The sequence below is a fragment of the Ignavibacteriota bacterium genome (assembly GCA_013285405.1).
Lineage (GTDB): Bacteria > Bacteroidota > Ignavibacteria > Ignavibacteriales > Ignavibacteriaceae > IGN2.
On the sequence record CP053446.1, the window covers coordinates 230,686 to 288,356 of the forward strand.

Below are 57,671 nucleotides of genomic sequence, written 5' to 3' on the forward strand. Positions count from 1 at the left end.
ATGAAGAACTCCACATTTGTCAGACCGCCATTAGAATCTTTCAAAACTTTTTCAGCTTTTAATCGATGCTCTTTTGACTGAACAAAAATTCTAACTTTTTCTCCGCGTGAAATATATTTTACAATCTCTGCATAGACATAAGGGATAGGAGAAAATTTTTGGGGCCAATCACTTTTGTTATATGGCCAGCCAATCCACGTTGCTTCGTGGTTGGTCCATTCAGCTAATAAATCTAATTTGTTCAATTTTCTATTTTAATTATTTTCAAGGATTAGTATAAAAAGTCAATAGTCAAATGTCAAAATTCAAAAGACCAACTTAAAAGTAAAAACTATCTATTTCTTTTTAAGTTTAATAATACTGGCAGCGATTATTTTTGAGATTTCATCAGCTTCATTCAATAATGCTTTGATTTCAGATGAGCTTTTAATACCATCTCGGAATAAACAAATCCAATACTTTGTCTCGTTAGCTGATTTCAAGGCGATTTCATAATACTTAATAAATTCTCTTTTAGAGCTTGAGCTCTTTGCTTCAATAACATTGGCACCAATTGAAGTTGATGACCTTAATAGTTGGTCAATAATTGGTTTAAATTTCCTATCAACATCATTTGCAGAAATAAATTTTAAAACTCTCAAAGAAAAGGAATAACATCTAACTTTGATATCTTGATTATTCATAAAACTTTTGAATTTTTACTTGAACTTTTAACTTTTACCTTTTGAGTTTTGACCTTGAAACATTTTAATCAATAGCACGCTTAGTAATGTCACCGTAAGAATCAATCCTTCTATCTCTCAGGAATGGCCAGTTATGACGAATGTATTCGATTCTTTCAGAATCAATTTCAGCGAGAATTATTTCTTCTTTATCAACTGAAGCCTGGGCTATTATCATTCCCTGCGGATCACAGACAAATGACTGTCCCCAAAATTCAATTCCGGGAGAATCACTATTTAATTTTTCCAGCCCGATTCTGTTAACCACAGCAACATAAACACCATTTGCGATAGCATGACCTCGTTGAACAGTCAGCCATGATTCATACTGTGCTTTGCCGTGTTTTTCTTTTTCATAAGGATGCCAGCCAATTGCAGTTGGATAAAATAAAACAGCAGCACCTTGTAACGCCGTTAATCTTGCAGCTTCCGGATACCACTGATCCCAGCAAATCAAAGTTCCGATTTTTCCAAATGAAGTTTGAAAATTTTTATAACCGAGATCTCCTGGAGCGAAATAATATTTTTCATAAAATCCGGGATCGTCAGGTATGTGCATTTTCCTGTACGTTCCCAGAATTTTTCCATCACTGTCTATTACTACAAGACTGTTGTGATAAACTCCGGAGGATCTTTTTTCAAACAACGGGACGACAACACTCACATTATTTTTTTTTGCAGCTTCGGAAATTGCATTTGTGGATGGACCGGGAATCGTTTCTGCAAGATTAAAATTTTTAATGTCTTCATTCTGACAAAAGTATTGAGATCTGAAAAGTTCAGGTAAACAAATAACCTGTGCACCTGATTTTGCTGCTTTTTCTATCCAGTCAATTGACTTCTTTAAATTTGCTGAAGTATCATTGTTGAAACTTAACTGGACTAAACCGATTGTGAATTTGCTGCTCATAAATATCCTGTTTCTTTAATTTAAAATTAAAGAATTATTCACTGTGGTAAAATGAATACTAAGTTTTTCGAAATGTTTCTGAATTAATATTATTTAATATCCTGAAGACGAAACAAGATAACCGTGTTCATTGAATTCCTTGCTTCTTAAAAGTATTCCATCTTTAAAGTATTCTTCTCTTTGAATGAAGCCGTTTGTATAATAAGTGCGTGTGTATGAATCGAGTTTGCCCTGGTAATAGTATTCCACTTTTTGAAAAGCTCCGTTGTCATAATATGAATTTTTCTTGCCGTCAATTATTCCGTTTATATACGTTGCTTCAGATTTTACGAGACCGTTTTTATGATATTCCTTGTAATCACCATCAAGCAAATCGTCAACATAAGTGCCCATCGATTTTAACGAACCATCTTCATAATAAGTTACGACTAAACCATTCTTCCTGCCATCTCTTATAACAGTTTCAAGTTTAAGATGACCATCAGGATAAAATTCTTTGATCATTCCTTTTTGCACGCCATCAATGTAGTCAGCTTTGGATTTTACGATCCCGCTTTCATAATAAGTAACATAAACTCCGTTAATAATACCATTTGTATAAGGGATTTCTTCTTTCAAATATCCAGATTCATAATATGTTTTGGCAACTTCCTCTTTAACACCATCCTTCACAAAAGTTTCATCCAGCATTGTTCCTGCATCCGAATAGTTTTTTAACATTTCTTCTTTCGATTCAAACTTTCCCTGAAAATCATAACGTTCTCTGTTTAGCAGTTCATCGTTCACATATTCATCTTTTACTCTTAAGCTTCCTGCCATATCATATAGTTTTACAGTTCCTTCAATTTTACCATTTACAAAGTTTGCTTCAACAGCTACCATTTTATTTTCATGATAAATAAAGATTTTGCCATTCTGTTTTCCATCGACGAAAGTACGTTCGACTTCTACCTCTCCTGTTTTGAAATACGTTCTTGAGATTCCCTGAAGAATTCCATCAACATAACGCCACTCACCCTGCAACTCGCCGGATTTGTAATAAGTGTAAGTTATTCCCTGCAAAACTCCGTCCGAATAATTTTGTTCAGCCCAGAGTTCGCCGCTTTCATAATACCATTTTGATATTCCCTGTTTTACACCATCTACAAAATTCCATTCGATGCTCACTTTACCATCTTCAAAATACCAGGTTGAAAGTCCGTGTTCTTTTCCGTAGCTGAATTTCCAATCTTTCCAGAGTTTTCCGTTGGGGTAATATTCACGGTAATATCCGTCAAGTTTATCATACCAGTATTGACCTTCGGTTTTAATTTCACCGTTGGGATAAAATGTTTTTATCACTTTTGTACCTGGCAGTTCCTGTGATTGAGCGGATAGTGTTGTGATTAATGATATCGATATCACTATTAAAATAATTAAATAATTCTTATTCATTCCTACAGAGTATATAATTTATATTTTGAGTAAAGAAAATAGATTATTTTCTGATAAGGATAAATTCCAAATGAGGTACCATTCTACTGAGGGTGAATAATTTTCAGGAAAGAAATTTTAATGAAAATTTTTCTCACCGGCTTCTATTGACATATCGATGTAATCTTCTTTTCGCGGGATCGGACAGGTGAACATTGCTGAATACGCACAATAAGGATTGTAAGCTTTGTTGAAGTCGATTGTATAAATGAAGTCAGGATTTTCATTCAACTCAAAATCCAGATATCTGCCAACACCGTAAGTTTCTTTCCCGGTTGTTTTGTCAGTGAACCAGATACTGTAATATGGTTCACCGGTCCGACTGAAACTTTTATATACATTAATTCTATGAACTTTGCCATCCTTTTTTAACTCAAGATACCCAAGTAAGATTGCAGGTCTGGTTTCACCGCGCGTTCCTAAAATTTGAACAGTGTCCTGCACATCAAATTGAATTAACTTACATTTGAAAATGAATTCAGGATTTGGTTCATAATATTTCAAAGGCTGGAAGGATATTGTTGTATCTCTGTTAAAAGGCGAGCCAGGATCAAACTGTAAACTGTAATCTTTTTCTTTTCTTTCTTTGATCAGTTCATCAACATATTTTTTTATTTCAGGATCGTACAACCGGTTTTCATTACAAGCGGTTGTTACAAGTATCAGAATTAAAAATGAGATTGAAATCATTTTAATATAATTCAAGTGCATCTATCCTTTAACTCTCTTTCTTTACTTTCTTTTTCAACTCGTTTAATTTGTTCAGTGCTTCAAGCGGAGTAAGTTTTTCGATTTCAAGGTCTTTTAACTCACCACGCAGCTTATCATCCTGATATTCAAATATGCTCATTTGATTTTCAGGTATTTGCAGTTTTCTTAGTTTCTCTTTCTTCAGTTCATACGGAGTTAATTCTTTGCTTTCGAGATTCTGAAGTATTTCTTTTGCACGATTAGTTACAAAAGCCGGAAGTCCTGCCATCTGTGCAACTTGAATTCCATAACTGTGATCTGCTCTTCCGGGATTTACTTTGTGAAGAAAAATTACTTTGTCATCATATTCACGTACTTCAACTTTATAATTTTTTATTTTAGGAAAAAGATCAGCCATCTCATTCAGTTCGTGATAGTGTGTTGCGAAAAGAGTTTTTGCGGCAACATCTTTATTATCGTGAAGATATTCTGTGATCGCCCATGCGATTGAAATTCCGTCAAACGTACTTGTTCCTCTTCCAATCTCATCAAGCAATATCAAACTTTTAGACGAAGCATTATTCAAAATATTTGCAGCTTCCTGCATCTCCACAAGAAAAGTACTTTCACCGGAAGTGATGTTATCGCTTGCACCAACACGGGTAAAAATTCTATCAACCAATCCAACCTTTGCACTTTTTGCAGAAACGAATGAACCAATCTGTGACATCAGAACGATCAATCCAATCTGTCGGAGATAAACAGATTTGCCAGCCATATTCGGTCCGGTTAATAAAATTATCTGATCATTTTTATTATCAATAACACAATCATTCGGTTTAAACTTTTCTCCCGGTGGAAGAATCTGTTCAACAACAGGATGTCGTCCATCAATTATTTCAAGCTCTGCTCCATCGTGAACTTCCGGCTTTGAATATTTATATGCTTCTGCACATTCTGCAAATGAGATCAAACAATCAATTAAAGCAATCATTCTTGCATTATTCTGAATCGCAACTGCTTCAGCAGCAACAAACTTTCTAAGTTCATCGAAGAGTTCTGATTCAAGTTCGTGAATCTTTTCCTCAGCATTCAGAATTTTATCTTCATACTCTTTCAATTCTGGCGTGATATATCTTTCAGAATTAACAAGCGTTTGCTTTCTAATATAATTTTCGGGAACTTTTTCTTTGTGTGCATTGCTGATATCAATGTAATAACCGAAAACATTGTTGAAGCTTACTTTTAAAGATGGAATTCCACTTCGTTCTCTTTCGGTTTTCTGGAGTTTTGCAATCCAATCTTTTCCGTGGAAAGCAATGTTTCTAAGTTCATCAAGTTCAGGACTGAAACCATTCCGTATAACTCCACCATCAACTAATGTCGCAGGTGGAGAATCAATAACTGCATTCTGAATTCTTTCAACTAAATTTTCAAGTGGATTGAGTTCTCGTGAAGTTTTTGACAAAGCATCTGTCTTAAAATTTGATAGATGTTCTTTTATAGCCGGTATTTTTTTTAGGGAAGTTTTTAATGCAACAACTTCTCTCGGATTTGCTCTGCCTGTACAGATTCTTGAAATGATTCTTTCAATATCGCCGACTTCCTTCAATTCAGTTTCAATTTTCTTTCGCTGTGATTTATTCTTCAATAATTCTTCAACACTATCGAGACGGCTTTGAATCTTTTTCAGATCTCTCAATGGTGCAGAAATCCATTTCTTCAAAAGTCTTCCGCCCATTGCTGTGGTTGTTTTGTCAAGAATTGAAATAAGAGAACCTTCTCTTCCATCTCCGTGCATCGAGTAACTGATTTCCAGATTTCTTCTTGTTGAAGAATCAAGTATCATATATTCGGAAGGATTGTAAAGCGAAATTCGGTTGAGATGAGTGAGATTTACTTTTTGAGTTTCCTGCAAATAATTTAAAGCAGCACCGCTTGCAACAATTCCGTTTTGAAGATGCTCGATACCAAATCCTTTTAACGTAACAGTTCCGAAATGATTGAGCAAAAGTTCATTCGCATAATCATAATTGAAAATCCAGTCATCCATTTTTGTAATGCGGATTGAAGAATTGATATTGCTGATAACCGGAGTGAGATAATCTTTTTCTTTTTTCTGAATAAGAATTTCTGCCGGTGCGATCGATTCAATCTGCTGCTGAAGATCTGATTCCGGAACTTCAAATGTGAAGAACTCACCTGTAGAAACATCCGTAAATGAAATTCCTGCAACCTCATCTTTGATAAAAACAGAAAGCAGGTAATTATTTTTTTTGTGATCGAGAAGCTTATCCGAGAGAGTTGCACCGGGAGTTACGACTTCAATCACTTCCCTTTTTACTATCCCTTTTGCAAATTTTGGATTTTCCATCTGCTCGCAGACAGCTACACGGTAACCAGCACGAACAAGCTTTGGCAAATAGGAATCAATTGCGTGATGAGGAAATCCTGCAAGCGGAACATCTTCTGCCGCACCGTTCGCTCTTTTGGTTAAGGTGATACCAAGAACTTTTGAAGCAATTTTCGCATCGTTTTCAAATGTTTCGAAGAAATCACCGACTCTGAAAAGCAAAATTGTATCCGGATTAGCTTCCTTAATTCTTAAATACTGAGACATTAATGGAGTTTGTCCGTCTCGTCCGGCTTGATTTTCTTTGGGTAACTTGTTGGTTTGTGAATCCTGTTTACTCATCAGGCTAAAAATAGCTCAATCGTAAAAGAATATCAATTTAAATTCTAATAAGATGGGTATTGAACTATGGAAATTATTTAATGGTAATGAATTTATTTAAGCAAAACAAGTTTCTTTGTTGAAATGAAGTTGCCAGCTTGAAGTTGATAAAAATAAATACCACTAGAAAGGTTAGTTGCATTGAACTCAATCTCATAAATTCCCGAAGGTTTTTCTTCATTAACGAGAGTAGTAATTTCCCTTCCAAGAATATCGTATATCTTCAGTGATACTAAAGACTGGTGTCCAATGACGAATGACAAAGTAGTGCTCGGATTGAAAGGGTTAGGATAATTATGAGAGAGGAAAAAATTATTAGGAGCATTATCTATTTCATCTTTCACTTCACTGATTTTATTATATGAGTAAATAAAAACTTTCCCTACGGGATTTTCAGTATCAGGATAGTTTGGAGCGTAAGCAAATATTTCATCATACCTGTCATTATTTATATCTCCTGCAAAAGATATATATGGAGCAAAACCAATTGAATCTATATCAACTATAATTAAATCATAAGTTGTATCAAAAGGTTCTGAACCAAGGTATATTTTTATTTTCCAGTCATCCCCAATTAAAATATCGTCGTAACCATCTTTATTAATATCGCTACCTGCATCTAGGCTATAACCGCTATTTATCCTTAACGGATTCTCTAATCCAAAAGTATAAATAAGAATGTCTTGACCCTTTGAAATACAAAAATCAATTCTCCCATCACCATTTAAATCCCCGGCATTCTTTATTATTTCCCCAAAATAATCTCCTAATTCGTTAGATATAAGCATTGTGTCTGGTGCATTATCCATTTGGAATCCACCATAGTAGATATATATTTTACTGGTATCATACCCAGAAGGACCACCTATAGCTCCAATTGCTATATCATTAAAACCATCTTGATTTATATCCCCAATACTCTCAACACTTGACCCAAAAAAATCTTCCAATGTATCACTTGTAAACGTTATGCTATTGTTCCAGGAAATTGTGTCGCCTCCCCAGAAAAGATAAACATATCCCTTTCCATCAGTCCAGTTGTATGGCGAACTGATAACAAAATCATCATAACCGTCATTATTTATATCACCCATAGAGTTTGTTTCCCCAAAAAAATCCTGAATTGCATTTGGCTGATAAAATTCATTTACAGGTATTGTATCTATTATTTCACCACCGTAGTACAAAAAAACTTTTCCTTTGGGAAAAACCCAATCTCCGAAAACGCCTGTTAGTACAAATTCATTATATCCATCAGCATTTATATCACCAATACCATATCTTCCACCAAAGTCATTCAAGCTGTCACTTCCTGGATAATGAAAAATTACATCCGTATTCAAATCATAATTTGCAGAACCTAAGTAAAGTTTTACAACAGCTTGGTCACTCGTGGTATTCCCTGTTCTCATTGATATTACGAAATCATCGTATCCGTCTCCGTTTACATCGCCGATTCTTACAGCAACGTCAATTCGTTGCTCTGTTGATTCACCAGTAATTGTGCCTATTAGGTATAGACTATCTTGTGCATAACTTATGTGAAAAAAAGTGTAAAGGAGTAGTCCACTAATTAAGATTTTATTTATGTAAAATTTTGGTTTCATTGGTTTTTATAATTGTTGGTCAAGAATTTGTTTTGCTTATTTTCATATTGTGTAAAACCGGTTGGGTAAAAATTTGTGGGAAAGAAAAGCTGTGTGAAAAGAAGATAAATATTATTTTGGCGCAGAAAATTTTTAATAGAGGAAATCATTCTGCTTTCCTCATCGTTGAGACTGGATTCTATCGCCAACAGAGAAAGAGTTAAATAAAGTGCCAAGAAAATGTTCATAAGGATTTTAACCTTAAAAAACTACTGCTCAAATGTAATATGATCAACTGCCAAAGTAAATAGTATCAATAGTCTTATTCAATAATTCCACAAAATGAAGTGTCATGTCCATTGCTTTTTATTAAACAACTTCTTTTCGCAATCCTTGAAAATCCTTCCTTTTTTAATATATTTGCCCATAAATTATTAGAGAAAAACTAATCTCATAACTAAGCCAAATCATCAGAATAAAAAATAATTTAATTTTGAAAATTCAGGAGCTAAATGAAAAAAATAGGAATATTATTCGGGCAGGAAACTACTTTTCCACCTGCATTTGTTGAAAGAGTAAACTCAAAAAATGAGTCCGCCAAAGGCGGAGGAATTACCGCTGAGTTTGTTAAAATTGATAAAGTAATTCAGGGCGACCCAAGCGGATATGATGTTATCATCGACAGAATTTCACAGGACGTTCCTTTCTACAGAGCTTTCCTGAAAAATGCTGCATTGAATGGAACTGCAGTAATCAACAATCCTTTCTGGTGGAGTGCAGACGAAAAGTTTTTCAACAATGCATTGATGACAAAGATGGATGTTGCTGTACCAAAAACTGTATTGCTTCCATCAAACCAGCATCCTGATGATACAAACGCAAACTCATTCAGAAATCTTGATTATCCGTTGAACTGGGATGCAATGTTCAGCTATGTTGGATTTCCTGCTTACTTCAAACCGTTTGCTGGTGGTGGCTGGAAAAATGTTTATCGTCTGGAATCGCCCGATGATTTTTTCAAAGCGTACAATGAAACTGGTCAGCTTGTGATGATGCTTCAGGAAGAAATAAAATTCACAGAATATTTCAGATGTTATGCTCTCGATAGAAAAGATTTTCACATTATGCGTTATGATCCAAAACAGCCTCATCATTTAAGATATGTAATAAATCCGAAACCGATTGATAAAACATTATTAGAAAAGTTGAATAAGTCAATAACAACAATTAGTAATGCACTTGGATATGATTTTAATACAATTGAGCTTGCAGTGAGGGATGGAATTCCTTATGCAATCGATTTCTGTAATCCTGCACCTGATGCGGATAAAAATTCTGTCGGTGAAGAAAATTTCAACTGGATAGTTGAAGCTGCTGCAAACATGGCAATACGAAGAGCAAAAGCTCACAAAGCTGGTCAGAATAATTTAACATGGGGAACATTTATAAAATCATTTGCTACTAATACTCCTTTAAGTGAAAGTTAAGGTGAAATAATTTTATGGCAGAAGCCGGATTGTTTACGCTCGGTGTTGAAGAAGAATTTCAGATCGTTGATCCGAATACCGGCGAACTGAAATCACACATACAACAGATAATTGAAGAAGGTAAAATAATTCTTGCCGAAAAAGTAAAAGCTGAAATGCATCAATCTGTTGTTGAAATCGGTACTGATATTTGTAAAGATATTCACGATGCAAGAAATCAGGTAACAAAACTCCGCCAGGAATTAGCAAAGCTTGCTGCAAAAAATAATTTAAGAATTGCTGCAGCCGGAACTCATCCTTTTTCACACTGGAAAGATCAAAAGATAACTGAACATCCGCGATATCAGGAAATAATAACCAATTATCAGCAGGTTGCACGGGCGAATTTAATTTTCGGTCTTCACGTACACGTTGGTATTGATGACAGAGAAATTGCTATTCACGTTATGAATGCTGCCAGATATTTTCTTCCACATATATTTGCTTTATCAACAAACTCACCTTTCTGGCTGGGAAGAAATACCGGATTTAAATCTTACCGAAGCAAAGTTTTTGATCGTTTTCCAAGAACAGGAATACCGGATTACTTCGGAAGCATAGCTGAGTACGACAATTATGTAAAGCTTCTGGTAAAAACAAAATGTATTGACGATGCAAAAAAAATCTGGTGGGATATTCGTCTGCATCCATATTTCAACACACTGGAATTTCGTATCTGCGATATTCCAATGAGAATCGATGAAACAATTTGTCTTGCAGCAATTATGCAGGCTGTGGTTGCGAAACTGTACAAATTAATAAAACAGAATCTTGGTTTCAGATTGTACAGAAGAGCTTTAATTGCGGAAAATAAATGGCGTGCTGCACGTTATGGTATTCATGGAAAATTAATTGACTTTGGTAAGCAGGAAGAAGTTGACTTTAAATTTCTTGTCGGCGAACTTCTTGATTTTATTGATGATGTAGTTGATGAACTTGGTTCAAAAGAAGAGGTTCATTATGTTAAAAAGATTCTGGAAATGGGAACAGGTGCTGACCGTCAGTTAAAAGTATATGAGCAATCGGGTGATACAAAATCTGTAGTTGATTTTTTAATTCAGGAAACTCATATTGGGTTGTGATGCCCACACCTCCGAAGGAGTCCTTTGGACTAGCCTCTCCCAAAGGGAGAGGAATTAATTTTATTTTTTTCATAATTAAACTTTCTAAATGAACACAAATTTTTGCATAAAAGAATTAATTAAAATAACTCCCCTTCCCTTTGGGAAGGGGTTGGGGGTTAGGCTGTGATTAAAATTGCAACAATAGATCTCTATAATAATGAACGCAATGAAGGAATGCGGTGTATTAAGGAAATTGTTTCTGAAGCTAAAGCTAGGAATAATGAAATTGAAATATCTTATAAAGTTTTTGATACCAGATACAAAGATGAAGTTCCCGGAATTGAAAATGATATCTTCATTTCATCGGGCGGACCCGGAAGTCCGTTTGAAGGTGAAGGTACTCTGTGGGAAAAAGATTACTTCAACATTATTCAAAAAATCTGGGACCACAACCAATCTAATTCTGAAAGAAAGAAATATTTGTTCTTCATCTGTCATTCATTCCAGATGATGGGGAGATTTTTCAAATTCGGTACAGTTAATCAGCGTCATTCAAAATCATTTGGAGTGATGCCATTCACATTAACTGATGAAGGAAAATCTGATCTGATATTTTCTGGACTATCAAATCCATTTTATGCTGCCGATATTCGTCAGTTTCAGGTTGTTAATCCAAATAAAACAGTTATTGATGAACTTGGAGCGAAAATTCTATCGTACGAAATTGTTGATGATAACGAACAAGCAAAACCTGCACTTGCTGCTGTGAGAATTTCATCTGAGATTGTCGGCACTCAATTTCATCCTGAAGCTGACCCGGAAAGTATGCTATATCATTTCAAACAGGATGAAAGAAAGAAACAGGTTGTTGAAAAGTACGGTGAGGAAAGATATTTCGGGATGATAAAAATTCTTGAACGGCCTGATACGATTAAAAAAACAAGAATGACTGTCCTTCCGTCATTTCTGAAAAATGCGATTGAAGAGTTAAGCAAAGTCATGGTGAAGTAAATACAAGTATGTCATTGCGATCCGGCAGCTACCGGATCGCAATGACAGCATAAAGAGAAATATGATACCAGAACTACGCAAAAAATTCAACCAGGAATTCACTCAAAAAAAGTATGATGCTTTCCTTAAAGACATTAATACTTCATTAAAGTATCCGTCTGACTTTCGTATTTCTGAAACTCCCCTTTTCTTAAGTGATGAACTCATAGCAAAACTTTTGAAAGCCTGCAACGAACTCTGCATGCAAGTAACGAGTTCTGAATTCAAGGTGAAGATGAGAGACGCTGTTCCTCCACATCTGAATATTCCGGGAGAAACTGACCATCCTGAATTATTTGTTTTTGATTTTGCAATCTGCAAAAATGAAAAAGATGGATTTTATCCGAAGCTGATTGAGCTTCAGGGATTTCCGACTCTGTATGGATATCAATATTTCCTCGAAAGAAAAATCAGAAATCATTTTGATATTCCTGAAAACTTTACAACATACTTCAACGGAATTACACCAGAGAAATATATTGAAATGCTTCGCGAAGTAATCGTTGCTGATGCTGATCCTGCAAATGTTATTTTACTGGAAATAGAACCTGAGAAACAAAAAACGAGAATTGATTTCGCTGCAACAGAAAAGTTAATTGGTGTTAGTGAAGTCTGTATATCAGATTTGATCAAACGTGGGAATAAATTGTTCTACAAAAAAAATAAAAAAGAAATTCCGATTGAAAGAATCTACAACCGCGTAATATTTGATGAACTCAGCAGGACCGAAAAGAATTTCAATTTTGATTTGCAAGAAGAACTGAACGTTACCTGGGTTCCTCACCCGAACTGGTTTTATAAAATAAGCAAGTATTCACTGCCGGTACTTAAAGGTGAGTACGTTCCGAAATGTTTTTACCTGCGTAATCTCACTACTTATCCTGCTGATCTGGAAAATTATGTTTTAAAACCGCTCTTCTCTTTTGCCGGACTCGGAGTTAAAGTTGATGTAACAAAACAAATGCTCGATGAAATAAAAGATCCTGAAAATTATATTCTGCAGGAAAAAGTTGAATACGCTCCGTTGATTGAAACTCCCGACGAAAAAGCCAAAGTTGAAATAAGGATGATGTATTTGTATGATAAAGTACCAATACTTGTCAATAATTTAATAAGACAAAGTAAAGGAAAGATGATGGGAGTTGATTTCAATAAAAACAAAACCTGGGTTGGCGGCAGTGCCGCGCTGCATAAAATGTAGTTGTGTGAATTACACAAACTCAATTCCTCAGAGTGTTATTTTGCTGTAAAGGAATTGGGTTTGTTTCTATCCTTCATCTTCCAAATCAATTTATTATATTTACACACAAATCTCCGGCTATTCTGTTTGTTTTTTCTATTACACCAGACGGAATATTTATTCACAGGATTTTTAATTCAATAAAATGTTAAAATTTGATTTTCACATATCAAAAGCGGCAAGAGAAAAATACGAGCTTGAGCAATCGCTATTCTCGGTTACCGGAAAAGTAATTCTTGCAGATTATCAGCAGTCACGGATTCTTTCGGAAAAAATAAATTCAAAAAGAAGAGAAGAAGGAAATGACCAATTCGTGACCGCGGGACAGATAAATGCACTCGGTTTGCTTCACGAAATATTCCATTTATTAATGAGAAAGTATGAAGAAAGTGACAATCCCGGAGTTTTCGGAAAAGCAATCATACATCTAAAAAACGAAATCAGTGAAACCGGATTTGAAAAAACTATTCTGGCATTTGTTGAAGAATTCCCTCCACTGTCAGTCTATAATAAAATAATTACTTCCGAAGAATATTTGAGAAGGAACACTTCGGGTAAACCAAATAAAGAAATTATTCTTGAGGAAATAATTCTTCTTTATATGGAAAACAGTAATCCTGCTGCTTCAAATCTTCGTGAATTGTATGCTGATGATAATCTTTCTCTTAAAACAAATTACAAACAGTTGATTGAAAAAACAGAAAAGTTTTTTGATAATGAAATTCCAACAAGACTGGGTGGACTTCCTCTCTTCAAACTTTTGCGAAAACCGATTTCATCAAATCCGTTTGATCTTGAAAAGCAGCTTGATTTTGTCAGAACTGAATGGGGTGCATATCTGGGTGATGATCTTCTAAACAGACTTCTCCGCGGAGTTGATCTTATCAGGGAAGATTACAAACTATTCGTGCCTCACGGAGGCGGCGAAAAAGGAACTCCTCCCGTACCAACTTATGATGAAGATCTTGAAAGATTAAGAATAATCAGGGATAAACTTTCTGCAGAGAAAAAACTTTCAGAAGATGAAAGACGATTTTATCTCGAGTATGAAAAATTCACTGAAGACGTTGGCTGGATCCCGGAAGTTGTGATGATAGCAAAGAATGTTTACGTGTGGCTGCATCAGCTTTCAATTAAATATAAAAGAGAAATTAAAAAACTCGATCAGATTCCCGATGAAGAACTTGATCAGCTTGCAAGATGGAATTTTAATGCTCTTTGGTTAATCGGAATCTGGGAGCGTAGTTCGGCTTCACAAAAAATAAAACATCTGACAGGAAACATCTCCGCAGTTTCGTCCGCGTACTCACTATATGATTATGTTATTGCAGAAGAACTTGGCGGCGAGCGGGCATTTCAGAATTTAAAAGACAGATCATGGGTGCGTGGAATCAGAATGGCAAGTGACATGGTTCCAAACCACATGGGAATATTTTCAAAATGGGTAATAGATAAACCAGATTATTTTCTTCAGAGAAATGAACCACCCTATCCAAATTATACCTTCAATGGACAGAATCTTTCTGAAGATGACAGAGTTGAAATCAGAATTGAAGATCAGTATTACAGCCGAAAGGATGCGGCTGTGGTTTTTCAAAGAAGAGACAGATATACAGGTTCGGTAAAATATATTTATCATGGCAATGATGGAACAAATATGCCATGGAATGACACCGCACAATTAAATCTTTTGAATCCTGAAGTTCGCGAATCACTGATTCAAACGATTATGCACGTAGCAAGAAAAACTCCGATCATCCGATTCGATGCAGCGATGACTCTTGCAAAAAAACATTATCAACGACTTTGGTTTCCTGCACCCGGTTCCGGTGGCGCAATTCCATCAAGAACAGATTATTCGATGACGATTGAAGAGTTCAATCGGATTATGCCAAATGAATTCTGGAGAGAAGTTGTTGATAGAATAAATTCAACTATGCCTAATGTTCTTCTGCTTGCTGAAGCATTCTGGCTGATGGAAAGTTATTTTGTCCGAACCCTCGGGATGCATCGAGTTTACAACAGTGCTTTTATGCATATGATGATGAAAGAAGAAAATGAAAAGTACCGGCAATTGATTATTAACACGCTTGAATTTAATCCGGAAATTCTGAAACGATATGTAAATTTTATGAGTAATCCCGATGAGGAAACGGCTATAAATCAATTCGGTAAAGGTGATAAATATTTTGGAGTTGCTGTAATGATGCTTACTATGCCCGGTTTACCGATGTTTGGTCACGGACAGATTGAAGGATTCTCAGAAAAATATGGGATGGAGTATAAGCAATCATATTATAAAGAAAACGCAGATGAACATCTTGTCTGGAGACATACTAAAGAATTATTTCCATTAATGAAGATGCGGTATCTTTTCAACCAGGTAGAAAATTTTGAGTTGTATGATTTTCTTGATAAGCATGGTGATGTTAATAATAGTGTTTATGCATTTAGCAACAAGTCAGGAAACGATTCAGCTCTGGTTCTTTACAACAATTCATATTTTGAAACTGAAGGAAGTATTATCTTTTCACATCCAAAAATGATATCAGGTAATGGAGGAATGAAAAGACCACATCATATAGCAGAATTGCTCAACTTCAAATCTTCAAAAGAATACTATTACATATATACAGATCACAGAACTCAACTTCAGTTTCTGTTATCAGGGAAAGAAATTGCTGAACAGGGATTTAAAATTCATTTGTTCGGATATCAGTACAGAGTTTGTCTGCAATTTCAAGAGATCTATGATGCTGAAAGAAAATTTGAAAAGCTATATACTCTTCTGAACGGAAAGGGAGTAACTTCGGTTGATGAAGCTTTGAAGGAAATGGAATTGCTTCCGCTTCATTTGAAGTATGAAAATTTCTTTTCTTACGATAACATGGAAAAAATAAGAATTTATCTTCTTCACAAACCTGATAAGAAAAAGAAAGATGAAGCTGTTGCATTGCCGGGTAAAATGGATAAAGAGCTTGATAATCTTGTAACTGAATTCAGTAATTACTTCGATAGTAAAACTAAACCGGATAAAGTGAAAAAGAATTTTCAGAAAGATCTTTCAAACAGCAGGAATTTCTTTCAACTATGGATTGCTCAGAACAATCGAAAAAATGCAGCTAAATGGATGAAAAGTTGTGATGAAATTCTTCCGGTGAACAGTAAAATTGAAAAAAGGAAAGAGTATTTAACTTTCGTTAATGTATTGCTGCTGAAACAACTCTTCGTTAAAAAGTCCGATCATCAAAAAATAAAAAAACTCTTTGACGAACTTTTATTTTCAAAACCAATTAAAAATCTTTTTCAAAAGCAGGTTAACGGTTCTAGTTTTCATCTGACAACAGAACTTATTAAAGTTTTAATATCATCTTTCCTGTTCGAAAAGCAAAAACGAATTGTATCACCAGACGACAAAAAGACAAAAGTGACAGTTAAATCTGACCTGAACAAAAACAATTTTCTGCCTTTGATTAAAGTATTGCTTGGCGAGAATATTGTTCATAATTTTCTTCGTGTAAATGAGTTTGAAGGTAAAACATATTTTAATAAGGAAAATTTTGAGGAACTTGCAAAGTGGATACTTTTATTTCATCTGTTAGCTTTACAATCGAATTTAAACGATAATAAAGATAACAGCAGCAAGTTTAAAAAATCAGAGATCGAAAAAGAAATAATCAAAAATGTAAAAGATAATTTTGAAAAATATAATGAGCTTATAGCTAAAGCTGATGCAAACGGTTATGATTTTATCAAATTCAAATCTGAATTAGATAAAGCGCCGGACGAAAATGAAAAAGTAAAGAAACCAACTAAAAAAAGGAACAAGAAATGAAAAAGAATTTTTTGTGGGTGTGTATTTTAATTTGCATATCAGCTTTGAATATCAATGCTCAGTTTACTCAGCAGAATGCATTTCCTAATCTGTCATTCAACAGCCCAATATTTTTAACTGATGCAGGTGATAGTACCAACAGAATTTTTATCGTTGAACAATCAGGAAGAATCAAAGTATTTCCAAATTCATCCACCAGTTCTTCAGCAAAAGTATTTTTGAATATTACCGACAGAGTTACATCAGGTGGTGAGATGGGTTTATTAGGATTAGCATTTCATCCTGATTATAAAAACAATGGTTACTTTTATGTGAATTATACAACGGATGATCCGAATTTGAGAACAGTAATTTCACGTTTTCAGGTTACAAGCAACCCTGATTCAGCCGATAAGAACAGTGAGTTTGAAATTTTAACATTCAATCAGCCTTACCAGAATCATAATGGCGGATGGATTGGATTTGGACCAAATGATGGCTATCTGTATATCGCAGCAGGTGATGGCGGCTCTGGTAATGATCCTGATAATAATGGTCAGAGAATAAATACTATGCTGGGAAAAATTTTACGAATTGATGTAGATGGCGGAACTCCTTATGCTGTTCCGCAGACAAATCCATTTTATGACTCCACTAATGTAAATATTAAAAAAGAAATTTATGCATGGGGTATGCGAAATCCGTGGCGCTGCAGCTTTGATCCTGAAACCGGCTGGCTTTGGGCTGGCGATGTTGGTCAATATGCCTGGGAAGAAATTGATATAATCGAAAATGGAAAAAATTACGGCTGGCGCTGTTATGAAGGTAATCATACAAATATTATGTCAGGTTGTAATTATCCTGAATATATTTTCCCTATATGGGAATATGATCATAGTCCTGAATGTTCAATTACCGGCGGTTATGTTTACAGAGGTTCTACTGTCCCGGAACTTGAAGGAAAATATATTTATGGAGATTATTGCTCAAATAAAATCTGGGCATTGACTTATGATGGAATTAATCCAGCAACAAATCAATTATTGTTGACTACTTCCGGTGGACTTGGTTCTTTCGGTGTTGATGAAAATAAAGAACTTTACTGGACATCTTTTAATGGAAAAATTTATCGTTTTGTGCCAACAGTTACTTCGGTTGAAAATCAAATTAATCCTACTGAATATTCACTTGAACAGAATTATCCAAATCCATTCAACCCAACCACAATAATAAAGTATAATCTTCCTGAAGAGAGTGAAGTAACAATCCGTATTTATGATTCAATCGGGAAGGAAATTGATTCAATCACAGCCGGTATTCAACAGAAAGGTTCATATCAAAAAACCTGGAATGCAGAAAAATTTTCTTCCGGAGTTTATTTCGTTAAGATGACAGCAAAATCGCTTTCATCAAACAAAACATATTCTAAAGTAATCAAGATGTTATTTATGAAATAGAAAAAACTTTTAAAATCTATTTTTGTTTTTTGGCGATCTTTAGATCGCCTTTTTTATTTGTATCTTTAACAATAAAATTTTACCGGGAAAATGAAAATCTCAAATCACTTTTTAATCTTTGCTGTTTTGATACAATGTTGCTGCTCTTTTGCACAAACCTCAGAAACAAAAGATGACTTAAAAAAATTTTATGAACAATACAATGTCGCTGGTTCTTTTGTTCTTTATGATCAGAATAATGATGAATATATTTTTTATAATGAGTCCCAATTTACAACTCCATTTACTCCAGCCTCAACTTTTAAGATTTGTAATTCATTAATTGGTTTGGAAACAGGAGTTATAGAAGACGAAAATTATGTATTACCCTGGGATAGTTTGATGCGACGAATACCTGCGTGGAATCAGGATCAGGATTTAAAAACTGCATTCAAAAATTCAACTGTCTGGTACTACCAGGAACTCGCCAGAAGAGTTGGCGGTGAGCGAATGAAATACTGGTTAGATAAAACTGAGTACGGAAATACTGATACATCAGGTGGAATTGATCAGTTCTGGTTGACAGGTGGACTTCGGGTTTCTCCCGAACAGCAGATCTATTTTTTAAGAAAACTTCACGATAATAAGCTTCCCTTCTCTCAGCGATCCATTGATATAGTTAAAAAAATAATGATAACAAAAGAAACTCATGATTATATTGTTCGCGCAAAAACAGGCTGGGGTGATCAGGATAAATTAAATATTGGCTGGTATGTTGGTTATGTCGAGACAAAAGGCAATGTCTATTATTTTGCTAATTGTATCCAGTCATCCGATGACGATAATCCTGATTTTGCTAAAGCGAGAATTGAAATAGTTTACCGAATACTCGAAGAATTAAATTTGATTAGTAACTAAATAAATTACTATTATTATGTACGAGTATAAGACAAATGGATTCTTTGCACAGGTTACTGGTAAGATGGAGAACATCTGCCAAGAAGAATTAATTGAGCTTGGTGCAAAAGAAACAGAAGTCGCATATAAAGGAGTTTATTTCAAAGCCGATCTTCAAACTCTCTACAAAATTAATTACACATCAAGATTAGCATCGAGAATTCTTGCACCATTAATTACTTTTCCTTGCAGAAGTACAGATTATTTATATCAGAAATCAAAAAAAATTCACTGGGAAGATTTTTGTTCTCTAAAAAAAACATTTTCTATCAGCGCTTCTGTTTCCAATAGCAGAATCAATAACTCGCTCTACGCATCTCAATGTTTGAAAGACGGTATCGCAGATTATTTCAGATCAAAAAACGGAAAACGTCCTGATGTTGAAGTTGTTAATCCTGATGTACGCTTCAACTTACACATTGAAAAAGATACAGCCACAATAAGTTTAGATACTTCTGGTGAATCACTTCACAAAAGAGGATACAGGCTTCTTGCTGGTGAGGCTCCGATGCAGGAAACTCTTGCAGCAGCAATAATAAGAATCAGTAAATGGGATGGTCAAAATACTCTGTACGATCCAATGTGCGGTTCAGGAACGATTCTCTGTGAGGCATTGATGCATTATTGCCGAATTCCTGCACAAGCGCTTCGAAAGAAATTTGGATTTTATAATTTACCCGAATTCAACCGTAATGAATGGAATAAAGTGAAAGCAGATTCCGACAGTAATGTTCGTCCATTATTAAAAAACATTATACGTGGAAGTGATAAATCGCCGGATGCTATAAAAATTGCCAGGAAAAATTTATCTCGTCTCCCCTATTCTGATGCAGTAGAACTTTCTTCAACATCATTTGATCAAATAAAAGAATTTGAGAGCGGAACACTAATAACAAATCCTCCTTATGGAATGCGGCTTGGTGAATCTGAGGAAGTACAAAATCTCTATAAAGTATTTGGTGATTTTCTTAAAACAAAATGTGCCGGAACTTCAGCTTTCATTTATACCGGAAATCCTGAGCTTCGTAAATTTATCGGACTTAAAACAACTAAAAGAATTCCGCTGGACAATGGTAAATTAGAAGGGCTACTTTTGCAGATAGATAGTTATAAAGGAAGTAAGAAGAAAAAATATCAACAAACTTTCGATAAAAATGTTTGAGCTGCTTCGTAAACATATTGAAAAAAGAGTACAACTTTCGGATGAAGAATTTGAAATAATAAAAACTTATTTTATTCCGAAGAAACTCAGGAAGAAACAATTTTTATTGAATGAAGGTGAAGTCTGCAGATATATCGGTTTTGTAAATTCGGGATGTTTGAGAATCTACTCCATTGACAACAAAGGTTTAGAACACATTGTTCAGTTTGCAATTAAAGACTGGTGGGTTTCGGATCTTAACAGCTTCCTTTCGGGAAAACCTGCTGAATTTAATATTGATGTCTTGCAGGATTCAGAGCTTCTGCTTCTTGAAAAAGAAGCCAGAGATGAATTACTTGATAAATGCCCAAAGATGGAAAGATTTTTCCGGATACTGATAGAATCAAACCATGTTGCAAACAATCAGCGTATTGTTGATTCACTCAGCACATCTGCAGAAGAACGCTATCTGAAGTTTATCCAAACCTATCCAAAACTTTTTGAAATAGTCCCACAAAACCAGATTGCTTCTTATCTTGGAATTACACCTCAATCTTTAAGCAGAATTCGAAAAGAGCTTTCACAGAAATAATTTTCAGAATTGTCTTTCCGAACCTGCCTTGCTGTCAAGCAGGTTTAATCTGGAATCTGTTCTGAATATTAAGATGCTGTCCAAAGGACTCCTTCGGAGAAATCAATTCAGCATAACAAAAAAAAGTTATCATATGTTAACTTCATTTTTTAACATAAGTGAATGCATTGCCATTTATATTGTAATAACTTTGGTGCAGATGTTTAACAAATAAAGTCAATAAAATAGAAAGGAAAATACAATGTCAATATGGAAAATAGACCCGGCACACTCCGAGATAAATTTTAAAGCAAAGCATCTTGTGGTTTCAACTGTAAGAGGTAATTTTAAAACTTTTGATGCTACAATAGAATCAAAGAAGGAAGACTTCACAGATGCAAAGGTTAAATTTGAAGCAGATGTAAAAAGCATCGATACGAATAATGATCAGAGAAACACTCACTTGAAATCAGCAGATTTTTTTGATTCTGAGAACCATCCGAAGATGACTTTCGTTTCTACTTCGATAAAAAGATTATCTGATTATGAATATCAGGTTAAAGGAAATCTTACGATCAGAGGAATAACTAAAGAGATAACTCTCGATGTGATATTTAACGGTGTTGTCACAGGATTCGGTGGGACTGAAGTTGCAGGATTCGAAGTTCGTGGAAAAGTAAACCGATTCGATTATGGACTACAATGGAATGCGCTTACTGAAGCTGGTGGTGTTGTTGTAAGTAATGAAATAAAAATAGAAATACTTGCAGAATTCAACAAAGTTAACAAAGAAGAAAAAACTGTAAACGAAAAAGAATTACAGTCTGTCTGACTTCAGCCTCCTGTCAGACATCTGATAAGCCCGATGGAAAAATCTATCGGGCTTTTTATTTAGCATGTGCAGCATTGATATTCTGGTTTAGAAATCTGCCAACAGCATTTGCACAATTCTCGCCATCAATAGCAGAAGAAACAATCCCGCCAGCATACCCAGCACCTTCACCGCATGGAAATAATCCATTTAATTCAACGTGCATAAAAGTTTCCCGGTCTCTGGGAACTCTGACCGGAGAACTTGTCCTGCTTTCAACACCTACCATTACTGCTTCATCACTAAGATAACCTCTCATCCTGTAGTTAAAATCTTTTAAAGCTAATTTTAATCTTTGAACTATGAATGATGGAAGTTCTTCATCAAGTCTTACTGAAGTAAGCCCTGGTATGTATGATGATTTTGGCAGTATTTGTGTGAATTTTCCTTGAAGAAAATCAATTGCTTTTTGTGCAGGTGCAGCTAATGAATTTCCTGCAAGCCTGTAAGCGTGCTGTTCTAAATTTTGCTGAAGAATTAACGCACTGAATGGAGAGTTGTCATCTTCAGATCGCTTCCAATCATGTTCCTTTATTTCAACAACCAAACCTGAATTGGCAAATGGTGAATCTCGTCTTTCCATTGACATTCCATTTACAACAATTTCACCCGGTGCGGTCATAGCTGGTATTATAATCCCTCCGGGGCACATACAAAATGAGTAAACACCCGCACCATCAATATTAGTAGCAAGACTATAGTTTGCAGAAGGAAGATTTTCCGGTTTCACTTTTACATGGTATTGAATCTCATTTATCAATGGCTGCGGATGTTCGATTCTTACACCCATGGCAAAAGGTTTAGCTTCAATTTTTAATTTTTGTTTATCCAGTATTTTAAAAATATCTCTTGCTGAATGACCGGCAGCAAGAATAACTGCATCGCCAAAAAATTCCTGATCGGAATTGACAACAACTCCTTTTATCTTTTTACTCTTTATGATAAAGTCTGTTACTCTGGAAGAATAATGTATCTCACCACCTGCATTTAAGATTGTATGTCTTACATTAGCAATAATTTTTGGTAATTTATTTGAGCCAAGATGAGGATGGGTATCAACAAGAATATCAGGGTGCCCGCCATGCTGAACAAGAATTTCCAAAATTTTGGAAACATTACCCCGCTTGACAGCTCGTGTATAAAGTTTTCCGTCGGTGTACGTTCCTGCTCCGCCTTCACCGAAACAATAATTAGAATCATTATCAACTATTTGTTTACTTTGCAGAGATTTTAAATCACGTCTCCGCGTTTGAATGTCTTTCCCACGTTCAAGTATTATTGGTTTAATCCCAAGTTCAATCAATCTCAATGCAGCATATATTCCTGCAGGACCCAATCCAACTACAATTGCTTTCTTCTTATCATCCACTGGTTTATAAACGTAATGCGGCTTCTCTATGGAAGGTTTTTCTCCAACGTAAACATCTGCAAAAATGTGGAATACCGGACTTTTACGCGCATCGATAGACCTTCTGATCGGTATAATTGCTGTTATAGACTCAGGTCTTACCGATAATTTTCTGGAAGCAATGTAGCGGAAAAAACCTTCTTCATGAATTTTTTCCGGTGGTATAATTATTTCAATCTGATATTTCATTCTTATTTCTTTTTTTTTAGTTAAAAAATACTTTTTGTGTATCCGCCATCAACCTGAATGGTTATACCTGTAACATAGCTTGCCGGTATTGAAGCAAGAAATAAAACTACTGAAGCAATCTCTTCAGGTTTTGCAAGACGATTAAGAGGAATTTGCTTTGCCATCTCAGCCAGGATTTCTTCATGAGATTTTCCTTTTTCTTTTCCTGCAACTACTGCGAGTTCATACAACCTGCTTGTCAAAGTCATTCCGGTTGCAACATTGTTAACAGTGATATTAAATTTTGCAATTTCGTTACTCAGAGATTTTGCAAAGCCGGTAACTCCTGCCCGAAGAGAATTCGAAAGTATTAAATTATCAACGGGCTGCTTTACAGAAATTGATGTTAAATTAATTATTCGTCCCCAATAATTTGCCATCATACCTGGTAAAACAAGTTTTGAAAATCTAATTGCACTTAGAAGCACCTGTTCATAAGCAAAATTCCAATCTTCTTCTTCAAGTTCCTGAAATAAACCAGGAACAGGACCGCCACAGTTATTTACAAGTATGTCTATATTACCAAAATTAGAACTGACCGCTGCAAATGTATTCTCTATATCTTTCTGCTTGTTCAGATCACAAACAGACCAGAAAATATCGGTGTTGTATTTTTCTCTCAATTCTTTGGCTGTAACAAGCAGATTTTCTTTAGAGCGTGAAGATATAGCCACCTTACAACCCTCTTCTGCAAATAATTCTGCAGTTGCTTTTCCAATTCCTTTGCTAGATGCTGTGATAAGAACAGTCTTATCCTTTAGACCTGTTTCCACATTATCCTTTTTTAATTTGTTTAAATTTAAAACGATTGGCAGGAATTAAAATAAAGGAATTAATTTTAATTTTTTACTGAATTACCTACAATTTTTGAAGTATCGATTGCTATTACCAATTCTTCATTCGTTGGAATTCGAAAAACTTGAACTTTCGAAGAACTTTCGGAGATAATGTTTTCTCCGTTTTCATTTTTTAGCTGATCGAGCTTTATACCAATAAACTCCAAATTCTTGCATACTTCTCCTCTAACTTCAGGAGAATTTTCACCAATACCTCCGGTGAATACCAGTGCATCGAGTCCACCCATAGCAGCAGCGTAGGCTCCAGCATATTTTTTAATCCTGTAACAGAATATTTCAAAAGCATAGATTGATCGCTTCTGTTGATCCTTCACAGAGGCAAGAATTTCGCGCATATCACTGCTCTCACCGCTTATACCAATAAGTCCTGAATGTTTATTTAATAGAGTTCCGGCTTCATTTAAAGACAAACCTTCTTTTCCCATTATGTAAAGAATTAGTGATGGATCAAGGTCACCGCTTCTTGTCCCCATAAGTAAACCTTCAAGAGGTGTAAATCCCATTGAAGTATCAACTGAAATACCACCGTCAACAGCAGCGATACTGCAACCATTACCGAGATGAGCAGTTACAATTTTCAGCTTACTTATATCTTTTCCCATCATCTCGGCAGCTTTTTTAGCAACATATAGATGTGAAGTTCCGTGGAAACCGTAACGACGGATTTTATATTTTTTATATAATTCATAAGGTATCCCGTACAGAAATGATCTCGGCGGCATTTTAGAATGAAATGCCGTATCAAAAACTCCAACCTGTGGTGTGTTTGGAAGTAATCTGGATGTAGCCTGAATACCTTTTATATTTGGTGGATTATGCAATGGGGCAAGTTCGATGTTATCCTGAAGAACTTGAATGACTTCATTATTGATCAATACAGAACCGGTAAATGACTCACCACCATGAACGACACGATGACCAACTGCATCAATCTCTTTCACATCTTTAATAACACCATGATTGGGACTTAATAAAATTGCAATAACGTATTCTATTGCTATTTGATGATCGAGGATCTCTCCGGCAATTTTCATACTTTCACCGTCGTGTCTTTTGTGTGATAAGACAGCCCCCGTCATACCGATTCTTTCAACCAATCCTTTTGCAAGAGCAGTTTCAGAATTTGTGTCAATGAATTGATATTTTATTGATGAACTTCCGCAGTTTAGTACTAATACTCTCATTTTATTATTTCTGAATATATTTTAATTATTATTGATGATGTTTCCGTTTTCGTCATATTTATAAAATCCTTCACCGGTCTTCTTTCCGAGTTTCCTTTCACGAACCAATTTACGCAGAATGGGGCAAGCACGATAACGTGCTTCACCAAGAGTTTTCCACAATGTTTCCATCCACGCAAGAACTTCATCCAAACCCATGCTATCAGCCATTTCAAGCGGACCCATCTGAAAATTATATCCAAGTTTCATTGCTGTATCAATGTCTTTGGCTGTTGCAACACCTTCCAGCAGAATATACATTGCTTCATTCAGCAAAGGAACAATTGCACGTGTAGTAACAAAACCGGGATATTCATAAACTTCTACAGGAGTTTTACCAATATTTGATATAAATGATTTTACCCGGGTTGTTGTGTCAATTGATGTATGCAAACATTTTACAACTTCAACAACAGGAATTTTTGGCACAGGATTCAAAAAGTGCAACCCGATCATTTTATCTGGTCTGCTTGTTTTTTCTGATATCTTTGTTAAACTCAGAGTTGATGTATTAGAAACAAAAATACAATCATTCTTTGCCCTCTTGTCCAATTGAGTAAAGATTTCCACTTTAAGGTTGAAATCTTCATCAACAGCTTCAATGATAAGATCACGATCGGAAATTTTATCGAATGAAGTATCCCAGATTATCCTGCTGAGGATTGCTTTCTTTTCAGATTTGGTCATTGCCCAGCGATTAATTTCGCGATCCATAATATTTGAAAGTATCAGCTTTGATTGTTTTAATTGTTTCTCATTCTTTTCAATTAAAAGAACATCAAGACCAGCAGAAGAAATAGTTTGTGCGATTCCCTGTCCCATAACTCCTGCACCGATAATTGCTATATCTTTAATTGAATCCTGATCAACTGTTTTAGGTGAGGACTTTAATAGATCTTCTAATTTTAATTCTTTTACTGGCATTGGTTTGCCCCTTTCTTTCTGAGGATTAAAATGCGCGTTTTGCTTGTGGGATTGTCATCGCTTAGCGGTTTAGCAATCTTGAAAAAATATTTCATTAATACACATCAAAGTTAAAGATAATAAAGATGTTTTAATAACAGCGAAATTAAATTCAGCGGTGATAAAGATGAAATTAATTACAGAAATGATTTTCGTCACAAAAAAAGGGATGCAATTAAATCGCATCCCTTTGAATAATATTATTCAAGTCAGTTATTATTTCAAATAAACAATTTTCTTCATTTCGTGGTGAGATTGGGAACCATCAAAACTGTTCACTTCAAATGAATAGTAATAAATTCCTGAAGAATTGTTTTGTGCATTCCATGTAACTTCATAGCTGCCGGCATCTTGAACCTTCGAAACCAATTCTTCAATCACTTCACCAAGTGCGTTATAAATACTAATTCTTACCTGGCTTTCTATAGGCAAGGAATATTTTATTGTTGTGAAAGGATTGAAAGGATTCGGATAATTCTGAGAAATATAAAAATCAGATGGAACGAAAGTGAGATTCACTGCAACCTGTTCTGAATATTCAAAAGTTCCGTTATAATCTACTTGTTTTAACCTGTAAATTACAGTTCCTTCATAAGGCAAATATGAAAAGTCATCAGCGTAGCTATAGTTTTGAATTTCAGTTGTAGTTCCTTTTCCTTCTATGAAACCAATTCTCACCCATTCCTGGTTTTTCAATTTCCTCTCAATTTCAAATCCCTGGTTATTTGTCTCTGTGGCAGTTGACCAATTCAGTGTGACAATATTTTCATCCGCTTTAGCAGTGAATGAAGTTAATTCAACTGGAATCTGAAAATCTATGAATGCTTCATAGACACCTCTGCCGTGAGTTCCTGCTCTCAGCATTTGATTGGAATGAGAATAATCAAGATGCATAATAACAGTATTTGGCAAATTGTTTGGAAGTTCAACCCAGGTAGTGCCATTATCTTGAGTCAGGAAAACTCCGATATCCGTTGCAACGAAATATGTATTCGGATTCATATTATCGTAAATATAAATAAATCCATCATTGACAGGTGAATCGGGTAAATTTCCGCTGATGCTAAACCAAGTATTTCCCATATTTGTTGTTTTGTAAACCTTACCTGTTCCAAACCCTGAAAATGTAAGCAATGCAATATTTTCATCTGCCGGATGAATATTAACTGAAGTAATCGTTCTTGAAGGTAATCCACTGGTTTTATTAGTAAAAGTAACTCCACCATCGGTAGATAAAAATATACTTGAACCAGTAGTCGCATATAAAATTTGCGGATTAGTTTTACTTATTGCCATTTCGCGAACTGCGCTGCTTCCATTCACATTTCCTGAAACTGCATTCCAGCTTGCACCATAATCTGTAGATCGATAAACACGCTGACGGGCAACGAAGAAATATGATGAGATAGTTGGATGTTTAATTATTGGAGCTACCCATGCAACATTCTCGCTCATACTTAATCCGGAGGTAGCGTCAACCCAGCTTGTTCCGCCATTGGTTGTCCGGAATAAACCGCCATTTTGAGTTTCACCGATAATGTTCTGATCATTTGCAACCATTGGATTAAAACAAACTTCTCCGCCATCACCACCATAAGCAGCCGCCCAGTTAAGTGAAGAATAAGTTTGCTGAGTTCCGTTATCCTGTGTTCCGCCCAAAATTCTGCTTGGACTAGTCGGACTGGCAGCTATCCTGTAAAATTGTGTTAAAGTTAAAGTCTGGTTGAGATTAGTAAAATTATTTCCGCTATCTGTTGATCTCCATATACCTCCATCATTACAAGAAATTAACGTACTCGGATTTGTCGGATGGAAGAACAAATAATGCTGATCAACATGAACAGAACCACCTTGATATCCGTTTGTGATATTCGTAAAATTTGTTCCATCAGTTGTTCGCCAGATATCTATTGTACCGATAAATACAATGTTTGGATTAGCCGGATTAACTCTGCAATATAAATCATACCATGCCTGCCCTCCTTGATTTTGAAATGATGATGAGGTTGAAAGCTGAGTCCAATTAGCACCTGAATTGGTAGATTTATACACGTTTACTGTATTGCTTCCATGAACTGATGCGTACATAAAAGCTGGTTGTGAAAGACACAGATCAAAATGTGCTCTTGTACCGGTTCCTAATCCGGTTCCAAATGCCGAGAATGATTGACCGCCATCCAGAGATCTTCTGAAACCAGTCCCTGATCCAACAGCAAAAGCGGTATCACCAGTAAAAGTGAAAACAACATCATCACATCTTCCGCTTAGTAATAATGTCCAGTTCAGTCCGGAGTTAGTGCTTCGATATAAACCTGAGGTTCCAAGTGCGGCTAAAAGCTGAGTTGGGTTATTTGGTCTGATTTTAATTCTTGAAAAATATGATGATGAAGGCAATCCGGCAGTAATGTGCTGCCATGTAGCTCCAGCATCCGTTGATTTTAACAATCCTCTTCCATAATACGAAGCACCACTGTATGTTGCTTCACCGGTACCAGCATAAATAATATTTGGATTACTCGGATCGATTGCAATTGAGCCCATTGACATCGAAGGCTGATCATCTGTTAACGGTAACCAATTAACACCATTGTCAGTAGATTTCCATACACCGCCATTTGCAGGACCAATATAAATCGTACTCGGATTCGTGGGATGAAAAGCACCGGTAACTACTCTCGAAGAAATATTACCGTAACTAAAGTAATAACCAGGTGTTGGACCAAGGCTTACCCAATTAATAGCCGGCATTTTGTCAGCATTTTCAATTCTCATTGCATCACGCTGATTCATTGCATTTGCGTAAGCATTTTCTGGTATAAAATTATTAGGATATGCTCTTTGCTCGAAAAACCATCTCTGTCTGATAAAGGGTTTTCTTTGCTGAATGTATTCAGGTGCTTCAGAATAAACTGAATTTTCTACCAGAATATCAGTATAAGTCGTCTGTGCAAAGCTTCCTGATACAGCCAGTAAAAAAATTGAGTAAAAAAGTATTTTCATTATTTCCTCCTTATTGTTTCTGGATAATTACTATTTTTTCAATAAATATTTTGAATAAATTTTCCGACATATTTTAATTTAACAATTTGGCTTTTATTTTTAGGCAAAAATAAACTTCCAAAAGCCATATATCAAACAAAAACGGTACCGAACTGAAAACACCCGAAAAATTACTTTATGAGTTTTTTGGTTATGAAAGCTTTCGTAACAGTCAACTTGAAATAATTGATGCAGTAATAAAGTATGATAACATTCTGGCTGTGCTGCCAACAGGTGCGGGCAAATCCATTTGTTACCAAATCCCGGCACTAATTACTGAAAATTTTTCAATAGTTATTTCGCCATTAATTGCGCTGATGAAAGACCAGGTTGACGCTCTGAACAAAAGGAAAACGGTTGCTGCTTTTATCAATAGCACTATGAGTTATTCTGAAACTGAAAGCGTTTTAACAAAAATCGCTCAGGGAAGTATAAAGCTTCTATACCTTGCCCCCGAAAAAATTGATAGTCTTCAATTCGCAGAGAGAATAAAAGGATTGAATCCGAAATTCCTATTTGTTGATGAAGCTCACTGCATAAGCGAATGGGGACATAATTTCAGACCTAGTTATTTGAGGATAATTGAATTCATCAATCACATCGGAATTAAAAAAGTATCTGCATTTACTGCAACAGCCACACCGGAAGTAAGAAACGATATTGTTTCTCAGCTTGGCTTTAAAGATGAAAAAGTGTTTGTTCGTGGTTTCGAACGGGATAATCTGAACATCAAAGTAATCCAAACAAAGAAGAAAAAAGAAAAATGTTTAGAAATTTTAAAAGAGATTAAAGGTCCGGCAATAATCTATACATCCTCCCGCAAAAAATCAGAGGAAATAGCTGAATACCTAAATGTTAAAGGAATACATTGCAACTTTTATCATGCCGGATTACCTTCACCTGAACGAAGACGCGTACAAGAAGAGTTTATTAATGGTAATACGGAAATTATTTCTGCAACAAATGCATTCGGAATGGGTATTGATAAACCGGACATCAGACTTGTCATTCATTACAACACACCGGGTTCGATTGAAAGTTATTACCAGGAAATTGGCAGAGCTGGTCGTGATGGTAAAGAATCGTTCTGCTGCCTGCTTCACCACGATTCTGATCTCACAATTCAAAATTATTTCATAAATATTTCACATCCCGGCAAAGAGGTAATTCAAAATATTTATAAAGCGATTTGTGATTACAACCGTATAGCTGTGGGAAGTCTTCCTGAGAAAGAATTAATTGTTGACAGAGAATATATATCAGAATATACAGGAAGCGATATAACATCCGGTCTTCTGCATACAGCAATAAAATATCTTGAAAACTCAGGCTACATTCGAAGTATATCTGAGTATGATAAAAAGGATTCACTTGAACTTTTAGTGAGTTCTGACAGATTAAAAGAGTTTATTCATAAAACACCATATAATGAACTTGCAGAAGTTTCTGTCGCTTTAATCCGTGAGTACGGCAGCAGCCTTTTCAAATCACCAGTAAAGTTTTCTGCTTCTGTTCTTTCTCAAAAATTACTGATTCCTAAATCAATTTTTATTGAATCGCTTGACATACTTAATAACATGGGGATTATACTTTTTAATAAAGCAATTAAGGAGAATACTGTAATACTATCAACAGCACGGGTTAACAGCATTGATCTGAAACTAAACTATAAATTAATTAATGAAAGTTACCTCAACTCTCAGAAGAGGCTGGATAAAATGGTCGAGTTTGTTTTTACGAATGAGTGCCGGTTTAAAAATATTTTGAATTATTTTGGCGAAAATGTTCCCGATTACCGTTGTGGAAAATGTGATAATTGCACATCAACAGGTAATTTGCGGGAATCATCTAAATCATATCTCACTGAAATTATAATTGATACACTTGAAGAAGCACGCGAGCCTGTTCCTGAAAATTTTTTAATCAATCTTTTGCGTGGTGAAAAGGTTAAAGAAAGTGTTATTCTTTTTAAACATTTCGGATCTTGTAAGAACTTTTCTATTTCTGATATTAAAAGTGTCATAGCTTACCAGGTATCTAAAGAAAATATAATAAAGACTTTCGGCGGGAAAAATTTTTTGAGTCTGCCAAAGCAGAAAGCCCAATCAATCAACGGAAGCAGTGATTCAAAATCAGATATAAATCAGGACGGAGATTTATATCTTTTTAATCTTCTGAAAGAAGTAAGAAAAAGAACAGCCGATAAATTTATGCAATCAGGTTATTTAATTTGCCCTGATAAAATATTACGCGAAGTAGCAAGATTAAAACCAAGAAATAAAGCGGAGATTTTAACTATAAATGGTTTTAACAGCCGGATGTTCAATAAGCTTGGAAATGATTTCCTCGAAGCGATAAATTCTTACAAGCCTGATATTTTGTATAAATCTGAAACCGGAATTTCAAAAGAGCTTCCTCAGAATATCATCGAAACAAAAAAACTTCTCACAAAAAAATATACATTGAAGGAAATTGCAGAAACAAGAAAACTTTCTGAGGCGGTTATTTCAATGCAGATTGAAACAATTATAGAATATGAACCTGATACTGATATTTCTTCAGTAATAAAAGATGATACATTTCAAAAGATAAAAACAGAATGTGCGGAAGGATTTGATAATTTAAAAGATTTAAAGGAAAGATTACCAGCAAATATTTCTTATCCGGAAATCAGAATTGCAGTTGCAAAACTCAGGGTTGTTTCTCAGCTTCCTTCTTCAATTGCTCAACATAAACAGTAGCAGTATCAAAAAAAGCAATCCACTTTTCCGGTTGTGAGTTGTAGTAACTTATCATTTCATCATATTGATTTTCTGAAATATTATGTCGTGATAAAACTATTGCTCTGACGGAATCAATCGAATAGTTATTTACAGTAGTAGTATCCTGTACAATTAATAAATCGACATAAATTTTGAGAAATGTTTTTTCAGGGATAGGAGGGCCTTTATCGCACGCAAACATGAAAAAAAACAGAAAGATTAAAAATGAATATGACTTTTGGTCCCGAATCAGGTTCGGAACAGTCTTTTGACTTTTAACTTTTGACATTTGACTTTGTTAATTCATCTTCTTGCTGGCTTCAAAAAGAATTCGCTTTTCCCTTTCCGTAAGATTTTGATAACCTGATTGACTTATTTTGTCAAGGATAGCATCAATTTCTGCCTGAGAAATTTCATCAGTATCTTTTTTATGATTAATGTCATAGTACTTCGCTTCTTCAATGTCATCTTTTTTTCTTTTAAATTTGTCCGATAAACCGCTGAACGGATTCTGAAACTGATTGTTTGATCTGTATCCAGTGGAAATATTTAACATCCGTTTTAACGGTACATCAATGTGTTTATCAAATAAAATAAATAAAAATCCGGCTAATGCACCACCAAGATGTGCAAGATGAGCAACCGTATCCTGAGCACTATCAACTGCCAGAATTTCAAACACAATCAGAAATCCAATCAGATATTTTGCTTTAACAGGAATAAAGAACCAGAGAAAAATATATCTATCGGGAAACATTAAAGCAAAAGCAATCATTACCCCGAAAATTGCCCCGGATGCTCCGATTGTAGGTGCAGGAATTGAAAACAGTGGCGCAATAAATAATTGAGCTAACCCTGCTGCTATTCCACAAACAAGGTAATAAGTTAGAAATTTTTTTGAACCTAAAATATTTTCAATCTCCATTCCGAACATCCACAGCATAAACATATTGAAGAAAATATGCCAAAACCCACCGTGCATAAACTGATAAGTAATTAACTGCCAGGGATAAAAATGCCAGATAATTGGTTCACCACCTATTGAGCCGGCAACAAATCCATTCACAGGTATTAAACCAAAGTATTGGGTGATCATATCAGAAAGCTTAAATCCTGGCCCAACAAGAAAGCTCTCTCCAAGTATCTGTATAAAAAATACAATTACATTGATGATTAAAAGAGTTTTTATCACAGGAGGAAAAACACTGAATCCTCCAAATGGTTTATAATAATTGTTCATTCATTAACGAAATTAATAATTTAAAATATAAACTTGTCTGCATCCAATTAGCCATTCATTCATTCATCCATTCATACGCCCATGCATTCATACAATCATTTCACCCATTGTTTGCATGAATGAATTATGGTTGCAAGTTAATAACAATATATTGTATTCTGTTTATTGAGCATCTTTTAACGCTGCAACACCGGGAAGAATTTTTCCTTCAAGAAATTCTAACGATGCACCACCACCGGTTGAAACATGAGAAACTTTTTTCTCAAGTCCGGCATCGCTAATTGCCGAAGCAGAATCACCACCACCAATTACTGTTATCGCACCACTTTCAGTTACATTTGCCAGAGTTTGTGCAATTGCAAATGTTCCTTTTGCAAAATTTGGCATTTCAAAAACGCCCATTGGACCATTCCAGACTATAGTTTTTGATTTCATCAGTTCATCTGAAAACAATTTAATTGACTTTGGTCCTATATCCAAACCCATTTTTTCTGAAGGGATATTATCAACGTCAACAACAGTTCCCGGAGAATCATTTTTGAATTCATTTGCGACTACTATATCAACCGGAAGTAAAAATTTAATTTTTGATGATTTTACTTTTTCAAGAAGTTCTTTTGCCAGATCAAGTTTCTCCACTTCAAGCAGTGATTTACCGATCTCTTTTCCCTGAGCTTTAAAGAATGTGAAAGCCATTCCACCACCAACAATTAATGTATCAACTTTATCAAGAAGATTATTTATCACATCAATCTTACCTGAAATTTTTGCACCGCCGAGAATTGCACAGTATGGTCTTTTAGGATTCGCGAGTGCACTTCCTAAATAATCCAACTCTTTCTGCATAAGATAACCTGCAACACAGGTTGTAATATATTTTGTAATTCCCTCCGTTGAAGCATGTGCTCTGTGTGCACTTCCGAACGCATCGTTTATGTAAACATCACCAAGATTTGCCAACTGCTTTGCAAACTCAGGATCGTTTTTTTCTTCCTGTTTGTGAAAACGTAGATTTTCAAGTAACACAACATCACCGGGTTTCATCTCTTTTACGAGATTTTCTGTCTCTGCACCAATGCAATCAGGAGCTAGTTTGACATCTTTACCAAGTAATTTACTTAATCGTTCTGCTGCTGGTTTTAAGCTGAACTCTGTTTTGCGTTCTCCTTTTGGTCTTCCCAAGTGACTCATAAGAATCGCTTTGCCATCGGATTCAATTATTTTTTTAATTGTTGGAAGTGATTCAACTATCCGAATGTCGTTTGTTACATTTAATTTTTCATCAAGAGGAACATTAAAGTCAACTCTGACAAGAACTCTTTTATTTTTCAAATCTACTTTATCTATTGAAAGTTTATTCATTTTAATGCTGCGAGTTTAATCCAAAAATATTTTATTAAGTAAAGACAGATTCCGGACAACCTGCCTGCCGGACAGGCAGGGCCAGAATGACATCCTTCTCATTTACATTTTCGTCATTTTCATCAAAAGATCAACACATCGGTTTGAGTAACCCCATTCGTTATCATACCAGGTAACAATTTTGAAGAATCGTTTTTCATCTTTGAAATTGTTCTGAAGCGTTGCCAATGAATCATAAATTGATGAACGTTCGTCGTGATTCAGATCGGTTGAAACAAGCTCTTCTTCAGTATATCCAAGAATACCTTTCAAATAAGTGCCCGATGCTCTTTTTAAAAGCTCGTCAATTTCTTTTATTGAGGTATCTCTTGTCGAACGGAAAGTGAGATCGACAACAGAAACATTAGCAGTAGGAATTCTGAACGACATTCCAGTTAATTTTCCTTTCGTAGAGGGCAGAACTTCGCCAACAGCTTTTGCAGCACCGGTTGTTGAAGGAATAATATTTATTGCAGCAGCACGACCGCCCCTCCAATCTTTCTTCGATGGACCGTCAACAGTTTTTTGTGTTGCAGTGTAAGCATGGATTGTTGTCATTATTCCAACCTCGACTCCAATTCCCTCTTTCAATAAAACGTGAACTACCGGAGCCAGACAATTCGTAGTGCACGAAGCGTTGGAAATAATTTTATGCTCTGGCTTCAGTTCATTATCATTTACACCCATAACAACTGTTTTAACTTCACCTTTACCCGGAGCTGAGATAAGTACTTTTTTCGCACCAGCGGTCAAGTGTCCTTTTGCTTTTTCTGAATCCGTAAATAGTCCGGTTGATTCGATTACAACGTCAACACCAAGTTCTTTCCACGGAAGTTGAGAAGGATCTTTAGTTGCAAGAACACATTTGGTCTCATCTCCATTAATTACTAAAATATCATCGTGTTCTAATTCCGGTTTACTTTTCTTCGAGCTTAGTTCGCCTTTGAAAATGCCATGAACGGAATCATACTTCAACTGATAAGCAAAATATTTCGCATCATTTACAACATCCACAAGTGCTACGACGTCAAATTCTTTTCCTAAAACTCCCTTTTCAGCCATAGAACGAAGTATAAGTCTTCCTATTCTCCCGAATCCATTTATTGCTATTTTTACAGCCATTTTTATCTCCTTGATAATATGATTTGAATTGAAAAAACTTGCCAAAGTTAGTTAAAGCGAAATGCATTTTCAATTTATAAATATGGTATAATGTGATATATCACAGGATTTATTATGTATTTAGCAACAGGGAACTCATCCCCGAAACAAGTTCGGGGCAGGCACTAATCCTTCGCTTAAAAAGAGAAGCCCTTATTGTAGTTCATATCATTTTATGAAAATAGTTAACCGAATTATATGATACTAGGATTTAGCTAATATAATTCCATCTCTAGTAAGGGAAGTATATGAGTGAGTTTGTTTCACTTTATTTATATTTGCAGAAAATTATTCTACTAAAACCAACTAAGCAAGAGGCAAAAAATGTCAACTAAGAAAATGCAGGATGCACTTAACAAGCAGTTAACTGACGAACTTTATTCATCATATTTGTATTTATCAATAGCTGCTCATTTCGAAGAACAAAGTTTAAAGGGGTTCGCAAACTGGTTCAGAATTCAATCGCAGGAAGAATACGGACACGCAATGAAGTTTTATAATTTTATTATACGAACCGACGGCAGAGTAATTTTAACACAGATAGATGCACCAAAGACAAGCTGGAAAAATGTTATGGATGCTTTTAAAGATACTCTAACACACGAAAAAAAAATTACAGGACTAATTCACAAGCTTGTGGATCTTTCAATTCAATCAAAAGATTATGCAACCAATAATTTTTTGCAGTGGTTTGTTAACGAACAGGTTGAAGAAGAAGCTACTGTCGAAGAAATCATTCGTAAACTTGAAATGATTGGAGATAATAAAGGAGGCTTATATATGTTAGATCGTGAACTTGGAGCTAGAACCGCTGCAGGTAATTAGAGATCTGAATTATTTTACATTCAAAAAATCCCCTTCCCAGGAAGAGGATTTTTTATTTTAATTCTTCACATCCGCAAGCAGGAAAGCGGTTGATCTCATTGAGTGGACTTTGTTTGCTATCGGTAAGTTGATTTCTTCAAACCCAATTTTCGAGCTTTAAATCTTTAATCCGACTAAACTCTTTTTCATTATTTGTTACCAAGATAAGTTCCCTGCTTAATGCGATAGCAGCTATTAACAAATCCATCGCACCTATCATTTGACCATTAGCTTCGAGTTCAGCTCTTATCCTACCATAAACAACAGCATCATCCGAATTAAAATCTAGCGTGACTAATGGCTGAAGAAATTCCTGCAATGCTATGGTATTCTCATTCGGTTTTGAACTCTTAGCTAGACCAAAATACAATTCAGCGATCGTAATGGCAGATATCGCAACATCACCAAGTTTTATTTTAGAAAAGATTTTGATGATCGATTCTGGTTTCTTCTTGATAATGTAAATGCAGATGTTGGTATCCAGAAGATATTTCAAAAAAACAATCCTTTTCGCTCTTCTAAAGTTGGCTGAGTTCTTTCTGTCATAAAATCATCTGAGAATTTTTCTAAACTTGCAAACATCAAATCCCACTTTTCTAATTTAGGTAACAGGATAATTGCATCACCGATTCTGGTGATATAAGTTTCCTTACCTTTCAATCTATAAGATTTGGGTAAACGTACTGCCTGACTTTGTCCGTTTTTAAATATTTTCGCTATATCCATTACAGCCTTTCTAATATATACTACAAATATATACTTTAATTAATTAAAATCAATAGACTTATGGGTAATTAAAAAGTAAACTTGAGACGCTGGGAACTGCAGAATTTTCAGGAATTTCTTAATTCTTAAAATCTGCAAGCGGGAATGCAGTTTCTCTCATCGAATGGACTTTATTCGCAACAGGTAAGCTGACTTCATTTTTAACTCTTGCTTCAAAATAATCTCTGAATCTATCCACCATAAATTTAACAGGCCATGCTGCTGCTTCACCAAGTGCACAGATAGTATTTCCTTCAATCTGGTTTGCAACTGTTATAAGTAAATCCAGATCATTTGCAGAACCATTACCGGCTAAAATTCTTTTCAGTATTTTTTCAAGCCACCCTGTTCCTTCACGGCAAGGTGTACATTGTCCACAGCTTTCGTGATGGTAGAAGTGTGCAATTCTTGCTAGTACTTTTACGAGATCGGTATCCTCATCCATTACTATAATTCCACCGGTACCAATAGCAGAACCAACTTCTTTCAGGGACTCAGCATCCATCCTGACACCTTCGAGTTTATCTCCACGAATTGGTGGCATTGAAGTTCCGCCAGGAATAACACACAAAACTTTTTTATTATTTGGAACGCCACCGGCATAATTGTAAATAATATCCGTGAGTAGAGTACCTGTTGGAAGTTCATAAACTCCGGGTTTGTTTACATGTCCGCTAACACCAAACAACAAAGTACCGGGATGTTTTGGATGTCCGATTATTGAAAACCATTCCCATCCTTTTTCAATTATCTGCGGAACATTTGTTATTGTTTCAACATTATTGATTGTAGTCGGACAACCCCATAAACCATTCTGCGCAGGGAACGGAGGTTTTACTCTTGGATATCCTCTTTTGCCTTCTAATGAATTCATCAATGAAGATTCCTCACCGCAAATGTAAGCACCTGCTCCTTTGTGAATATAAACATCACAGCAAAAATCAGTGCTGAAAGTTTCTTTCATCTTTACACCAAGAAAGCCTTTTGCATAAGCATCATCAATAGCTTTCTGCAATAACTTAATCCACTTGTGATACTCACCTCTGATGTAAACGTAAGCAGTCTTTGCACCGATCGCATAACAAGTAATTATCGCTCCTTCAATCATTTGGTGAGGATTGAATTCGAATATTTGTCTGTCTTTAAAAGAACCAGGTTCGCTTTCATCACCGTTGATGCATAGATATTTTGGCTTAACCGAAGTCTTCGGCATAAAGCTCCATTTAAGTCCACATAAAAACGCAGCACCGCCTCTTCCTCTCAATCCGGATTTTTTAACCTGATCGATTATGTCGTCAGGAGTTTTAGTGAATGCTTTCTTTGCAGCATTGTATCCGTTGTTGTTTATATAAACATCGATCAGATGCAGGTCTTGTATTTCGGGGAGAACTATTTTTTCCATATTAGCACGGTCCCCTTGCCAAAGGCATCCCTTTAGGAAAATCCCCGAAGGAGGACTTTATTAAAAAACCATTTTCAATTTGATTATGCATTTTGTCAATAAAAGTCATTTATGATTTTTTGTTTAAATTTTTAAACTCCCTCTCCTTTGGAGAGGGTTGGGGTGAGGCCATTCAATATTTCCTCAACTTTTTCTTTAGAAAGATTCTCATAATAGTCTTCATTAATTGCTATCATCGGTGCCGTTCCGCAGCTACCCATACATTCAACTTCCTCAAGAGAAAATTTCTGGTCCGCAGTTACACCCATATGATCTATCCCGAATTTATCTTTCACCTGGTTCCAGATTTCATAACCACCACGAAGCATGCATGAAACATTTGTGCAAACCTGGATATGGTATTTCCCCATCTGTTTCTGATGAAACATTGTATAGAAAGTAACTACTCCAAGAACTTCTTCAGCAGTCATTCCAAGAACGTCAGCGACTTCTTTCATCACTTCAAAACTGATATATCCATTTTGTTCCTGGGCAATATAAAGTGCAGACATAACTGCAGGCTTGCGAACAGGATATTTTTTAGTTTCCTGTTCTATTCTTCCGAGATTTTCTTGTGTGAATTTGAATTCCATTTAATTAAAGCTCCAATTTTCAAATACCAAAAAACAAATAAGCACCAAAATCAAAATTCAAATATTTAAAGCAAATTTTATAATTAGAATTTAAGGATTGAATATTATTTGAAATTTGTGTTTTGATATTTGATGTTTCCATTTATTTATCCGCTTCTCCCATAATCGGATCAATACTTCCAATTATTGCAACAACATCAGATATCATTTGACCGACAACTAATTTCGGTAATGATTGCAAGTTATTAAACGAAGGTGATCGTATTTTGTTCTTCCAGGGCTTCCCATCACCTTTGCTGACGAGATAAAATCCGAGTTCTCCTTTTGATCCTTCAATAGCATGATATATTTCTCCTGCAGGAGGGTTAATCCCAAAATTCACAATCATAAAATCATAAATCAATTCTTCCATCTTAGTATAAATTTCATCTTTTTTAGGAAGAACTTTATGCGGAATATTTGCCTGAACCGGTCCTTGCGGTATCTTGTCAAGAATTTGTTTTACGATCTCTGCACTTTCGCGGCATTCATCAAGTCTTACGAAATATCGTGCAAGACAATCTCCTTCAGTATAAGTTGGAATTCTGAAATCAATTTCATCATAACATAAATACGGTGTATTTCTTCTTAAATCAAATTCAACACCGCAAGCGCGCAGGTTTGGACCACAGAAACCCAGATCAATTGCATCTTCTTTTGAAATGGCACCAACACCATCAACGCGTTCAATAAAAATTCTATTAGTGTTGATCAACTGTTCAATTTCAGCCAGGTTTTGTTCAAACTGATCAATGAACCATTTTACTTTTGCTAATGCTTCCGGTTGAGCATCGTTTGCAACTCCACCAATTCGTGTATAGCTGTTTGTAAATCTAGCACCGCAAAGTATATCCCAAATATTCAGAACTTTCTCTCGTTCACGAAGAGTCCATAAAAAGATTGTCAACGCTCCAACGTCCATTGCAAAAGCACCGATTGCAACAAGATGAGATGTAATTCTGGCAAGTTCTGCAATCATCATCCTGATATATTGAGCCCGTTTTGGAGCTTCAATTCCGGCTAACTTTTCTACAGCAAGAACCCAGGCAACATTATTTGCCATTGGTGAGATGTAATCAAGGCGGTCTGTGTGAGGAATGTATTCATAGTAGCTCATATTCTCAGCCATTTTTTCATATCCCCGATGAAGATATCCAAGTTCCGGTACACAACCAATAATTCTCTCGCCATCTAATCTCAAAAGTAAACGAAGTACACCATGAGTTGCAGGATGCTGCGGACCCATATTGAGTATCATCTCATTTTCCAAAGCATCATCAATTGTAAAATCGTTTCTTGTATTCAGAAGTGCTTGTAAAATTTTCGGGTCTGTTTCTTTTTCTAACTGTTTCATGAAAATTATTTTTTGGGTAAACTCAGCGATCCGGGGATACCCATCAATGGAAAATCTTTTCTTAAAGGATAATATTCAAATTCTTCGGGCATATACATTCTTCTTAAATCAGGATGATTGTTGAATTTTATTCCATACATATCGAAGGTTTCTCTTTCCTGCCAGTTTGCTGCCTGCCAGATTGAAGTGACGGAATCAATCGAACAATCAGCTTCATCAACATCACATTTTAATCTCAAACGAAAGTTATGTTTCATTGAAAAAATATTATAAATAACAGTAAATCTGTCCTTTCGTGCAGCCCAATCAATGGCAGTTACATCCGAGCACCAAGTAAATTCAAGATCAGCTTCTGACTTTAAAAATCTGCAAACTTCAACGATGTATTTCTTCTCAAACTTAATTGAAAGTTCATCTCTATATTCAGTTTGTTCAAACTCAACTGAAGGAAATTTTTCTTTTAGTTTTTGAGGAATAAGTTCTTTTAAATTCATGGCAATTAATTGTTTTGTAGTACGTTCAACTCCGGGACCTTGATACCTTCATCTTCGATTGTAATATTCTGAAATTGAGATGCTTTTGTTTTGCCTATTTTATCCTGAATCATAATCAAAGCATTCAGAAGATTATCGGGACGTGGCGGACAACCAGCGAGATAAATATCAACCGGTAAAAACTGGTCAATTCCCTGCACAACAGAATATGAGCGATACATTCCGCCCGAAGATGTACAAGCTCCCATTGCAATTACCCATTTCGGTTCAGGCATCTGGTCATAAATTTTTCTAACAACATGTGACATTTTATAAGTGACTGTTCCGGCAACAATCATAAGATCACATTGTCGTGGTGTAAAACGCATCACTTCTGAACCAAATCTGGCTATGTCATATTTCGGATCGCCAGCAGCCATCATTTCAATTGCACAGCAGGAAATTCCCATAGGCATAGGCCAAACAGAATTTTTTCTTGCCCAGCCAATTATTGCGTTGAGCTGTGTTGTTAAAAATCCGTTTTCTTTTATATAAGATTCTAATCCCAATTGAATCCACCTTTCTTATACGCATATAAATATCCTAACTCGAGGACAATTAAAAATAAAAGCATAGATACAAATACTGATATTCCAAATTCACCAAATAATTTTCTGAACTGAACAGCCCATGGATAAATAAATATGACTTCAAGATCAAATATGATAAAGAACATTCCTACCAGGTAATACTTAATTGAGATCCGTTGTTTTGTTGTACCCACAGGCTGCATACCACTTTCATACGTGGAAGTTTTCTGTTTGTTTGGTCGTTGCGGACCAATTAGCGTTGACGACCAGACAACAACAACACCAAAAATAAGAGCAACAGCTAAAACTAGAAACAGTGGTATATAATCTATTATCATTTTATAATTATCAAATAATTGAGGTCAAAATTATTGAAAATACAGGGTATTGTCAAAGCAAAGTTTAATATGCTTCTGCTTTTTTCAATCACTAATGAATTACTTTAAGTTAAACTATTTTAGATATCAGGAGAGCTTTTACTATTTCAATTTAATTGCGATTTGAAGGTAATTATTAATTGCGCCTAAAAACTCATAGTTCAATTTATAAGCTGACACGATTTCAGTGAATGCTTTAAATTCGTGAGTCGGGACACCAAACTCATCGAATATTATAATATCGTCTTTGTTTAAAAATGGGTGAAGCTTAGTTAATACAAAAATAGTTGATGAATAAAGATCAGCATCTATATGAATAACCTTTCTGTTGCCGGATTTGTAATCTTGAAGAAAACCTGGAAGCGAATCCTGGAACATACCTTTGATAAAAGTAACTCGGTTATCATTAATAATCGGTGCTTGTCCCTGAGTATTATAATGCTGTTTTTTCATTACACCAAAATCTTCCGGAAGCCCGGTGAATACATCAAACCCAAAAAAACGTGTTTCTTGATTTTTGATTTTTTCAACCCACCATTTAAATGCTGTTCCACCAGCAACACCAAATTCAAGATAATCAATCACCTGATTTTTTATTTCTTCATTAAATACGAATTCGTGCAATTGAAATCGATTTTCATATTGAACTCACCTATTATAAAAATCATTGAATTTTCCTTTTGGTGATGTAGAAATCCAGCGAGATAATCTGGATAAGTAAATTAAATTAAGTAAAATGCTTTCAAACGGTTTGAAAAGAATATGGAGTTTAAATCTTGAAAAGAGAGCTTTAATTTTTCGAATGAAAAAAAGTTTAATGTGCATTTTTTAAAGTGGGAGATTATTCCTATCACAAATATAGCGTCGAAAGTCATAAAAATTTAATTAAAGGATCGTGATTCTAATTTTTCAACACTTTATATAACACCGAAGGTGGATTATTAAAATAAACCACGACTTCAAGTCCAGGATGATTACTATTCGGATCAATAAGAAATTCCAAATCATTTCTGAAACTTGCTTCAACAATACCAAAGTAGAGATAATCAATATTATTTTCATTTAACTTTTTTATAAAATCTTCATAAGAATCAGCCATTGGCATTAACTTGAATTCCATATCGAGATAATATGCAACATGTGCTTTTCGGGCTGCGACTGTTTTCCCTTTCATCTCAGGCGAAACATTTGCTTCATACCATTCACCAAGTGCTAATAACTCCGTAGGTCCCGAATTTATATTTTCTTGATTAAATGTATATGAGTTTATACTTGTAATAACAATTAAGATTGATAATATAACATATCTTAAATTCTTTGGCAGTAAACCAGATAGTTTTAACTTCTCAATAAAAAATGGTTGTATGGCTAACAAGAGATAGAATGGAATTAAAAAAATAGAGAACCGCTCGCTATAGAACACAACAAGAAGCAGTGCAAAGAAAAATAAGTTCACTATATAATATCCAGTTTCAACTTCATTCCACTTTTTATGAGGTTTTGAAATAATCAAAAAGAATATTCCCAGAATAACAAAAACACCGACAGGCCACTCTATTAACCGTTCCATATCTTTCAGGAAATGGTCGGAGATGTTTCCAATAACAGTTGAGAAAAATAATTCCGGATCTTTTGTAATAGTTTGAGTTAATGAATTAATATCGCTTCTTCCACTAAACCAGAACTCATCCCAGCTTATTTTTCCTTTTCCATAAATTTCGAACGCAATGTTTTTGTAATTCTCATTGTAAAAGAAAGATCCTTTTTCACTCAGGCAATAAAATCCCCACGGAGAAAACGTAACAAAAAAAACAATTCCAAATAATAACGATGCTTTAATTCTTTTTATCCAATCAATCTTCCAATAGTTCACAAAAAGAATAATAAAAATAAAACCAGCAAGAAAAATTCCGTTATACCTTGTCAGGTAAGATAATCCACCGATAAATGCTGCGAAAATCAGATTTTTGTAATTAAACTCCCTGCATTTGAAAAAGAAAAAAAGTGTAGCGGTTGCAAGTGCATTGAAGAACATATCAGTACCAGCGCTGTAAGAATACTGAATGAATACTGTATTTACTGCAAGCAAAAATGTGACAAAAAAAGAGATTACAGGTGAGAATATATTCTTCAACATCTCAAAAGAAAAATAAATTACAATTGATGCGGATATTAAAGCGATTAAAATTCCTGCACGAAAAAAATCACCGAGTAAAAAACCGAGCAGCCCGAGTATCATCGGATAAAGAGGTCCGCGAAATGGATCCATTGGGATTTCACCGGCTAAAAATTTTTTTGCACTCGGGACAAACCCCCAGAAAAAATCAGTTTCTATTCCGTAGTCTCCGACTTTGTGAAATACAAAGCTCACAATTCCGACAACAACCAAATAAGTTAGTGCAAATATTAACGCGAAGTTTTTTTGTGATATATAATCTGCAAAATTTCTTCGGGTTACTTTTACTGATGAAGTTTCTTTTTTTGATTTATTTTTTTTTGAAGACTTTGATTTAGACATTAGTAGTGTTGACTAAAATCATTAAGAAAAAAACCATATTAAATATAATTATTTTTTTTAAGACCTGATCCTTGTAAACCTTTTCAAGTCAGTTTGAGCGGTAAAAAATTTGGCTTCATTATATAAGATTTTATCAGTCAGTTGGAAGTGCTTATTTTTAATTGAAGAAAAATTCTAATAAATCTCTGAAATCTTGAAAGTAAATCTTTATAGAATTGCCGTATTCAAAATTTTGGGAACCCTTATCCTGCTTTCCCAAACTTCATACTGTCAGGTTACCATTGATTCATCGTTGTATTTTATTCCTGTCAGTTCTTTAAACAGATTATTCTCAAATTTTGATAAACAGTTAAACACTTACTATTTGAACACTGGCTTCGATTTAGTTGGATCGTTTGAAAGGTTTGAATACAAAGTTAATCAGAATTACCGGTCAACTTTAATTCAGAGTACGACTAACAGCATAAGGGATGACGAATATTTATTCGCATTGGGAAAATACAAACTGACAGATAGCTGGAAACAAGGAATAGTTTTAACCAGCAATATTGTTTCCGATGACAGGCAGTTAGGAATAAATGAAGCAACTATCTATCACGCAATGACAATGACTGAGTTAGCCTTCTTACGTGGATTACTCCTCACACCTTATGGTGGATATTCTGAAAATAGTCAGGTTAACGAAACTGATATCGGACCAATATATGGATTTGAAGGTAGTCTTTTTCAAAACTACTCAACTAATTTTGATATTCATTCAAAATTAAGATTTGAGAACGAGGATATTTCACCAAGAAAAAATACTATTCGTTATCTGGACTTAAATGTTACAAGTCCATTTAACCAAGAAGTAACAAATTTTCTTAATGCTGGATTCAGTGATAATAGAAAAGATTTTTATATCAGTGCTGATTCTATTACTATCTCAGAATTTGATATAACCAACAATATCGAAAGCAGAACAGAAACGGTTTTTCTGCTTCAGGATAAAATCGATTATAATAATTTTCTGAATTTGTTTTCATTGGAGCTTGCCGGACGAATTAATTTCAGAACGATTGACAGACAAACACGGTACAAATCGACCAGCATCCAATCGCCATCAATATTTGATACAAAGGTGGATGAATTAGGTATTTCAATTGAATCAGGAATGTATTACAGAACAGAATCAACTGACGTTGGAATAAATTTTAATTACTTTGAGCGTGATGAAAAACATATCGCAAAAAATTTTGAAGGGATCAATCAAAGTTTTTTTGAACAAAGATCCGAACTTGAGGGAAGAAAGAATAATAATTCAAACAGAGCAACTATCTCGTTATCGGGAAATTACCACTTATCGGGGAAAGATCAGATATCATTAAGTCTTTTTCACAGTAAACTGAAATATGATACACCAAGCAGCGCTAATGATGATGATCGCGATGAATTACTTTCAATCGGAAGACTGAAATACACAAGAAACCTATCACCATTTTTCCAGGTTTTCTCAAATCTTGAGGGAACTTTGAGTCATCTTGTTTATTTATTTGCAGGTAGAAGCGCAAACAATAATGCAAATCACGTTATTAAACTTTCTGCAGGAGGTTATTATAAGGGTGAACAATTCTCATCCTTAAATAATTTTGAAGTTTCAGCAAATTATACTGTTTACGATTTTCAGGATGTGACATCCAATTTAAGAAGCATCTCCTTCAGGCAGTTTATCGCAGCGGATTCTACAAATTACCGATGGTCTAAAAATTTTGCTTTTTTAGTTACCGGTTATGTAAAGTTAACCAGCCAGGCAGAGCTTGATTGGGATAATTTTGCGGAACGACCGATAAGATATCTGCAGGAAATTTTTATTGATCCGAAGGTTGGATTAATCTCAAACTATTCATTTTTTGCAATTGGATTCAGATATTTTTCACTAAACACTTACAGATACAATAAGGAAGAGCGTTTGCCTGATTCTGATTTTCTGAGTATTGGCCCTCTTTTTGAAATTATGATTGGGACAGATAATTTGTTCCTTAAACTCAATACATGGTATGAGTTTATTTCGGACAACTTAAATGTTAATCGTGAAAGATTAAATTTTATTCTAAATATGAATTGGAAATTTTAACTTATCGAAGTAAATTTTCGTTCAAATTAAAACACTAAAAGATAATTTCTAGTTTTGCCCGAACCATTTTATCAACTCGAAATAGAAAGCGATCCAAACAACCTGATCACGGTTGAGGAATTTGTCAATTATTTTGCAAAAGATCTGGGTTTATCTGATGAGCAGCTTTCGGTTCTATTACTCGCTGTTACTGAAGCAACAACAAATGCAATCATTCACGCAAATAAATGTGACATTAAAAAACTTGTAACAATTCACGCTCACATTGAAGATACTCATCAAGGGAAACACCCACAAAAACTTATCGTAAAAATTAAAGACGAAGGAAAAGGTTTTGATCCGGCAGCTTTACCAAATCCTACTGAACCGGAAAATTTATTGAAAGATTCCGGACGAGGTGTGTTTTTAATGAAAGTTTATATGAGCGATGTCAAATACAACATAACACCTACTGGTATGGAAACAATCCTGATTCTGAATTTATAGCCCACCACCCGCAAAAAGTCTTCTTACTTATTTTTCAGTTATCACCTCTTAAATATTTTATTTATTTTAACTGTCGTTAATAATAACTTAATTAAACCAGGGAGTTAAAAATGGGCAGAAAAAAAATTTCAGTTATCGGAGGAGGACAGATTGGTGGCGTAATTGCTCAATTAATTGCTTTACGACAAATTGGTGATGTTGTTTTATTCGATATAGTTGAGGATATGCCGCAAGGAAAAACGCTTGATATTGTTGAAGCTTCCAGAATAGATGGTTTTGATATTTCACTTAGCGGAACTAATGATTATAAAGATATCGATAGTTCAGATATTGTTATTGTTACAGCAGGACTACCGAGAAAGCCCGGTATGAGCAGAGATGATCTGCTGGTTACTAATGCTAAAATTATCAAGAGTGTCGCAGAGAATGTAAAAAAACATGCTCCAAATTCTATTTCAATTATAATCTCCAATCCTCTCGATGCTATGGTTACATTATATAAAAAGACGACCGGGTTTCCTGCTACAAAAGTTATTGGACAGGCTGGCGTTCTGGATTCCTCAAGATTTTCTACTTTTATTTCATGGGAACTTGGAGTTTCTGTTAAAGATGTAAATGCTATGGTGCTTGGCGGTCATGGTGATACAATGGTACCTATTATTCGTTATGCAAACGTAAATGGAATTCCTGTTATGGAATTACTTGAAAAGAAATATAAAGACAAAGCAAAAGCTTCTGAAGTTATGAACGCAATGGTTGAGCGAACTAAAATGGCCGGCGGTGAAGTAGTTAAACTTCTTAAAACAGGTTCAGCATTTTACTCACCAGCTTCTGCTTCAATTGCAATGGCTGAATCAATCATTTATGATGAAAAGCGTGTACTTCCTGTTTGTGCATATCTCAATGGAGAGTTTGGAGTAAATGGATTTTATGTTGGTGTTCCTGCTGTGCTAGGTTCAAACGGTGTTGAAAAAATTATTGAATTTGATCTCAACTCAGTTGAAAAAGCATTGCTTGATAATTCAGTTAATGCTGTTAAAGGTTTGGTTGCTGATATGGAAAGATTAGGATTTTAATTTTATTCAAAAACCGAATAAATTTAAAACAAAAAACCCTCCACGATGGAGGGTTTTTTAATCAACTAAAAATAATTTACGAAGCGTAAACGCTGACAAATTTTCTATTGCCTCTTTTAACTTCAAACTTAACCACACCATCTGCAACTGCAAATAAAGTATCATCATTGCCCTTCTTTACGTTTACACCGGGATGAAATTTCGTTCCTCGCTGTCTTACAAGAATATTTCCGGCGAGTACTTTTTCACCACCAAATCTTTTAACTCCAAGATATTGCGGATTACTGTCTCTTCCGTTTCTTGTTGAACCTTGTCCTTTTTTATGTGCCATAACTTAAACTCCTTTAAGAAATCTTTAATATCTCGATTTTTGTGTATTGCTGTCTGTGTCCAGCTTTTTTCTTATAACTTTTTCTGATTTTTTTCTTGAAAACGATAACTTTATCATCTTTAATATGTTCAAGAACTTTTGCAGTTACTTTTGCACCTTTGACTTCAGGAGTTCCTATTTTGACATTTTTAGAGTCTCCGACCATAAGAACAGAGTTAAACGTTACTTCTGAATCAACCTTCTCTTTTAATCTTGGAACATAATATTTATTGTTTTCAAGAACCTTTATCTGGTCACCCAGAATATTTACAATTGCAAACATTATAAGCCTTTAATCTTTAAAATTTTTGAGGCACAAATCTATGTAAAGATGGCTTCTATGTCAATCCCTGAGTTAAACTAATTACCTGAATAATTCATTTTTTTAGATAAAATGAGAACTCGCTTCCTTTCCCGACTGTACTTGTTACATAAACTTTTGAATTATGTGCTTCAATGATATGTTTGACAATTGCCAGCCCAAGTCCGGTTCCTCCTTCTGCACGGGAGCGGGCTTTGTCAATCCGGAAAAACCTTTCAAAAATTCTATCCAAATGACTTTCAGGAATTCCAATTCCTGTATCTTTCACAATTACTTTTGCGTGTTTTGAATCTTCTTCAACCAGCACTTCAACTTTTCCTTTTTCGGTGTACTTGATTGCATTAAGAATCAAATTCGTAAAAACCTGTCTAAGTTTTTCTTTATCTCCAAAAACTTCCAGTTCATCATTTGCAGGATTGAATATCAATGATAAATCTTTTGTTTCGGCTATCAGTTTATATTCCTGAAATACCTGGTTTATTATTTCATTTATTTTAAAATATCTGAAACTCATTCTCATTTCGCCGGATTCAATCATCGAGATATCGATCAGATCATTTAATAAATTACTGAGTGAAATCGTATTCTGATTAGCCTTTTCCAGAAAGTGCATATTTACATTTTTATCGTGTATTGCACCGTTCAGTAAAGATTCAAGATAACCCTGAATTGCGAAAATCGGTGTTCTTAATTCGTGAGAAACATTTGCCAGGAACTGAGATCTCATTTTCTGCAAACGCTGTAAGTTTTCAATATCATTTTTTTCTTTCTTGAACATTTTCTTGATTACTTTTTGCAGTGAAAGCAGATTTGAACCAAGTTGAATTTCTTCTTCACTCTGATATTTATTCTTCCTGATATTATTTATAATTGATTTTATTTCATCGAGTTCTTTATTCCTGCGTTTGCCGATAAAATAGAGAATTGCAATGTCAAGAATGATTATTGAAATTATAAAAAGAAGCAATGTGGAAAATTCACTGTTCAGAATTAAAAATATTAGAATGAAAAAAATATTAAAGAATAAAAATTCTCTGTAGTAAACCAGTGAGGATGAGAGATATGATAGAAATTTATTGCTCGAGTTTGAATCTGTATCCAACACCTTTGATTGTCTCGATTATTTCTGAGTGTTTACCAAGTTTTTCCCTGATTTTTCTGATATGAACATCAATAGTTCGATCGACGACAAAAACATCATTACCCCATATTTCTTTCAATAGCGTGTCTCTGTTCATCACTTTGCCGGGATTGCTGGCAAGAAAGTACAATAACTGAAATTCCTTCCGGGGAAAATATTTCTTTTTATTATTAATCTTCACCATGAATTGGTCCGTATCAATTATCAATGGTCCAACGTTCAATTCTGTAATTGATTTTTCTTTCTTATTAACAACGGCAGATTTCCTCAGATTTGATTTGATACGTGCTATTAATTTTTTGGGCGAGATTGGTTTTTGAATATAGTCACTTGCACCAAGATCCAGTCCTTTTATTTCATTTGTCTCTCCTGATTTTGCTGTAAGGAAAATAATCGGAATATACCGGAAGTTTTTATCGGATTTTATTTGCTGGTAAAGTTCAAAACCATCCATCTCAGGCATCATGATATCAAGAATTATTAAATCCGGTTTCAGCAGGATTTTTTTCAGTGCATCTTTTCCATTGGTGCTGGTCAATACTTCAAAATCTTCCTGTTCAAGATTGTATTTCAGAAATTCAAGTATATCCGGTTCGTCATCAACAAGTAAGATTTTGCTCATATCAAAATGTCAACTTTATTTCCATATCTTTTTCTGCGGAATGATACATGGCTTCTGCAATCTTCAGCATCTGCAATGCTTCTTCACCGGAAGAGAACACAGGATTAAGACCACGGACGGCTCCGATAAAACTTTTAAGTTCATTAAGATAAGATTTTTTAAATGCTTCAGTTGGTGAGTTGTTAAAAGATGATCCAATATCTATATGTTCACCATCATAAACTTTTATCATTTTAAAAGGATTAGCACCAACACTGCCTTTCGTTCCATAAACATTTGCATAAAAAACATTTTTTTCATGAGTAAGACTCCAGCTTGCTTCAATCGTAATTGTAATGTTTTTCTCGCAGCGGATAAAGCTAATGGATGTATCTTCAAGTTTTCCTGATCTGTGATAGAAATTTTTTGTGGAAACTGAAATTGTCCTTGGGTAATCTGCGAGCCATAAAGCTAAATCAATAAGGTTTACGCCGAGATCAAGTATTACTCCGCCGCCGGCTTCTTCTCTTTTACTAAACCACTTCTCGGAACTGCTTTGTTTTCTCACCCAACCGCATCTGATATAAAACGGTTCTCCTATCTCACCAGCATCAATAAGACTTCTGATAAGCATGCAATCCGGTCTGTAACGCAAATTCATTCCAACCATTAATTTCCGGTTATTCTTTTTTGCACATTCAATAATTTCGGTTCCTTCATCACTATTGCGTGCTAACGGTTTTTCTACAAGTACGTCCTTGCCGGAATCAAGACAATCAATCGCAATTTGTTTGTGTAAATGAGTTGGTGTTGAAATTATCACGGCATCAATCTCATCACTTTTAATCATTTCAGAATAATTGCTGAATCGTTTCTTTATATCATATTTATCTGCAACAGAATGGAGGCGGTTCTTATTAATTTCAGCTACTGCTGTAACATCAGAATTCTTAATTTTAATCAGGTTTGGCAGATGAACAAGCTGCGCAACGCTTCCAAGTCCAATAATTGCAATTCTGGTTTTATCCATTTAATAGGCAACCTTTTCGGTTGATTTATTTTTTTTAAGAAATGCTGAAATTTGTGAGACTATTCCGGCGGGATCGATAGATATCTGCTTATGAAGTTCGGCTTGAGTACCATGATCAATGAAATTATCAGGAATCCCGATTCTGAGTATATCATTTTTATAATTTCTGTCGGCAAAAAATTCGATCACTGCTGATCCGAATCCACCGGGCAGATTATTTTCTTCAATTGTTACAATTTTTTCATGCTTTGCCGCAATCTGTTCCAGCAATTGTTCATCTAAAGGTTTAATAAACCGCATATTAAATAACTCAGCATTATAACCCTGTTCCTTTAGTAAGGGAATTGCTTTTTCAGCATAATCAACCATTGATCCAACGGCAAGAATTGCAATATCATCACCATCTAATATTTTTTCTGCTTTACCAATTTCTATCTTACTAAAACCAGGTCCGAGTTTGACACCAAGTGCAGAACCTCTTGGATATCTGACTGCAACAGGACCCCGGCAGTGTTCTATTGCTGTAAAAATCATGTTCCGCAACTCAGCTTCATCTTTCGGAGCCATTATCACCATACCGGGAATGATTCTTAAATAAGCAAGGTCAAAAGTCCCGTGATGAGTTGGACCATCAGCACCAACCAATCCGGCTCTGTCAAGTACAAATACAACATGCAATTTTTGCAAAGCAACATCGTGAACAATTTGATCGATTGCACGTTGTAAAAATGTAGAATAAATTGCCACAACAGGAATGATTCCCTGAGTTGCAAGTCCGGCAGCAAATGTAACTGCATGTTCTTCTGCAATTCCAACATCATAATAATTCTGAGGAATTTTTTCTTTAAGGATATCAAGCCCTGTCCCATCAGGCATAGCAGCAGTAATTCCAACAACTTTCGGATTTTTTTCTATTATTTCGACAAGCGAGTTTCCGAAAATTTTTGTATAAGCTATTGCTTCATTGGATTTTTTATGTGCCTGACCTGTTATTTTATCAAATGGTGTTGAAGCATGTAATCTTTGCGTATGGTTTTCAGCGGGTTTATATCCTTTCCCTTTTTGTGTTAACGCATGGATTAAAATTGGTCCTTTAAGATCTTTTACTTGCTCAAATATTTTTATAGTTTGATGCAAATTATGACCATTAACAGGTCCAAAATATCTGAAGCCTAATGCTTCAAAAAGCATCCCGGGAGTAATAACTGCTTTGATACCTTGTTCAAGTCTTACAGCTACTCTCCTCATTCTATCACCAAACTGATCCAGTTTACCGGTAAGATCCCAAATTTGTCCTTTGAATTTATTGTAGTCAGGATGAGATATCATCTCAGTAAAATAATTTGAGATCTGCCAAACGTTTGGAGCAATTGACATGTTATTATCATTTAAGACAACAATTAAATCAGTTTTTAAAACGCCCGAATTATTCATAGCTTCGTAAGCCATACCACCAGTCATTGCACCATCACCAATAACTGCAACAACTTTTTTATCAACTTTTGTATGACTTTTTGCTGCAGCCATACCAAGTGCAGCAGAGATAGAAGTTGAGGCATGCCCGGCACCAAAAGCATCGTATTCACTTTCGGAACGTTTGAGAAATCCGCTGATGCCTCCCAGTTGACGAATTCTGTTCAGAGCTTCTTTTCTTCCGGTAAGAATTTTGTGTGGATACGCCTGATGACCAGTATCCCAAACAACAAGATCATGAGGAGTATTAAATACTTTGTGAATCGCAACGGTTAGTTCAACAGCTCCGAGTCCTCCTCCAAAGTGTCCACCAATTTCTGAAATGGTATCAACCATATACTCACGAATGTCAGTGCATAACTGCTTCAAATGAGATAAAGATAATTGACGAATATCGGATGGGTAATTTACTTTTGAAAGAATGGGATATTTTTGTTCATCAATCATTTAATAAAATAATCCTCTCTATTGTACCTGATTAGTCTTCTTCAACATCAGTAATTTTTCCAAGTTCACTTTTCAATTCAGTTATTTTCAGTTCAGCATCTTTTAAAGTTTTTAAACAGGATTTTGAAAGTTTCACTCCTTCTTCGAAAAGAGAAATTGCTTCTTCCAGTTCAACATTGTCTTCTTCAAGAATATGGCTTATTTCCTCAAGCCTTAAAAGATCCTGTTCAAAATTACTTTTTAATTTTTTCTTTGACATATCAAATTAACGGGTAGTTATTTCCCCATCAAAAAATTTTAAATGAGCATTATTTTCTTTATTAAAAACGGAAGCTCTTGTAACAAATTTAGAGTTCTGCTTTACTAAAACAAAGCCCCTCTTCAAAACCCTTTGAACATCGTATGATTCAAGCGATTTTGAAAGCAAGGATATTTTGTTGTTATAAATCATGGAGTGCTTGAGAATATTAAGATATATTTTTGAAATACTTGAATCAACCTGCTGCATTTTATGTGTGAGCAAATCCATTGGAAGTCTGAATCCATACGATCCTGTTAAAGCAGAGACTTCAAATTTTTTATCTTCAATATACTGTTCAATATTATGTGAAGTTCTCAATAAAAAATCAGTGATAAAGTTATTGATCTCGGATTCATCAGGAGTTGCCAACTCCATCGCGACAGAAGGTGTCGGCGCACGAAGATCAGCTACATAATCGGCTATTGTAAAATCAATTTCGTGACCAATTCCTGATATAATCGGTATTTTAGATTTAAAAATTGCCCTGGCAACAATCTCTTCATTGAATGCCCATAAATCTTCAATTGAACCGCCGCCGCGTGCAACGATAATTACATCGATATCAGATATTTTGTTCAGTTGTTTTATGCTTTTGACTATTGATTCAGCAGCACCGCTTCCCTGAACTCGTGTTGGCGAAATCACAATTTCAACAATCGGAAATCTTCTTTCAGCAACACTTACCAAATCTTTGAATGCTGCACTATCAATAGCAGTAACAATTCCTATTTTTGAAGGAAAAACAGGAATGGGTTTTTTAAATTTTTCATCGAAGAGTCCTTCAGCATCAAGTTTCTTTTTTAATTTCTCGAAGGCTTCCTGCAATTCTCCAAGCCCAGCCGGTTTCATAGAACGTATATCAAGTTGATAATTTCCGCGAGGAGGATAGACAGTCAACTTTCCGTTGACAATAATTTTCATTCCGTCCTGAGGAGTGAAAAAAACATATTGATTAAGTCCTTTCCACATCGTGCAATTGATCACTGCGTCTGAGTCTTTTAAACTAAAATACCAATGACCAGAAACATGCGATTTGAAGTTTGAGATTTCACCTATCACTGAAAGTTGTTCAAAATTTTCTTCAAGAGTTCTGCGAATTTCTTTAGTTAATTCTGATACGGTTAATATTTGAATTTGGTTTGCCAATTATTCTAATGTGATATTTTTATTTTGAATGTTTGTTCCTGTATCAAGCTCATTATAATTAAGTTCTGAACCAAGAAGACTATGTGGTATTAAAAATATGATAAACATCAATATCGAAGCAAATAAAATCCATCGTTTAGGGTGTTTAAATTTATAAATAGAAATCAGAGCGAGCAGCCAGCCGATAAAGCCAAGTAAAATTTTGTTGTCTGTTAAATCGTGACCAAATGGAAATCCCGTCCAGAACTCACCGAATGCATATTTCTGAACGATTGGACCAAAAATAAATCCACCAATTATTACAAAAATAAAAGTGAGTATAGTTAATGATTTAAACTTTTTACTCTCATTTTCACCAGGAGTGCCTGCCTGTCCGGTTGGCAGGTATTCGTGTTTGGTAGAAAAATATTGAAGTCCTGTTCGGGTGGAGAGCAGCATTGCACCGAAAATAAATATGATGTGAGGAATCAAGAATTCTAGGGGAACATCTCCTTTGAATCTGATGATCACTTCTCCATCTTCAGGAAGTTTTTTTATAAGATCATCTTTCTGCAAAATAATATGATAAATTAATTTCCCCGCCGGAGGTTGATGAGGAAGGAATGCAATTAATTTTTCATCTTGTCTGAGCAGTTCAACATTTGTCCAATCATCGTTTGTTTTGTATCGCTTCCACACCAGAAATCCAGTAACATTGTTTTCTCCGACTGTAATATCAATTTGATGATCACCTTCTCCACCGTGAGTTCTGTCAAGCTTATAATCAATAATTTGGTTACCGATTTTTGTTTCACCACTGATTGGATAAGTTGGACCCGTCACTCTTTGAAACACCGCAGTAATAACTGTAAGTGCAAAAGCAATCAGCCAAAGTAAGATGGATTTTTTCATTGATGATGAACTGTGAGAATTATTTTGAATTTTTTCTAACTGAAAAATAAGTATTAAAACCTCACACTGAAACCGAGTGTAGGAATAATCGGTAACATTGTTGTTGTTTCTCTGCCGAGTGTAAGATCATCATTAACAAAGTAATCATAACCCACAACATTAGAATGATTATAAACATTAATGACATCCAGATAAATAACCCAGTCAAGATCCCACCAATCTGCAAAAGCATTTATGCGCAAATCCAACCTGTGATATTCAGGTTTGCGTGAATTAAGTTTTTTGTCTGCAAAATCAACATCAAATATTACAGGATTATCGCCGTCAGGATTAATATTTCTTGTTGCAATAACGGGGGTTTCCGGTATCCCATCCAGATCCTGATCAGTTAAAATAATTCTTGGTTTTACACCTGCTGGTTGACTAATCGGAAATCCAGATCCAAATTGCCATCTTACTCCAAGCTCAAGCCAACTGTTAATCTGATAATTTAAAACTACATTAACAGTATGTCTCTGATCAAAATTGAATGGATATTTAATTTCATCTTCATATCTGTTTGCAAATGCCAATGCATACGAAACCCAGCCTGAAAATCTGCTTTCATAAAAAGTATTTTTCTTTGAGAGAAAAAATTCAAATCCATACGCTTCACCAAAAGCAGAATTAACTGGAATCTGAGTTAATGAATCACCGCTGAAAGTTGCTGGTAAAGTCCAGCCGGAAGAATATCTTGGATCTTTTCCGGGAATCGGTTCAGTATAAAATCTATCACCCTGAAGTTTTTGAGGTCGGTAAAGATTATCAAAATCTTTATAATAACCTTCGACCCTTGTACTCCATTCACCGCTCAGCCATCTTTCAATCCCGAGCACGTAATGAACGGCTCTTTCAGCTACAAGTGTTGATGTATATCGGTCTGAAAGATCGTAGAGAGTTCCCTGGTCAAAAAACTTTTCATAACCAGGTGATTGGTAATATAACCCCCATACAGCTCGAAGTGTTGTTAATTCATCAAATGCATAGGACATAGATATTCTCGGTGCTAAATATGCTTTTTCCAGAATATTATAATAATCTAATCTTAGACTTGGCTGAAATGTGAGTTGCTCATTGAGCTTAATATTATCCTGAACATAAGCTCTGTAACGATTATAGTATTTAACATCTTTAATGTCATCAAGTGCAGCTCT

The 57,671-nt window shown here is 35.1% G+C and carries 51 protein-coding genes (2 of these 51 only partly in view); 15 read left to right on the forward strand and 36 right to left on the reverse strand.

Translation table 11 applies throughout. The features are described from left to right. From HND39_01025 to HND39_01055, 7 genes are all read right to left on the reverse strand, one after another. Window positions 1-245, reverse strand: the start of a protein-coding gene (locus HND39_01025) for an agmatine deiminase family protein (protein QKJ94955.1). 793 nt of this gene lie to the left of the window's left edge; 245 of the gene's 1,038 nt are visible here — the first part of the coding sequence; the start codon lies at window positions 243-245; its stop codon lies beyond the left edge, outside the window. Window positions 246-335: 90 nt separating this feature from the next. Next, window positions 336-683 carry a four helix bundle protein gene (locus HND39_01030; protein ID QKJ94956.1) on the reverse strand — a complete coding sequence of 116 codons (348 nt, stop codon included), beginning with the start codon at window positions 681-683 and terminating at the stop codon, window positions 336-338. A gap of 64 nt (window positions 684-747) precedes the next feature. Beyond that, window positions 748-1,632, reverse strand: a complete 885-nt coding sequence (locus tag HND39_01035) for a carbon-nitrogen hydrolase (protein ID QKJ94957.1) — start codon at window positions 1,630-1,632, stop codon at window positions 748-750. Window positions 1,633-1,725: 93 nt separating this feature from the next. Continuing rightward, entirely contained in the window at window positions 1,726-3,036 is a 1,311-nt protein-coding gene (locus HND39_01040) for a hypothetical protein (GenBank protein ID QKJ94958.1), read from the reverse strand. Between the two features lie 147 nt (window positions 3,037-3,183). After that, window positions 3,184-3,795 (reverse strand): DUF1684 domain-containing protein, encoded by a 612-nt coding sequence (locus HND39_01045; protein QKJ94959.1) that lies wholly within the window; start codon window positions 3,793-3,795, stop codon window positions 3,184-3,186. 28 nt (window positions 3,796-3,823) lie between these two features. Next, window positions 3,824-6,415 carry a DNA mismatch repair protein MutS gene (gene mutS / locus HND39_01050; protein QKJ97835.1) on the reverse strand — a complete coding sequence of 864 codons (2,592 nt, stop codon included), beginning with the start codon at window positions 6,413-6,415 and terminating at the stop codon, window positions 3,824-3,826. A gap of 167 nt (window positions 6,416-6,582) precedes the next feature. Beyond that, the gene (locus HND39_01055) at window positions 6,583-8,136 is read right to left on the reverse strand and encodes a T9SS type A sorting domain-containing protein (protein ID QKJ94960.1); all 1,554 of its coding nucleotides are present in this window, start codon (window positions 8,134-8,136) and stop codon (window positions 6,583-6,585) included. A gap of 491 nt (window positions 8,137-8,627) precedes the next feature. Here HND39_01055 and HND39_01060 point away from each other — a divergent pair, with 491 nt between their 5' ends. The 10 genes from HND39_01060 to HND39_01105 all read left to right on the forward strand — a co-directional run bounded on the left by HND39_01060 (window position 8,628) and on the right by HND39_01105 (window position 21,746). Next, window positions 8,628-9,602: a hypothetical protein gene (locus tag HND39_01060; protein ID QKJ94961.1), complete on the forward strand. Its 975-nt coding sequence runs from the start codon at window positions 8,628-8,630 to the stop codon at window positions 9,600-9,602. A 14-nt stretch (window positions 9,603-9,616) separates the two neighbouring features. Continuing rightward, window positions 9,617-10,723: a carboxylate-amine ligase gene (locus HND39_01065; GenBank protein QKJ94962.1), complete on the forward strand. Its 1,107-nt coding sequence runs from the start codon at window positions 9,617-9,619 to the stop codon at window positions 10,721-10,723. A 165-nt stretch (window positions 10,724-10,888) separates the two neighbouring features. Then, window positions 10,889-11,716: a GMP synthase gene (locus tag HND39_01070; protein QKJ94963.1), complete on the forward strand. Its 828-nt coding sequence runs from the start codon at window positions 10,889-10,891 to the stop codon at window positions 11,714-11,716. Between the two features lie 61 nt (window positions 11,717-11,777). Beyond that, complete coding sequence (locus HND39_01075; GenBank protein ID QKJ94964.1) at window positions 11,778-12,956, forward strand: hypothetical protein; 1,179 nt, start codon at window positions 11,778-11,780, stop codon at window positions 12,954-12,956. A gap of 184 nt (window positions 12,957-13,140) precedes the next feature. Beyond that, complete coding sequence (locus HND39_01080) at window positions 13,141-16,830, forward strand: alpha-amylase (GenBank protein ID QKJ94965.1); 3,690 nt, start codon at window positions 13,141-13,143, stop codon at window positions 16,828-16,830. Beyond that, complete coding sequence (locus HND39_01085) at window positions 16,827-18,266, forward strand: T9SS type A sorting domain-containing protein (protein ID QKJ94966.1); 1,440 nt, start codon at window positions 16,827-16,829, stop codon at window positions 18,264-18,266. Before HND39_01080 ends, HND39_01085 begins: the two co-directional genes overlap by 4 nt. A gap of 90 nt (window positions 18,267-18,356) precedes the next feature. Beyond that, window positions 18,357-19,163 (forward strand): class D beta-lactamase, encoded by an 807-nt coding sequence (gene blaOXA, locus HND39_01090; GenBank protein QKJ94967.1) that lies wholly within the window; start codon window positions 18,357-18,359, stop codon window positions 19,161-19,163. A gap of 16 nt (window positions 19,164-19,179) precedes the next feature. Beyond that, entirely contained in the window at window positions 19,180-20,364 is a 1,185-nt protein-coding gene (locus tag HND39_01095) for a class I SAM-dependent RNA methyltransferase (GenBank protein ID QKJ94968.1), read from the forward strand. Then, a complete protein-coding gene (locus tag HND39_01100; GenBank protein QKJ94969.1) occupies window positions 20,357-20,935 on the forward strand; it encodes a Crp/Fnr family transcriptional regulator in 579 nt (192 codons plus the stop codon). The genes HND39_01095 and HND39_01100 overlap by 8 nt, the downstream gene beginning before the upstream one ends. A gap of 241 nt (window positions 20,936-21,176) precedes the next feature. Then, window positions 21,177-21,746 carry a YceI family protein gene (locus tag HND39_01105; GenBank protein ID QKJ94970.1) on the forward strand — a complete coding sequence of 190 codons (570 nt, stop codon included), beginning with the start codon at window positions 21,177-21,179 and terminating at the stop codon, window positions 21,744-21,746. Between the two features lie 55 nt (window positions 21,747-21,801). Here the strand turns inward: HND39_01105 and HND39_01110 are convergent, their stop codons facing one another. The 5 genes from HND39_01110 to HND39_01130 all read right to left on the reverse strand — a co-directional run bounded on the left by HND39_01110 (window position 21,802) and on the right by HND39_01130 (window position 29,464). Continuing rightward, on the reverse strand, window positions 21,802-23,382 hold the full coding sequence (locus HND39_01110; protein ID QKJ94971.1) for an FAD-binding protein: 1,581 nt from the start codon (window positions 23,380-23,382) through the stop codon (window positions 21,802-21,804). 20 nt (window positions 23,383-23,402) lie between these two features. Further along, a complete protein-coding gene (locus tag HND39_01115) occupies window positions 23,403-24,194 on the reverse strand; it encodes an SDR family oxidoreductase (GenBank protein ID QKJ94972.1) in 792 nt (263 codons plus the stop codon). Between the two features lie 65 nt (window positions 24,195-24,259). Continuing rightward, window positions 24,260-25,462 (reverse strand): acetate kinase, encoded by a 1,203-nt coding sequence (locus tag HND39_01120; GenBank protein ID QKJ94973.1) that lies wholly within the window; start codon window positions 25,460-25,462, stop codon window positions 24,260-24,262. 21 nt (window positions 25,463-25,483) lie between these two features. Beyond that, the gene (locus tag HND39_01125) at window positions 25,484-26,425 is read right to left on the reverse strand and encodes a 3-hydroxybutyryl-CoA dehydrogenase (protein QKJ94974.1); all 942 of its coding nucleotides are present in this window, start codon (window positions 26,423-26,425) and stop codon (window positions 25,484-25,486) included. 255 nt (window positions 26,426-26,680) lie between these two features. Further along, window positions 26,681-29,464 carry a T9SS type A sorting domain-containing protein gene (locus HND39_01130; protein QKJ94975.1) on the reverse strand — a complete coding sequence of 928 codons (2,784 nt, stop codon included), beginning with the start codon at window positions 29,462-29,464 and terminating at the stop codon, window positions 26,681-26,683. 356 nt (window positions 29,465-29,820) lie between these two features. Between HND39_01130 and HND39_01135 the strand changes: the two genes are divergently transcribed. Next, window positions 29,821-32,244, forward strand: coding sequence for a RecQ family ATP-dependent DNA helicase (locus tag HND39_01135; GenBank protein ID QKJ94976.1), 2,424 nt, complete (start codon window positions 29,821-29,823; stop codon window positions 32,242-32,244). On the opposite strand, the gene HND39_01140 is transcribed toward HND39_01135, so the two are convergent. From HND39_01140 to gap, 4 genes are all read right to left on the reverse strand, one after another. Beyond that, window positions 32,195-32,554 (reverse strand): DUF4296 domain-containing protein, encoded by a 360-nt coding sequence (locus HND39_01140; protein ID QKJ94977.1) that lies wholly within the window; start codon window positions 32,552-32,554, stop codon window positions 32,195-32,197. The two genes, HND39_01135 and HND39_01140, sit on opposite strands and share 50 nt — an antisense overlap. A 9-nt stretch (window positions 32,555-32,563) precedes the next feature. After that, entirely contained in the window at window positions 32,564-33,505 is a 942-nt protein-coding gene (locus tag HND39_01145) for a rhomboid family intramembrane serine protease (protein QKJ94978.1), read from the reverse strand. 162 nt (window positions 33,506-33,667) lie between these two features. Beyond that, complete coding sequence (locus HND39_01150; protein ID QKJ94979.1) at window positions 33,668-34,867, reverse strand: phosphoglycerate kinase; 1,200 nt, start codon at window positions 34,865-34,867, stop codon at window positions 33,668-33,670. A 102-nt stretch (window positions 34,868-34,969) separates the two neighbouring features. After that, window positions 34,970-36,028, reverse strand: coding sequence for a type I glyceraldehyde-3-phosphate dehydrogenase (gene gap, locus HND39_01155; GenBank protein ID QKJ94980.1), 1,059 nt, complete (start codon window positions 36,026-36,028; stop codon window positions 34,970-34,972). Window positions 36,029-36,391: 363 nt separating this feature from the next. Between gap and HND39_01160 the strand changes: the two genes are divergently transcribed. Next, the gene (locus tag HND39_01160) at window positions 36,392-36,892 is read left to right on the forward strand and encodes a ferritin (protein ID QKJ94981.1); all 501 of its coding nucleotides are present in this window, start codon (window positions 36,392-36,394) and stop codon (window positions 36,890-36,892) included. A gap of 136 nt (window positions 36,893-37,028) precedes the next feature. On the opposite strand, the gene HND39_01165 is transcribed toward HND39_01160, so the two are convergent. The 10 genes from HND39_01165 to HND39_01210 all read right to left on the reverse strand — a co-directional run bounded on the left by HND39_01165 (window position 37,029) and on the right by HND39_01210 (window position 45,081). Further along, complete coding sequence (locus tag HND39_01165; GenBank protein ID QKJ94982.1) at window positions 37,029-37,427, reverse strand: type II toxin-antitoxin system VapC family toxin; 399 nt, start codon at window positions 37,425-37,427, stop codon at window positions 37,029-37,031. Next, the gene (locus HND39_01170) at window positions 37,424-37,657 is read right to left on the reverse strand and encodes an antitoxin (protein QKJ94983.1); all 234 of its coding nucleotides are present in this window, start codon (window positions 37,655-37,657) and stop codon (window positions 37,424-37,426) included. The genes HND39_01165 and HND39_01170 overlap by 4 nt, the downstream gene beginning before the upstream one ends. A gap of 118 nt (window positions 37,658-37,775) precedes the next feature. Next, a complete protein-coding gene (gene nuoF / locus HND39_01175; protein QKJ94984.1) occupies window positions 37,776-39,098 on the reverse strand; it encodes an NADH-quinone oxidoreductase subunit NuoF in 1,323 nt (440 codons plus the stop codon). Between the two features lie 131 nt (window positions 39,099-39,229). Further along, window positions 39,230-39,730 carry an NAD(P)H-dependent oxidoreductase subunit E gene (locus HND39_01180; protein ID QKJ94985.1) on the reverse strand — a complete coding sequence of 167 codons (501 nt, stop codon included), beginning with the start codon at window positions 39,728-39,730 and terminating at the stop codon, window positions 39,230-39,232. A gap of 142 nt (window positions 39,731-39,872) precedes the next feature. Beyond that, window positions 39,873-41,123, reverse strand: coding sequence for an NADH dehydrogenase (quinone) subunit D (gene nuoD / locus HND39_01185; GenBank protein ID QKJ94986.1), 1,251 nt, complete (start codon window positions 41,121-41,123; stop codon window positions 39,873-39,875). 5 nt (window positions 41,124-41,128) lie between these two features. Next, a complete protein-coding gene (locus tag HND39_01190; protein ID QKJ94987.1) occupies window positions 41,129-41,617 on the reverse strand; it encodes an NADH-quinone oxidoreductase subunit C in 489 nt (162 codons plus the stop codon). A gap of 5 nt (window positions 41,618-41,622) precedes the next feature. After that, window positions 41,623-42,165 carry an NADH-quinone oxidoreductase subunit NuoB gene (nuoB, locus tag HND39_01195; protein ID QKJ94988.1) on the reverse strand — a complete coding sequence of 181 codons (543 nt, stop codon included), beginning with the start codon at window positions 42,163-42,165 and terminating at the stop codon, window positions 41,623-41,625. Continuing rightward, window positions 42,156-42,524, reverse strand: coding sequence for an NADH-quinone oxidoreductase subunit A (locus HND39_01200; GenBank protein QKJ94989.1), 369 nt, complete (start codon window positions 42,522-42,524; stop codon window positions 42,156-42,158). Before HND39_01200 ends, nuoB begins: the two co-directional genes overlap by 10 nt. Before the next feature lie 141 nt (window positions 42,525-42,665). Then, window positions 42,666-43,187, reverse strand: coding sequence for a macrocin O-methyltransferase (locus HND39_01205; GenBank protein QKJ94990.1), 522 nt, complete (start codon window positions 43,185-43,187; stop codon window positions 42,666-42,668). A 277-nt stretch (window positions 43,188-43,464) separates the two neighbouring features. Beyond that, the gene (locus HND39_01210; protein QKJ94991.1) at window positions 43,465-45,081 is read right to left on the reverse strand and encodes a hypothetical protein; all 1,617 of its coding nucleotides are present in this window, start codon (window positions 45,079-45,081) and stop codon (window positions 43,465-43,467) included. Between the two features lie 232 nt (window positions 45,082-45,313). Here HND39_01210 and HND39_01215 point away from each other — a divergent pair, with 232 nt between their 5' ends. From HND39_01215 to mdh, 3 genes are all read left to right on the forward strand, one after another. Further along, entirely contained in the window at window positions 45,314-47,194 is a 1,881-nt protein-coding gene (locus HND39_01215; protein ID QKJ94992.1) for a hypothetical protein, read from the forward strand. Window positions 47,195-47,248: 54 nt separating this feature from the next. After that, the gene (locus tag HND39_01220; protein QKJ94993.1) at window positions 47,249-47,680 is read left to right on the forward strand and encodes an ATP-binding protein; all 432 of its coding nucleotides are present in this window, start codon (window positions 47,249-47,251) and stop codon (window positions 47,678-47,680) included. 110 nt (window positions 47,681-47,790) lie between these two features. After that, complete coding sequence (gene mdh, locus HND39_01225; protein ID QKJ94994.1) at window positions 47,791-48,756, forward strand: malate dehydrogenase; 966 nt, start codon at window positions 47,791-47,793, stop codon at window positions 48,754-48,756. A 76-nt stretch (window positions 48,757-48,832) separates the two neighbouring features. Here mdh and rpmA read toward each other — a convergent pair whose 3' ends face one another. The 10 genes from rpmA to HND39_01275 all read right to left on the reverse strand — a co-directional run. Beyond that, window positions 48,833-49,087, reverse strand: coding sequence for a 50S ribosomal protein L27 (gene rpmA, locus HND39_01230; GenBank protein QKJ94995.1), 255 nt, complete (start codon window positions 49,085-49,087; stop codon window positions 48,833-48,835). A 13-nt stretch (window positions 49,088-49,100) separates the two neighbouring features. Then, on the reverse strand, window positions 49,101-49,409 hold the full coding sequence (rplU, locus tag HND39_01235) for a 50S ribosomal protein L21 (protein ID QKJ94996.1): 309 nt from the start codon (window positions 49,407-49,409) through the stop codon (window positions 49,101-49,103). A gap of 94 nt (window positions 49,410-49,503) precedes the next feature. Then, the gene (locus tag HND39_01240; GenBank protein QKJ97836.1) at window positions 49,504-50,496 is read right to left on the reverse strand and encodes a two-component sensor histidine kinase; all 993 of its coding nucleotides are present in this window, start codon (window positions 50,494-50,496) and stop codon (window positions 49,504-49,506) included. Window positions 50,497-50,521: 25 nt separating this feature from the next. Continuing rightward, the gene (locus tag HND39_01245; GenBank protein QKJ94997.1) at window positions 50,522-51,211 is read right to left on the reverse strand and encodes a response regulator transcription factor; all 690 of its coding nucleotides are present in this window, start codon (window positions 51,209-51,211) and stop codon (window positions 50,522-50,524) included. A 1-nt stretch (window position 51,212) separates the two neighbouring features. Beyond that, a complete protein-coding gene (locus HND39_01250) occupies window positions 51,213-52,220 on the reverse strand; it encodes a Gfo/Idh/MocA family oxidoreductase (protein ID QKJ94998.1) in 1,008 nt (335 codons plus the stop codon). Then, entirely contained in the window at window positions 52,221-54,140 is a 1,920-nt protein-coding gene (locus HND39_01255) for a 1-deoxy-D-xylulose-5-phosphate synthase (protein ID QKJ94999.1), read from the reverse strand. It abuts the gene before it with no gap. A gap of 31 nt (window positions 54,141-54,171) precedes the next feature. Next, complete coding sequence (gene xseB, locus HND39_01260) at window positions 54,172-54,399, reverse strand: exodeoxyribonuclease VII small subunit (protein QKJ95000.1); 228 nt, start codon at window positions 54,397-54,399, stop codon at window positions 54,172-54,174. Between the two features lie 6 nt (window positions 54,400-54,405). Further along, entirely contained in the window at window positions 54,406-55,587 is a 1,182-nt protein-coding gene (locus tag HND39_01265) for an exodeoxyribonuclease VII large subunit (protein QKJ95001.1), read from the reverse strand. Beyond that, entirely contained in the window at window positions 55,588-56,478 is an 891-nt protein-coding gene (locus HND39_01270) for a hypothetical protein (GenBank protein ID QKJ95002.1), read from the reverse strand. A gap of 53 nt (window positions 56,479-56,531) precedes the next feature. Beyond that, window positions 56,532-57,671: the 3' end of a TonB-dependent receptor gene (locus tag HND39_01275; protein ID QKJ95003.1), read on the reverse strand. The gene runs 1,320 nt beyond the window's last position; only the last 1,140 of its 2,460 coding nucleotides appear in the window; its start codon lies beyond the right edge, outside the window; it ends in the stop codon at window positions 56,532-56,534.

Coding starts and splice junctions, on each gene's coding strand:
- HND39_01030 (QKJ94956.1), bottom strand. CDS start 683: ATGAATAATCAAGATATCAAAGTTAGATGTTATTCCTTTTCTTTGAGA.
- HND39_01035 (QKJ94957.1), bottom strand. CDS start 1,632: ATGAGCAGCAAATTCACAATCGGTTTAGTCCAGTTAAGTTTCAACAAT.
- HND39_01045 (QKJ94959.1), bottom strand. CDS start 3,795: ATGATTTCAATCTCATTTTTAATTCTGATACTTGTAACAACCGCTTGT.
- mutS (QKJ97835.1), bottom strand. CDS start 6,415: ATGTCTCAGTATTTAAGAATTAAGGAAGCTAATCCGGATACAATTTTG.
- HND39_01055 (QKJ94960.1), bottom strand. CDS start 8,136: ATGAAACCAAAATTTTACATAAATAAAATCTTAATTAGTGGACTACTC.
- HND39_01060 (QKJ94961.1), top strand. CDS start 8,628: ATGAAAAAAATAGGAATATTATTCGGGCAGGAAACTACTTTTCCACCT.
- HND39_01065 (QKJ94962.1), top strand. CDS start 9,617: ATGGCAGAAGCCGGATTGTTTACGCTCGGTGTTGAAGAAGAATTTCAG.
- HND39_01075 (QKJ94964.1), top strand. CDS start 11,778: ATGATACCAGAACTACGCAAAAAATTCAACCAGGAATTCACTCAAAAA.
- HND39_01080 (QKJ94965.1), top strand. CDS start 13,141: ATGTTAAAATTTGATTTTCACATATCAAAAGCGGCAAGAGAAAAATAC.
- HND39_01085 (QKJ94966.1), top strand. CDS start 16,827: ATGAAAAAGAATTTTTTGTGGGTGTGTATTTTAATTTGCATATCAGCT.
- blaOXA (QKJ94967.1), top strand. CDS start 18,357: ATGAAAATCTCAAATCACTTTTTAATCTTTGCTGTTTTGATACAATGT.
- HND39_01095 (QKJ94968.1), top strand. CDS start 19,180: ATGTACGAGTATAAGACAAATGGATTCTTTGCACAGGTTACTGGTAAG.
- HND39_01100 (QKJ94969.1), top strand. CDS start 20,357: ATGTTTGAGCTGCTTCGTAAACATATTGAAAAAAGAGTACAACTTTCG.
- HND39_01105 (QKJ94970.1), top strand. CDS start 21,177: ATGTCAATATGGAAAATAGACCCGGCACACTCCGAGATAAATTTTAAA.
- HND39_01110 (QKJ94971.1), bottom strand. CDS start 23,382: ATGAAATATCAGATTGAAATAATTATACCACCGGAAAAAATTCATGAA.
- HND39_01120 (QKJ94973.1), bottom strand. CDS start 25,462: ATGAGAGTATTAGTACTAAACTGCGGAAGTTCATCAATAAAATATCAA.
- HND39_01125 (QKJ94974.1), bottom strand. CDS start 26,425: ATGCCAGTAAAAGAATTAAAATTAGAAGATCTATTAAAGTCCTCACCT.
- HND39_01130 (QKJ94975.1), bottom strand. CDS start 29,464: ATGAAAATACTTTTTTACTCAATTTTTTTACTGGCTGTATCAGGAAGC.
- HND39_01135 (QKJ94976.1), top strand. CDS start 29,821: ATGAAAGACCAGGTTGACGCTCTGAACAAAAGGAAAACGGTTGCTGCT.
- HND39_01140 (QKJ94977.1), bottom strand. CDS start 32,554: ATGTCAAAAGTTAAAAGTCAAAAGACTGTTCCGAACCTGATTCGGGAC.
- HND39_01145 (QKJ94978.1), bottom strand. CDS start 33,505: ATGAACAATTATTATAAACCATTTGGAGGATTCAGTGTTTTTCCTCCT.
- HND39_01150 (QKJ94979.1), bottom strand. CDS start 34,867: ATGAATAAACTTTCAATAGATAAAGTAGATTTGAAAAATAAAAGAGTT.
- gap (QKJ94980.1), bottom strand. CDS start 36,028: ATGGCTGTAAAAATAGCAATAAATGGATTCGGGAGAATAGGAAGACTT.
- HND39_01160 (QKJ94981.1), top strand. CDS start 36,392: ATGTCAACTAAGAAAATGCAGGATGCACTTAACAAGCAGTTAACTGAC.
- HND39_01170 (QKJ94983.1), bottom strand. CDS start 37,657: ATGGATATAGCGAAAATATTTAAAAACGGACAAAGTCAGGCAGTACGT.
- nuoF (QKJ94984.1), bottom strand. CDS start 39,098: ATGGAAAAAATAGTTCTCCCCGAAATACAAGACCTGCATCTGATCGAT.
- HND39_01180 (QKJ94985.1), bottom strand. CDS start 39,730: ATGGAATTCAAATTCACACAAGAAAATCTCGGAAGAATAGAACAGGAA.
- nuoD (QKJ94986.1), bottom strand. CDS start 41,123: ATGAAACAGTTAGAAAAAGAAACAGACCCGAAAATTTTACAAGCACTT.
- HND39_01190 (QKJ94987.1), bottom strand. CDS start 41,617: ATGAATTTAAAAGAACTTATTCCTCAAAAACTAAAAGAAAAATTTCCT.
- HND39_01200 (QKJ94989.1), bottom strand. CDS start 42,524: ATGATAATAGATTATATACCACTGTTTCTAGTTTTAGCTGTTGCTCTT.
- HND39_01210 (QKJ94991.1), bottom strand. CDS start 45,081: ATGTCTAAATCAAAGTCTTCAAAAAAAAATAAATCAAAAAAAGAAACT.
- mdh (QKJ94994.1), top strand. CDS start 47,791: ATGGGCAGAAAAAAAATTTCAGTTATCGGAGGAGGACAGATTGGTGGC.
- rpmA (QKJ94995.1), bottom strand. CDS start 49,087: ATGGCACATAAAAAAGGACAAGGTTCAACAAGAAACGGAAGAGACAGT.
- rplU (QKJ94996.1), bottom strand. CDS start 49,409: ATGTTTGCAATTGTAAATATTCTGGGTGACCAGATAAAGGTTCTTGAA.
- HND39_01245 (QKJ94997.1), bottom strand. CDS start 51,211: ATGAGCAAAATCTTACTTGTTGATGACGAACCGGATATACTTGAATTT.
- HND39_01250 (QKJ94998.1), bottom strand. CDS start 52,220: ATGGATAAAACCAGAATTGCAATTATTGGACTTGGAAGCGTTGCGCAG.
- HND39_01255 (QKJ94999.1), bottom strand. CDS start 54,140: ATGATTGATGAACAAAAATATCCCATTCTTTCAAAAGTAAATTACCCA.
- xseB (QKJ95000.1), bottom strand. CDS start 54,399: ATGTCAAAGAAAAAATTAAAAAGTAATTTTGAACAGGATCTTTTAAGG.
- HND39_01270 (QKJ95002.1), bottom strand. CDS start 56,478: ATGAAAAAATCCATCTTACTTTGGCTGATTGCTTTTGCACTTACAGTT.